The organism is Stenotrophomonas maltophilia complex sp. Om-AH-Sm3, assembly GCF_059337855.1.
Map to the genome: position 1 here is coordinate 56009 of NZ_JBYBLQ010000012.1, position 57671 is coordinate 113679.

The following is a 57671-nucleotide window of genomic DNA, read 5'->3' on the forward strand; positions in this document are numbered from 1 at the left end:
TGCCACGGTACCGGTGCCAGTTCGACGACACGGCCTCGACCCTTACCGCCGAACGCGGCGGCCTGCGCGCGTCCGCCAAGTGGAGCACCGTTCTGGCAGCCGATCGTGGCTGCCGCAGTACAACGAGGAAGCAACATGAAATTGATGGTCATCGGCGCCAGCAAGGGCCTGGGGCGCGCGTTCGTGGAAGGCCTCTGTGCCACGGGTGACACTGTGATTGGTGTCTCGCGCAACCGCCCGTGCGGCATCGCCTGCGCTGACGGCGTCACCCTGCAGTGGATCGAAGCAGACCTGTCCCGGCCGACCGTGGCTGCCGACCACATCGCAGCGCAGGCACCGGCCGATATCGATGTGCTGATCCACAACCTGGGTATCTGGGAAGACAAGGCCTTCAGCGGCGAGTACGCCTTCCTCGATGAAAGCGACGCTGCACTCACGACGCTGGTCGACGTCAACATCACCGCGACCCTTGTACTGCTGCAACGCCTGCTGCCCCGCGTACTGGGCGCAGCGCGCCCGCAGCTGGTGCTGACCGGTTCGACCTCGGCCCTGCCTCGCAGTGGCCGCCCGGAAGTGGCGTTCGGCGCCTCGAAGTTCGCCCTCAACGGCATCGCCGATGCGCTGCGCGAAGGCTTCCGCGATCGCCGGCTGGCGGTGACCAGCCTGCAGTTGGGCTACCTCAACACCGACGACGCCTTGTCGGTGCCGGTGGCCGAGGCCGCAGCGCGCGGCGACGGTGAGCAGGTGCCGGTCCACGATGTCGTGGCCATGGTAAGCGCCCTGTTGCAGCTGTCATCCTCCGGCTTCGTGCGCGAACTGGTGCTGCCCGCCATCGCCGACCCGCGCTACTGACCTTGCCGGCCGCCGCAGAGCACGCTCAGTGGCCGCGCGCGCGGTCGTGGTTTACCCTGCTCGTCACTGGCCGTCGGTCACAGGCGGGAACCTGCTATGGATGCGCTTTCACGGGTCTCGACCCAGGTCCTGGACAGCGCCCTGCCCAGCCTGCCGCTGTATCTGCTGCAGGCCACGGCAGTGATCGGCATGATCGGCGTGCTGCTGATCGCCACCCGTCGCGCCGGGCACGCCATTGAAGGCCGTCGCCTGTATGTCGGCGTAGCGCTGGGCCTGATCTACCTGTTCAATTCCTGGTTCGTGGCCCGTTATTCCCAGGGTGTCGTCAAACTGCACCTGGGCTTCGACATCCTGCTGGTCAGTGGCCTGCTGGGCGGCTGGCGCGGCGGCTTGGCCTGCCTGGCTGCCGCCCTGCTGGCCCGCTACCAGTTCGTCGGTATCCCGTTCTTCCTGCCTGCCAGCCTTGAGGCCGTGTTGCAGATGGTGGCGGGCGTCTGGCTGCGCAGGCACCTGTACCCGCGCATGCTCAACGAGCTCTCGCCGCGCATGATCCTGCAGGCCTGGGGCGTGCGTATCGGGGTAACCGCTCTGGGTTTGGCGCTGGGTGTGGCGATCATTGGCGCCGATCAACTGCCGGTGGCCGAGCTGGCGATCCAGCGCGTGCTGGCACTGCCGGTCTCGCTGCTCGTGCTCGGCGCTGTGTTCGCGCTGGTCTACAACGATGCCCAGATCGATGCGCAACGCCAGCGCGAACAGGCCTGGCTCCGCATCGATCCGATCAGCGGGCTGCCCAACATGCGTGCGCTCGGTGAACGCCTGCAACAGTACTGGCGGGATAACGACGGCACCGGCAAGGCCTGCCTGATCGTGGCCGAGATGGGCAACCTGCGCGATCTGCGCCTGCGCTACGGGCCGTTGCAGGACAACGGCCTGTGGCAGCGCGACGGCACCGAGGAGGTGCATCGGTTGCTGCCCTCGCTGTCGGCTGCGCAGCTGGAGATCTACCAGTTCGGTGATGCCGCGCTGGCGATCCTGGTGCGCGGCCTGACCTTGTCCACACTGCGCACGCAACCGCAGATCACCGAGCTGGCCAGCAACCTGGCCGATCGGGTCGCCCGCGATTGGCCGGGCTTCCGGCCGCTGTTCCGCTGTGCAGTGGTTGAATTGAAGCCCCCTGCTGATGCCGACGAAGGACATCTTCCGTTCCGCGCCATCACCGTGGCACTGAGCGCGATCGAGTCGGGCGTGGTGTTCTTCGATGACCCGATCCAGCGCGACAGCGAGATCGACGCCCTGATCGAGGCTGCGCTTGAGCACTGGCTGCAGCAGGGCAATGCGCCGCTGTGCTACCAGCCCAAGCATCGTCTGCAGGACCGCCAACTGGTCGGCGCCGAAGCACTGCTGCGCATGCGCGACGGCGAAGGCCGGCCGATTGCCCCGATGCGGGTGATCTCACTGCTGCGCCGGCAGGGGCGGCTGGCAGACCTGGAATGGGCCACGCTGCGGTCGGCGGTGCACTTCCTGCAGCACTGCCGGCGGGACGGCGCGGCGCTGACCATTGCAGTCAATGTTTCAGCCGAATCGCTGCGCCTGCCCGACTTCGGCCTGCGCCTGCAGGAGCTGCTGCAGCTGCATGACATCCCCGGTGCGATGCTGCGCCTGGAGATCGTCGAATGGACCGAAATCGTCGAGCGCGACGTGGTCGATGCCAACATCGCACAGCTGCTGGCAGCCGGGGTCACCCTGTCGCTGGATGATTTCGGCGCCGGCTATTCAACCCTGATCCTGCTTTCGCAGCTGGCCATCGCCGAGGTCAAGATCGAGCAGGCACTGATCGCCACGCTGTCCGACGCCAAGTCACAGTCGATCGTTCGCTTCATCGTCGAGGTCGCGCACCGCTGCGGCGCGATCGTGGTGGCCGAGGGTACCGAGACCCTCGCCCAGGAACAGAAGCTGCGCGCACTCGGGGTGGATGTCGGCCAGGGCTACCTGTACTCGGCGGCACTGCCGGCCGACGAGTTCCGTCGCTTCGCAGCCAGCTAGACCGCGTAGAACCCCAGGAACATCGCCACCGCCGATTCGGCCACGCGCGCACGTTCCTGCGCGGTCAACGGTGGCTGCCCCATCGTGACCTGCGGCCAGAACGCGAAGCTCTTCACCAGCCCGTGCAACTGGTGGCCGGCAAAGTCCGGATCCACCTCGCGCAGACGGCCATCGGCAATTGCTGCGCGGATCCAGGCACTCTCGCCACTTTCCTTCTCGCCCATGCGGCAGACGATGGCCTGCGCGCGCTCCGGTGAATGGATGATCTCGGCCATCGCGACCCGCGCCAGATCGATGAAATTGCCATCGCTGAGCAGGTCCAGCTTCTGGCCCAGCAACTGCAGCAACTGCGTCTGCAGCGGCTGGTCGGCGCGGTATGGCAGTGCGTCGCTGGCCACGCTGCGCTCCCACAGCTCCTCCAGGATCATCGAGAACAGCGCTTCCTTGCTCGGGAAATGGTTGTAGACGGTGCGCTTGGAGACCCCCGCCGCCTGGGCGATGCGGTCCATGCTGGTCGCCTCGTAGCCCGATGCACGGAACTCCTCCACCGCCGCGCGCACGATGGCGTCACGTTTGCGGTCGGTCAGGCGTTGCGGGGGACGGGACATGGCGGGAACCGGATAACTGAACGGATGCCTCCATTTTACACTCGACAGTGTACTTTTGAACAACACGAAACTACACTGTGCAGTGTACCCAGCGGACGTCACCCATGAAGCGCCTGCTCCTTGTCCTCCTGCTCGGAATCCTCGCCGTGACCGCCTACACCTTCTGCAAATCCTGGTCCCTTCCCGACTTCCCCGATTCGCCGCAGTACCGTGATGGCAAGTTCCGCAATGCCCTGCCCCGTCCGGCGATGGGCCTGCGCGACGGCGCGGAGATCTGGTGGACGTTCCTGTTCAACAAGCCCAAGGGCACCGTGCCCGCGAACCCGATTCCGGTGAAGCCGCTGGACCGCGCCACGCTGGACGCCGCACCGGATCGCAGCCTGTTCCGGCTGGGGCACTCCACGATCCTGCTGAAGCTGCGTGGCCAGTACTGGCTGACCGATCCGGTGTTTTCCGAGCGCGCCTCGCCGGTGCAGTGGATGGGGCCCGCACGCTTCCATGCACCGCCGATCAGCATCGACGCGCTGCCGCCGATCGCCGGTGTGATCCTCTCGCACAACCACTATGACCACCTGGACCATGCCGCGGTCATGCAGCTGGCCGGCAAGACCGCGCGCTTCATTGCACCGCTCGGCGTCGGCGACCAGCTGATCGCGTGGGGGGTGGATGCGCGCAAGGTCGAGCAGCTGGACTGGTGGCAATCCACCGAAGCCAACGGCCTGCGCCTGACCGCGACCCCGGGCCAGCACTTCTCCGGCCGCGGGCTGGGTGACAGCGACCGCAGCCTGTGGGCTTCATGGGTGATCCAGGACGGTGACTTCCGCATTTTCTTCAGCGGCGACACCGGCTACTTCGACGGCTTCAAGGCCATCGGCGAGAAATACGGTCCGTTCGACCTGACCATGATCGAGACCGGCGCCTATGATCCACGCTGGGCATTCGTGCACATGCAGCCGGAACAGACCCTGCAGGCGCACCTGGACCTGCGCGGCAAGTGGCTGCTGCCGATCCACAACGGCACCTTCGACCTGGCCCTGCACGCATGGCAGCAGCCATTCGAACGCATCACCGCGCTGGCCGCTGCAAACAATGTTGCAGTGGCTACGCCGATGATGGGCGAAGCACTGGACATGCAGGCGCCGCAGGCAGGTACGCGCTGGTGGGAGACGGTGGAGCTGTAATGCGGTGGGCTCCAATTCTGGCCGCCGCTACGTCTTCGGGTGAAGCCTGCGCCCTTCCCGGGCCAGATTGATCTGTAGCGCAGCGGCGGCGAGCTCGGTCATTTCCGTCGTGACTTTCCCGCTGCCGCGCGCTCGCAGCCAACCGAGAATGTCGACGAGATGCCAGATCGAGGTCGAGCCGTCATGCACGGGGGACGGAAACGACTGCGGGTTGGCCAGCATGAGCTTCCGCATGTTCTGGCGCGACATTCCGAGCAGGTCTGCCACGTCAGTGAGCCCAACCAGATCGGGGCTCACTTCAACCAGTTCGGCACCGGGCACGGCCCGCTGCACATCGTCCAGCGCCGAACGCAGGGCAGCCCCTGCGCTGTCTGCTTCGCGGCAGAACGCCAGGGCCAGCCGTCCCGGCAGCCCAAGGCCCACAAGCGCGTCGTCACAGCCGCCTTCGGCCAGGCGCTGCTCGAGGACACCGATTTCAATACCTGTGTCCGGCAAGCGGTACTTCAGGGTGAAGTTGAATTCCATGATTGCCCCCTTCGCTTCTCACGAAGCGAGATCTCATTGCTCACGACTGCAGTTCTCGACCACACGCCGCAAGGCCCTTGCATGATGGCTGCCGCTACGCGGTGTGCTCCAGATGCTCACGATGCAGAACTCCCCGCATCGGCAATCGGTGTCGTTGTAAGGGCAATACATCCGGCCCCACGCATGGCCGCCCGCCATACGGAGCCTCCACCCACGATCTCCGCGAACTGCAACGCCGCTTCGATGTCCTTGTCTGGATGACGCGCTCGAGACATTCCTTGTTCTCCATAGTCTGCACACGGCTCACATTGGTTGTCAAATGACAACCCGCTTGAAATGACTTTCGACGTGACCCTAGCCAATCCGCGCTACACGTCCAGAGCCACATCCGTCAGCCCTCCCGTGATGGCAGCGCCGTCGTCCAGCGGCGCTGCAGTGCGTCATGTAACCGATTACATCCCTTGCTAGCGTAGCGCTCGCCCGATTCCGGTCGAACCAGCGAGGCTGTCCGTAATGACGTTGCGCGCCGAACGCTCCAAGGTCTCCACACCGCCTTTCCCGTTGTGCCCTGCCGCTGCCCTGCTGTTGGCCGCCCTGGCCTCCAGCGCACAGGCACAGACCCTCCCCCCGCGCAGCCAATGGCAGGCCAGCAGTTCCTCGCAGCAGGTGCCGGCGATGGCGATCAGCCACCTGATCGACGGCAACCCGAAGACCGTTACCGGCGGCGCGTTCAGTCCGGGCCACTGGTTCCAGATCGACCTGGGCGCGCCCACCCTGCTGGCCGGCGCACGCCTCACCTGGGACGTATCGAACCCGGAAGGCTATTCACTGCAGACCTCAATGGATGGCAGGCAGTGGCAGACCGCGTACACGATGGCCGATTCGCTGGGCGATGTGGAAACGCTGTACTTCGCGCCGCGCCAGGCGCGCTACCTGCGGCTGGCCAGCCCGCAGCGCACTTCTGATTGGGGCGTGTCGATCTTCGAGATGGAGCCGCTGGACAGCACGCTCAGCGCACGCATCAGCGGTATCGATGCAACGCAGGCAGCGGCGCTCTGGCAAGGCGGCGGCACCGTCGCGATGCCGGCCGGGGCAAATGGATCCCATACGTTCGAGATCACGCTGCCGCAGGCCCAATCAACGGCTGGCCTGGTGGTCGACTGGGCCGATGGCGCACGAGGCGCCGCCCGACTACAGGCGCAGGATTCACAGGGCCGTTGGCAGGACCTCGCACACGATGCACAGGCGGCCAGTCACCGGCAAAGCTGGCTGGCCGCCACTGCAGCACAACCATTGCGTGCTTTCCGCCTGAGCGTGGACGGCGCTGCGCCACGGATCGCACGCCTGCGCCTGCTCGGTCCGAAAGCCGTGATGACGCCGATGAAGCAGTATCAGATCGTCGCCAGCGGCGCCCAGCGCGCATTGTTCCCGGCCTCGCTGCAGATGCAGCAGACCTACTGGACGGCCGTGGGTGTGCATGCAGGACGACAGAAGTCGATCTTCGATGAGTACGGCAACCTGGAAGCCTTCAAGGGCGCACCGCTGGTGCAGCCCATCTGGCGCAATGCCGATGGCCAAACCGCCGGCGCCGCCGGGCAGGCCATGCAGCATGCCCTGCGCGACGGCTGGAAGCCGATGCCCTCCGCCACCTGGTCACCGCAACCCGGCCTGCAGCTGCGCAGTGAAGTGTTCGCCATTGAGCGCGATGGCCAGCCGGTGACCTTCCTGCGGCATCGGCTGCAGAACACGGGAAGCACGAAGATCGAAGGCACGCTCACCCTCGTGGTGCGCCCGATGCAGATGAATCCGCCATGGCAGAACGGCGGGCTGTCCCCGATCCGCGAGGTGACCATCGATGGGCAGGCCCTGCGTATCAATGGGCGCACGCTGCTGCAGTCGCTTACTCCAGTGACCGCATCCGGCGCGGCGCCATTCGGCAAGGATGGCGCAACGGAGATCACCGCGACCCTCGCTGCCGGCCAGCTGCCTTCCACGCAACAGGTGCGTGATGATCAGGGGCTTGCCTCGGCTGCATTGAACTACCGCGTCTCGTTGGCGCCGGGAACCAGTGATGCCGTCGTGGTCGCGTTCCCGTTGGGCACCGCCGCCGCCGATGCCAATGGCGTGCTGCCCGAAGCGCCTGCGCTGGATCTGGCCACGCTGCCCCACGATGCCAATGCGGCGTTTGATTCACTGGCCACGCAGGCGTCTGCGGACTGGCAGGCACGGCTGGGCCAGGTCGGCCTGCGCCTGCCCGATCCGTCGCTGGTGGACATGCTGCGCGCGCAGGCCGCCTACATGCTGATCAACCAGACCGGTCCAGCCATGCAGCCCGGCCCGCGCAACTACAACCGTTCCTTCATCCGCGACGGCATGGCCACCTCGGCGGTGCTGCTGCGCATGGGGGAAGCCCGCGTGGCGCGCGACTACCTGGCCTGGTACAGCGAGCACGGCGTGCATCCCAACGGCCTGGTCTCACCGATCCTCAACGACGATGGCAGCGTCAACACCGGCTTTGGATCAGACATCGAGTACGACAGTCAGGGCCAGTACGTCGCGCTGGTGGCCGATGTCGCGCGCCTGGATGGCGGCCCCGAGTCGGTACGTGACTATCTGCCGAAGGTGAAAGCGGCGCTGCGCTTCCTGCAGGAGCTGCGCGAGCGCACGCTGGTGCCCGGTTACAAGGCTGACCAGCCTTCGCCGGAACGGTTCGCAGGCATTCTTGCGCCGTCGATCAGCCATGAGGGCTACCCGTCGCCCACCCACAGCTATTGGGACGACTATTGGGGCCTGAAGGGCTGGCACGACGGTGCCTGGCTGGCCGAATCGCTGGGCGACCACGAGACCGCAGCCTGGGCGCGCGAACAATACAAGCTGCTCTACGACGCACTGCATGCCTCGATCCGGGCGACGATGGCGTGGAAGGGCATCGACTTCATTCCCTCCTCGGCCGACCTGGGCGATGGCGATCCCACCGGCGTTTCGATCGCACTGGACCCGACCGGTGCGCAGAGCGTGCTGCCCGCCGAGGCACTGCGGACCACCTTCGCGCGTTATCTGGAGGATGTGCGCAAGCGCAGCCAGCCCGATGCGCTGTACGCCTATACGCCGTATGAGATCCGCAACGTGCTGAGCTATGTGCACCTGGGCCAACCGCAGGTTGCTGATGAGCTGCTGCAGGGACTGCTGCATGACCGGCGCCCGCTTGAGTGGCAGGTACTCGCCGAGGTCGTGCACTCGCGGCTGCGTTTCCCCCGCTACCTGGGCGACATGCCGCATACCTGGATTGGTGCCGAGTACGGCCGCACGCTGTTCGGCATGCTGATGCGCGAAGACGATGATGCGTTGTCATTGCTGCCGGGCACGCCGCCGTCGTGGGTGGGGGGCGATGGGTTGGCGGTGGAGCGGCTGCCGACCGCGTATGGCACGTTGCAGATGCAGGCGCGGCAACGCGACGGCATGCTGACGGTCACGCTGGGCAAGGGGTTGCGCAGTGGGACGGCGGTGAAGGTCTGGTGGCCGGCGCGGACGATGCCGAAGACCGTGCGTGTGGATGGGCGCGACGTTACCGCGTTCGATGCGGAGGGCGTGCGCCTGGCAAGACCATTCAGAACGCTGGAGGCGCGTTGGTAGAGCAGCCGAGCATGGCTCGGCTCTACAGAAGCAGCGGTAGCGCCGGGCCACGCCCGGTGTCATTGCAGCGTCGGCAACCCCGGCGGATTGGTCTGCGATTGCGGCACCGCCTCCTCGGCCAGGTTCCAGCGCGCCAATGCCTGCGCATAGGTGCCGCTGCCGATCTGGGTGTTCAACGCCTGCGTCACCGCATCGGCCAGGCCGCTGCCCTTGCGCGTGGTCACCGAGATCGCCGCAGCGTTCGGCCAGCCACCGGGGAACAGGCCCACGCGCCGCACCTTGCCATCGCGTGCCGAGTAGGCGCCGGTGGCATTGGGCTCGAACGAGACATCGGCGCGGCCAGTGATCACCGCCAAGCGGCCGACCACGGCGTCGTCGAAGTACTGGTACTCCACCGGCTTCAGCCCGGCCGCAATGTTCTGCCGGTCCCACTGCCGCAGGATCTGGTCCTGGTTGGTGCTGGCACCCACCACCACCTTCAGCCCGGCCACATCAGCGGGCTTTTCGATCTTCTGGATGGGCCCGTCGCTGCGCGTGTAGATGCCCAGAAGATCGTAGCGGTAGCTGGAGAAGTCGAACTTCTTCTTGCGCTCTTCGGTCACCGTCACGTTCGACAGCACCGCATCGTACTTGCCCGATTCCAGCCCCAGCGGCCAGTCCGCCCACGCGACCGGCACGATCACCAGCTTCAGGCCCAACGCATCGGCGATCAGCCGCGCGATGTCCGGCTCGATGCCGACCACGTCCTTGCTGTCGGCGCCGTAGTCGGCCAGCGGCAGCTGCCCCGGATGGGTCGCCACGGTAAACGCCCCAGGGGTGACGAACTGATAACCGGCGGGGATCAACGCCTTCGCCTTCGGGTCGAAGGTGCCCTTCAGGACGGCCGTGTTCGCGCCGGCCAGGCTGGTCGCTGCCACGGTGCCTGCATCCGGTGCCTGGCGCACGCGCGAGTAGACGATACCGGCAATGCCGATGACCAGCACCGCCACGATCAACAGGGTGCTGCGCGAGGGACGACGCGATGCTGCACGACTCATGGTGCTCCTTCCGGGGTTACAGGGTCTTGGCCAGGAAATCGGCCGTGCGTTGCTGGCGCGGCTGCTCGAACACGGCGTCGGGCGTACCCTGCTCGATCACCCGGCCCTGGTCCATCATCACCACGTGGTCGGCCACGCGGCGGGCGAAGCTCAGCTCATGGGTGACGATCACCAGCGTGGTACCGGAACGGGCCAGTTCTTCGATCACGCTCAGCACCTCGGCCACCAGTTCCGGATCCAGCGCCGACGTGGGTTCGTCGAACAGCAGCACCTTCGGCTGCAGCGCCAGCGCGCGGGCAATCGCGATGCGCTGCTGCTGGCCACCGGACAGCTGGCGCGGGAAGGCATCGGCCCTGTCGGCCAGGCCGACCCGCTCCAGCAGCGTGCGCGCCTGTTGTTCGGCCTGCGCACGTGGCACGCCACGTACCGCGATCGGTGCCTCGATGATGTTCTCCAGCGCGGTCAGGTGCGGGAACAGATTGAAGCCCTGGAACACCATGCCCACCTCGGCACGCCGACGGCGGATCTCACGCTCGGGCAGTTCGTACAGGGTGTCACCGTCACGGCGGTAGCCGATCAACTGGCCGCCGACGGTCACGTAGCCGCTGTCGGCACGCTCCAGGTGGTTGATCAGCCGCAGCAGCGTGGACTTGCCGGCGCCCGATGGGCCGATCAGCACCGTCACGCTGCCGGCGCGCAGGTCCAGGTTCACATCCTCCAGCACCGGCTGGTCGCCAAACACCTTGCCTACGCCGTGCAGCGACACCGCCGCGCCCTCGCCGGCATCCACCTGCGCGGCGATGCGCGGGCGGTTGGCCACGCGCGGCGCAGCATCACTGGATGTCCGCACCGGTGACGACACCCGCGACACCGAGCGCTCGCGCTGCAGCTGGCCGCGCGCGAAGCGCTGTTCCACGCGCCGCTGCAGCAGCGACAACACGGTCAGGATCACCAGGTACCAGACCGTGGCCACCATCAGCAGCGGCACCACTTCCAGGTTACGGCGGTAGATCACCTGCACGGTGTAGAACAGCTCCGGCAGCGCCAGCACGTAGACCACCGAAGTGCTCTTGGCCAGGCCGATCACATCGTTGAACGCGGCCGGCAGGATCGAGCGCATCGCCTGCGGCAGGATGATGCGGCGCACCTGGCGACCGCGCGGCAGGCCCAGCGCGGCCGCGGCCTCGTACTGGCCGTGGTCAACCGACAGGATGCCGCCCCGGATCACTTCGGCCGAGAACGCGGCCTGGTTCAGGGTCAGGCCCAGCACCGCGGCAGTGAACACACCGATCAGCTGCGTGGTCGGGTACGAGAACAGGTTGATGCCGGTGAACGGCACGCCCAGCTCGATGGTGCTGTACAGGTAGCCCAGATTGTTCAGCAGCAGCAGCAGTACCAGCAGCGGGATCGAGCGGAACAGCCACACGTAGCCCCACGACACCGCCGACAGCAGCGGCGAGCCGGAGGCGCGGGCCAGCGCAAGCAACGTGCCCAAGGCGAAGCCGAGGCCAGTACCGAGCGCGGTCAGCAGCAGCGTGCGGCCCAGACCCTCAAGCACCGGGCGTGCGAAGAACCATTCGGCAAAAGTGCCCCAGCCCCAACGCGGATTGCCAAGTACTGATTGAAGGCCGATCAGGATCAGCGCGAGTGCCAGCACCGTACCAACCCCCTGCAGTGGATGCCGGGCCGGCACGATCTTCAATTCGGGCGCTGGCGCAGGACGCGCAGTGATTCCCTCAAGCGCAGACGACGGTGTACTCATGCATGGGCCCCGTGCAGCACGGCCTGCGACGGCGAAAGCACTGGCGCCGGTTGCCCAAGGTGCTTCTCGAAGGGCAGGTGCGCGACGGTTTCCGGATCTGCATCCAGATCGAACAGCGCGGTGTAGCCATGGCTGAGGTACAGGCCGACAGCTTCGGGCTGGCGGAAGCCGGTGGTCAGGAACACACGCCGATAGCCTTGGCGTGCCGCCTGTTCTTCCAGTTCCTGCAGCACGCGCCGCGCGATGCCCTGGCGTCGCAACCCCGGCAGCGTCCAGATGCGCTTGAATTCGGCGGTGTCTGGATCGCGGTGCGGCATGAAGGCGCCGCCAGAGATCGCCACACCGTCGCGCAGCAACAGTACGAAGGCCCCTACCGGCGCCGCGAAGGCCTGCGCCGGATAGCGCTGCAGCTCCTCGCGGGCGCTGCCACCGATGCGTCGGCGCACGTCGGCGTAACGGCGGTCGTACTCCTGTTCCAGGCCATCGAACAGCGGCCGCGCCAGCGGGTCATCGACCGAGGTATAGAGGAAGCGTTCGTTGTTGCTCATGCCACGTCCTTCACCAGGTAGTCTTCGGCCAGCCGCGCCCACAGGCTGGCAGCGGGTGCAATGGCGGCGTCGTTGAACACATAGCGCGGGCTGTGCAACGGTGCACTGTCGCCGTTGCCGACGAACACGAAGCTGCCGGGCCGCGCCTGCAGCAGGAAGGCAAAGTCCTCGCTGGCGGTGCGCGGTGCGAAGTCGGGCACCACCTGTCCGGCGCCGAAGCCCTGCACCGCCACCTCGCGGATGTAGGCGGTCTGCTGCGGATGGTTGATCACACTGGGGAAGCCGCGCGGGAATTCGATCTCGGCGCGCGCACCAAACGCAGCGGCGGTCTGCTCGGCAAGTTCGGTGACGCGGCGCCGCAGCGTGTCGCGCACCTCGGGCAGGTAGGCGCGCACGGTCAGCTTCAGCTCGACCACGTCCGGAATCACGTTGGCGGCCTGCCCGCCCTGGATCGAACCGACGGTGACCACGCCCATCTGCCGCGGATCGACATTGCGCGACACCACGCTCTGCAGCGCGGTGATGATGTGCGCCGCCACCAGGATCGGATCGACGCTGCCCTGTGGCTCGGCGCCATGGCCCCCCTTGCCGATCACCTTCAGCCGTGCCCAATCCACCGACGCCATCGCCGGGCCATCGACGAAACCGAAGTGGCCCACCGGCACGCCGGGCCAGTTGTGCAGCCCATAGATCGCATCCACCGGGAAGCGCTCGAACAGGCCATCGGCAATCATCTTCGACGCACCCGAACCGGTTTCCTCGGCCGGCTGGAACACCAGCTGCAGGGTGCCGTCGATATCACCGTGATGGGCCAGGTAGTGCGCGGCGGACAGCAGGATGGCGGTGTGGCCATCATGACCGCAGGCATGCATCAGGCCCTCGGTCTGGCTGGCATAGGCCAGGCCGGAGTCCTCATGGATCGGCAGTGCGTCGATGTCGGCGCGCAGGCCGAGGCGACGGCTGCCCTGCCCGCGCTGCAGCGTGCCGACCACGCCGGTGCCACCGAGGCCGGTGGTCACCTCATAGCCCCATTGCTGCAGCAGCTCGGCCACGCGGGCGCTGGTGCGGTGCTCCTCGAAGGCGAGCTCCGGGTGCTGGTGCAGGTCATGGCGGATCGCGATTGTGGCCTCGGCGCGTGCTGCAATTTCCGGCAGCACGCCGATGGACGCGGAATCCAGCCGGGCATGGCCCGGCGCTACCGAGTTCTCTCCGCTCATCGCCCTACCCCACCTTCCGCGCCGGCTCGGCGTCGGTCGCATACCGGCTGGCCTTGTACGGCAGGCCCAGATGCTCGCGCAGCGTCTGCCCTTCCAGCGCGCGCTGGTGGTAGCCCCGCGCCTGCAGGATCGGCAATACCTGGGTCACGAAATCGTCCAGGCCCTCGCGCTGCGCGGCAAAGCCGAGAATGAAGCCATCGCTGGCACCGGCATCGAACCAGCGGATCAGCTCATCGGCCACCTGCTCGGGTGTACCGATGAAGTTTGGTCGCGGACTCACTGCCTCCAATGCCACCTGGCGCAGGCTCAGGTCCTTCTCACGCGCATCCTGCTTGATGCGGTCGGTGGTGGAGCGGAACGAATTGCTGCCAATGTCACCCAGCTCCGGGAAGGGCGCGTCCGGATCGTACTGGCTGAAATCGTGGTGGTCGAAGAACCGGCCGAGATAGGCCAGCGCATCCTCCAGCGTTGCCAGTGCGGCAATCGCCTGGTACTTGGCTTCGGCCTCTTCGGCCGTGCGGCCGACGATGGGGCCGATGCCCGGGAAGATTTTCACATCGTTGGCGCTGCGGCCATGCGCGATCGCCGAGTTCTTCACCTTCTGGGTAAACGCGCGGGTTTCTTCCAGCGACGGCGAATGAGTGAAGACCGCGTCGGCATACTTGCCGGCCAGCGCGATGCCGTCGTCAGACGAACCGGCCTGGAAGATCACCGGCTGGCCCTGTGGCGAACGCTGGATGTTGAGCGGCCCTTCTACCTGGAAGAAGCGGCCCTTGTGGTCGAGGCGGCGGAACTTTCCCGACGCGAAGAACGTACCGCTGTCGCGCTCGCGCACGAAGGCGTCGTCGTCCCACGAATCCCACAGCCCCTGCACGACGTCCAGGTATTCATCGGCGATCTGGTAGCGCAGTGCATGCTCCGGGTGTGGCCGGCCATAGTTGCGGCCCGAACCCTCCAGTGGCGAGGTCACCACGTTCCAGCCGGCACGGCCGCCGCTGAGCAGATCCAGCGAGGCGAACTGGCGGGCCACGGTGAACGGATCGCTGTAGGACGTCGACAGCGTGCCGGCCAGGCCGATCTTCTTCGTTGCCGTGGCCAGCGCCGACAGCAGCGAGATCGGCTCGAAGCGGTTGAGGAAATGCGGGATCGACTTCTCGTTGATGTACAGGCCGTCGGCCACGAAGCCGAAGGCGATGCCGTTGTCCTCGGCCGTGCGCGCGATGTCGATGTAGAACTGCAGGTTGACGCTGGCATCAGCCGGATTGGACGGATGCTTCCAGGCATGCATGTGGCTGCCGGGGCCCTGCAGCATGATGCCGAACGGAATGTGGCGCGGGGTCGTGCTCATTGGGGATCGCTCCTGCAGGTCAGGCCACCGCCGCGCGCGGCGCGGGCGACAGCAGTTCAAGGGATGTCAGGCGTGCGTCGAGGTCGGCCACCGGCGCATCGAGGATGAACTCGCCCACGCCGAAACGCCGGTGCAGCGCATCCAGTTCGCCGCGCACGTGCTGCGCATCACCGGACAGCACGCTGGGGCGCGTCTCCTCGATGCGGAAGTCGGCCACCCCCACCTGGCGCGCGTACTCGGCAGCTGCCTCGGCGCTGGGCAGGTTCACCGCCTGCCCGGGACCGAGGTGCAGCTTGTAGACGCGCAGCGCACCGATATGGCGCGAAGCGGCTTCCGCAGTCGGTGCGGCGAAGGCCACCGTGGCCAGCAGCGGCGGCTGCGAGGCGACGCTGCGGTAGGCGTCGAACGCGGCCTCGATGTGCTTCGGGTCACCGTCGAAGTGCGCGGCGTAGACGAAGCGCCAGCCCAGCTCGGCCGCCTGCCGTGCACTCTGCGGGCTGGCACCGAGCAGGAAGCGCTCCGGCGCCTGCTGCGGAATCGGCCGCGCCAGCACATCGGCTTCGGCGCCGGACAGATAGCCCTCAAGGTCGCGCAGTTGCTGGTCGAAGTCGGCGAACGCCGGGCGCCCGGCCGCCAGCGCGGCAGTCGACGCTGGCAGGCCGCCCGGTGCCTTGCCCACGCCCAGATCCACGCGCCCTGGCGCCAACGCCGCCAGCAGGTTGAAGCTCTCGGCCACCTTGTACGGCGCATAGTGGCGCAGCATCACCCCGCCACTGCCGATGCGGATGCGACGGGTCTGCGCCAGCACCCAGGCGGCCAGCACTTCCGGCGCCGGGCTGGCAAGCGCCGGCGCGGCATGATGCTCGGCAAACCAGTACCGGTGATAGCCCAGCTGCTCGGCACGCTGCGCCAACTGCAGGCTGTTGCGCAGCGCCTGTTCCGGCGAGGCGCCCTCGGCCACCGGGCTCTTGTCCAACACGCTGATCTGATAGCTCATCGTCGCGTCCTCGCTCAGGGATGGGCCACGGGGATGCCGAGCAAGCCGTTCAGCGCGGCCAGGATCGGCTCGGCGCCGGAGATGTACTGGCGGTTCTGGTGCGCGCCACTGGCCAGCTCGCTGTGCACGCCCTGCGGCAACACCAGCTTGGGCAGCGACTGGTCCTGCTCGCCGATCTCGGCGATCACCTCGCGGCGCGGCCGCGCGAAGCCGATGCGGCGCACGTCCAGCTGCGCGTCCAGGCCGTCGATGCTCGACAGCGCCCCTTCCAGCAGCAGGCTGTGCCGACAGAAGAAGCGCTGGCCGGGAATCTGTCCGTCCTCGAACTCACGGTCGAGCAGGAACAGGATGGGCTTGTCGGTTGCGTCCAGACTCACGGGGTCGTCCTCATCGGGGGGGCGGCAATGCGATGCCGCTTCGATATCGATGCTAGAGATGACGGCCGTCGGCACGGGGATGCCAGACGACAATCGGCGGTCAGATCCGGCCACGCAGATGCGCCTTGGCCATAAGCAAAGCGCCGCCGGTTATGCCGTCAGGCGATGCGTCGCAGCGGCGCCGCTACCGCCAGCGCCTGCGTAGCCAGATGGCCGGCCGCCCGCTCGGTCGCCAGCGCGATGCGCGCCTGCAAAGCGGCACTGTTGATGTGCTCGCCATCGAAGTCGGCCGGCGTGGCATACACCCCGATCGGCAGCGTGTGCGCCTGCAGGAAACTGAACAACGGCCGCAGCTGATGGTCGATCACCAGTGCATGGCGCTCGCTGCCACCGGTCGCCGCCAGCAGCACCGGTGTATCCACCAGCGCCTCCAGCCCGATGAAGTCGACCAGGTGCTTGAACAGCCCCGGATACGAACCGCGATGCACCGGCGCGGCCACCACCAGCAGTTCGGCGCTCTCGATGGCCTGCAGCGCCTGTTCCACCGCCGGCTCCACTTCATCGCGCGACAGCGACTGCCCCACTGAGCGCGCGATCGGCGCCAGCTCCACCAGCTCCACGCTGGCGTGCACCCGCTGCTGCAACGACGCCAACAGGTGCCGCACCAGCAGCAACGTACGCGACGTCGCCGAGCTGGTCGGTGACCCCACCACTGCAACCACCTTCAATGCAGAAGACATGAACTGCTCCTCGATGATGCCGAACCCCGTCCGGCCGCCTTTCGCGTTCTGAAGAGCCGAGCAATGCTCGGCTGCATTCGCCTTTGTAGAGCCGAGCCATGCTCGGCTGCTCCACCTCAGAACCGGTAATTGATCCGCCCGTACCAGAACGCCCCGATCCGGCTCAGCACGTCGCCCGAATCCCACGTCGTCTCGATGCTGGCCACATCGGTAGCACTGCGCGCGTACTCCGGCACCTTGCGCGTGCGCTTGTCGAACACGTTGTTGACGCCCAGCGCCGCGCTCCAGCCCGCACCCAGCTCCACCGCACCTGAAAGGTTGGTCACCAGCACCGGCGGCTGCCTGTATTCCACGCCGTTGTTCAGGCGCTTGATCGGGCCGTAGTAGGTGAAGTCGACATTCGAGCGCCAGCGCCCGTTCTGCCAGCCCAAGCCCGCCACCTGGGTGTAGCTGGGCGTGCGGAAGCGCAGTGCGTACTCGCTGGATTTGGTCAGCAGGTTGATATTGGGCAGCCCCTGCAGCGCCGCCGGAATATCACTGACCTTCCGGATCGTGGTGCGGCCGACGTTGGCCGCATAGCTCCAGCGCAGCTTGCCCCACGCCGTTTCCTGGTTCGCTTCCAGGGTCAGCTCGACACCGCGTGTGCGGGTATTGCCCACGTTGGTGAAGTAGCTGGCATAGAACGCATCACCCGGCAGGATGCTGATGCCGGCCGAACCCAGCAGCGCATCGATGGTGTTCTTCTGCGCCGCAGTCAGCACCGTGCCGCTGTTGTCGGTGATGCGCGCTGGATCCTGCGCGTTGTAGCCGATCTGGCTGGACTGGCCGAGCTGGCCACGGATGTCGATCTGGTAGGCATCCACGGCCAGGTGGAACGCCGGGCTCGGGTCCCAGGTCACGCCCAGGCTGTAGTTGGTGGCTTTCTCGGGCTTCAGCGGCGTCGCACCCAGCGCAACCGCCGCCGGCGAAGACACCTGCGCCACCAGCGTGGTGCCGCACGGGCAGCTGCCGGTGGCCTGGTAGTACTGCGCGCCCAGGCTGGGCGCGTGGAAACCGTTGCTGACCGTGGCACGCACGCCCAGCGCGTCGGTGAAGTCGAAGCGCGTGGTCAGGCGGCCGGTGGAGACACTGCCGAAGTCGGAGTGATCTTCCCAGCGTGCGGCCGCATCCAGATACCAGCGCGAGGTGATGTTGGTGGCCGCGCCCACATAGACCGCCTTGCTGTTGCGGGTAGCCTTCACCGCGTCCGCAGTGGAATAGCCGACGAAGGCCGCAGCACCAAAGCCGGTATACGACTCCCACTGCCCCGCCCCACGTTCGTACTGTTCGTGCTGGTACTCGGCACCTGCGCTCACTTCCAGCGGCGAGGCGAACGCAGCCACCTCGAAGCCACGGCGCAGGTCGAGGTTGGCGATACCCTGCTGGTAGTCCAGCTTGCCGTCGTAGAAGTCGGTAGGCGAACCGGGGTATGGCAGCGAGTAGTTCACCGAGTTGCGCGTATAGGTGCGCACCGTGCTGCGGTTGCCGGTCAGGCTGGCGTCGTAGTCCCAGCCTGCGATCTGGCCTTTCACGCCCGCGGTGCCGGTGTGCTGCTTCTCCTTGGTTTCCAGCACCGGCAGGAAGCCATCGGGAAACACGCTCAGCACGCCTGGAGCCTTGTAAGTGGTGAAGATGGTCGCCGGCAGACGGAAGTTCTGGATCGCCTGCGCGGTGCGGTCACTGGCCGTAGCGTTAGCGTAGAACTGCGCGCTTTCGCCCAGGCCATGGCCCACGTTCACCGCGAAGGCCTTCAGCGCATACGACGGCGAGCTGAGGATGGTGTTGGCCTCGGCATCGCGGTCGGCCTCGGCCGGGTTCGGCGATGCACCGGCCGGCAGCCGGTTGTTCGGACGCAGTGCGACCAGGTTGCCGTTGGCATCCACCGCCGGATAGCTCAGATAGCCATCGATGTAGCGGCGGGTACGGATCGCGTGGTGCTGCCGCGTGGTTTCGCCCGACAGGTTGACGAAGCCATCGGCGCCCCACGGCAGGCCCACGTTGGCACGCACGCTGGTGCGCGAGCCATCGCCATCAATGCTCTGCCCGCTTTCCACGGAAAGCTCGCCACCGTGCGCCTGCGATTTCAGGATCACGTTGACCACGCCGGTGATCGCGTCCGAGCCATAGATGGCCGACGCGCCATCGCGCAGCACTTCCACGTGGTCGATCGCCGAGACTGGAATCAACGCCAGGTCTGCCCAGGCATGGCCGGGGAAACCGCCGCCGTTGGCCCCGCTCACATAGGCACTGGCATTGCGGCGCTTGCCGTTCACCAGCACCAGCGTGTAGCCCGGCGAGAGATTACGCAGCTGGTAGCCACGGATCAGGCTCTCCTGGTCGCTCTGGTAGCCGCCAATCTGGCTGAGCGAGGGCAGCGCACGCTGCAGCGCTTCGAGCAGGTTGGCCTGGCCGGTGGCGGTGAGGTCTTCCGCAGAGATCACATCGATCGGCGTGGAGCTGTTCTTCACCGTGCGCGTACTGGTGCGCGAACCGGTCACCACCACCGCATCCAGCGTGGACGCTGCCACGTTGGCCGTCGCGGCGGTGGCAGCAGGATCTGCATCGGCGTCAGCCGCGTGGCCAGGCGTTGCAGCCAGAACGCTGGCGATCAGGACGGCGAGAGTGTTCAGCACAGGGGCGTGGGCGGCAGGCATGGGGACTCGTGGGAGTGGGCCGGAAACACGCTTCCATTCAAGGGCCTGTTCACCTGGTGCGACAGGCGGGATCACGTCACCCAACCGTCATATCCGGCCACCCACATGACCGCTGGTAATGACGTTAGGCGGCATTGCCGGTGCACTGCTGTCTGTAGAGCCGAGCCCACGCTCGGCTGCTCTACGCGACGGCGTCAGATGCATCCCCCCTGCCGGTATTGAGCCGAGCGTGGGCTCGGCTCTACAAGAGGGGAGCGACCGCTCCATATGCCTGGCAGGCATCACCTCATGCCCGCGCACCACGCAACGCCACGCATCTCCACCCGTAGCATCAAACCATGCCCAGCCCACCCGCCGATCCCACCGCGCCGCTCGTCACCATCGTCGCCTGCCACGGCCAGGGGCTGTTCGAGTTCGGTTGTGCGGTTGGCCTGTTCGCACCGGTGCGGCCAGAACTGGGCGTGGCCTGGTACCGCACCCAGCTGTGCGCGGGTGAACCCGGCGCACTGCGCATGCTCGGCAATGTACAGGTGCAGCTGCCCTACGATCTCAGCACTGTTGATGACGCCGACATCATCGTCATTCCCGGATGGCGCGAACCCAGCGAACGCCCGCCGCAGGCACTGCTCGATGCACTCATCCGCGCCCACGCCCGTGGCGCACGCATCGCCTCGATCTGCTCTGGCGCCTTCGTGCTGGCCTGGGCCGGGCTGCTCGATGGCCGCCCGGCCACCACCCACTGGCGCCTCACCGAAGCGCTGGCACGCGACTTTCCACGCATCGATGTGCGCGAAGACGTGCTGTACGTCGATACCGGCAACGTCATCACCTCGGCCGGCTCGGCCACCGGCATGGACATGATGCTGCACATGGTGCGCAAGGATTACGGCGCACGCGTGGCCAACCTGGTGGCCGAACGGCTGGTGCTGGCGCCATGGCGTGATGCCGAACGCAGCCAGCGTGTCAGCCGGGCCATTCCCAATGGCGAGCCCTCGCGTCTGGCAAAACTGATGGAATGGATGCGCCGCAACCTGCGCGAGCCGCACTCGCTGGGCAGTCTTGCCGAGCAGGCCGCGCTCAGCCAGCGCACGCTGCAGCGGCAGTTCCTGGAAGCCACCGGCCTGTCACCCATCGACTGGCTGATCCGCGAGCGCGTGGCATTCGCCCGCGAGCTGCTGGAAACCACCGACCGGCCGCTGCAGTGGATTGCCGAGCAGGCCGGCTTTGGTTCGCAGGAGTCGTTCCGCCGGCACTTCCGCGGCCAGGTGGACGCCAGTCCTACCCAATACCGCAGCCAGCATCGCGGCGGAATTGGCGCGGGTCGGTTGGTGGGCTGCTGATCCAACGCATCACTCCCGATGATGCGTGAGGAAAGGCTCACGGCAGGCTATGGCGCCCCACGTATAGTGACGGGCGTCACAAGAAGCCCCTTCCATGCTCCACGCATTTGCCTACTCCAGCCACATGTCGGCTGGGCTTTCCGATGAAATCCTCCGGCAGATCGTCTCCTGCTCTGCCACGTTCAACCGTCGCGTGGACGTCACCGGAGCGCTGCTCGTCGACGGTCAGCGGTTTTTCCAGTACGTCGAAGGTCCGCCCGACGGCCTGGAGGCGGTCAAGCACCGCATCCATGACAGTCGCTCGCATGCTGCCGTCGTGCCGGTACTGGACATGGCCATCAGCGCGCGTGCTGTTCCCTATTGGGCCATGACCCGCATCGACACCGGGCAGGTCGTGGTGTCCGGCCTGGTCAATGCGCGATGGGACGAATTTGGCCATGCCGTTCCGGGCATGGATCAGCTCGTCGGCCTGCTGCGTCCGCACTTTCCGCGCATCGGCCCGCTCAGTGCGCACCATGCGTCCGTCGGATCCAGCTGAACCGCCGCCCTGCGCGCGTAGTCCCACGCGGCCGCGTGCTCCCTGCGCACGTCATCATTCAAGCCGCGTTACCCATCGTTCCTGCCAGATCCACAGCATGCCTGTACCTGCTCAACCTTCAACGGAAACACGTGCCTCGCCCGCCGAGTTGTTCGAGGTTGTCGTCCTGCGCGCAGGCACGGCCCTGTTCGCGATCGACGTACAGGTGGCCGTGGAAATACGCGGCCCCGAGACCTTCGGCCCTGCAGATCAGCATGGCAGGCGGAACCTGGAGGTACGAGGGCAGCCATTGCCGGTGGCCGACCTGCGCAGGCTCAGCGGGCAACCGGCATTCGATGGCGGCAGCCCAGCCATGCTGTTGATCACCGCCGGCACCGCAACCCTGGCGCTGGCAGTAGATGAAGTGCTGGAAATCGAAACACCGGACGCATCTCCAGACGCAGCCTCGCCGGCGCAGGGTCGACCGTTCAATTTCTGCAGCCGGCACGTTCGGGTGGATGCCACACGTTCGGCTGCGCTGATCGAACCGCAGTCGCTGCTGGCTGCGCTCGCGGTGCGGGACTGAGGCGCCTCTGCTCAAGGGCGCCTGCGAACCGGTTGAGACCGCATGCGCCAGCACTGCGCGGCAAAGCCGATCACAAACACCACCGTCAATCCCAGCAGCGTGTGCAGCACCACCGGCGCCATCGGCGCCGCAGCAATCGGATGCGCTGCCGGCAACCGTGTCAGCGTTTCATTCACGCCTGGCACCAGCGACAGCAGGAAGCTGAAGGACAGCGCAAATGTCGACAGGTAAGGTGCGGCGCCACCCAGCCAGCGCAGCCGGGCCGCCAGCACGCCGCCGAACGCCACCAGCAGCACGATCACTCCGAATGCGTGGCCCGGGTTGATCCCGCCCGTACTGGAGACGGTGAACGACGTTGCCACCGACAGCACCAGCCCAAGCAGGTACAGCTTGCCGGAGCGTGTCGCGGGGTCGATCGCGCGATGGCGAATGAAGGCATACAGGCCGGCGAACACCGGTACAAGGCTGACGGCCGTGTGGATCACGCCCAGCGTGGACAGAGAGTGCGACATGGAACATCTCCAAGGGTTGGTTGAACCTACTAGTAGGTAGACTTCTAGGTCAAAGAAAAGGCCTACGTTGCCGCAGGCCCACCACACATCCATCAGGCAGCCGCGCTCACCCGCGCGATGGCCAGCCGTGCCAGCGCAGCAAACGTCGCCGCATCGCCGAAACCGCGCGCGGCCAGCATCGCGCCATGCACCGATGACATGAACGCCCTGGCCTCATCGGCCACCGTACCCTGCAGGCGCAGTTGACCCAGCGCCGCGCCCTTTTCCAACGTGAGTGCCAACCAGCCACTCAAATCCTCGAAATGCCCGCGTACTTCTTCGGCAATCTCCGCAGGGATCATCGGCGCCTCTGCCGCCAGCATCGCGCAGATGCAGAACGAAGACGTGCCACCGGCAATACAGCTCGACCAGTAGTCCACATAGGCGTTGAGCTCCTGCAGCGGGTCGCCCAGCTGCCGGTCCAGCAGCGCCAGGCCTTCGCGCGCCTCGGCCCGGTACAGCTCAACCACCGTGCGCACCAGGTCTGCCTTGCTGGGGAAGTGGTGATGGATGCTGGCCTTGCTGATGTTCACCCGCGCCGACACGTCGGCGTAGCTGAAGCCGTTGTAGCCACCGGCCTCCAGCAGCGAACGGGCGTGGGCCAGGATCTCCTGGGCCTTGGGCGAGAGCGGCTCTTTCATGCCGTCAACCTACTAGTAGGTTGACCCACTGTCAACTCCCCGCTGCGAGGTCGGCAGCATCTGGTAGTGCCGGCCGCTGGCCGGCAACTGCACGCCCCTGACTCCAACCGGATGTCGGCCCGCGGTTGGGAACGTCAAAAACGGGCATTCGTGGCGGGTTTTGACATGCAGGTATTTACCTGCATATAGTCCACTCAAGGGCGGCGCCTGCCGGCCCATCGCGAGGAACCTGCAATGGTGAATATCGCACACCGGGTCGGCATCAAGGCCCCCGTAAGCCAGGTGTACCAGGCCCTGGCCACCCCCGAAGGCGTGGCGGCCTGGTGGGCTGAAGACACCCACGGCGACCGCAACGTCGGCGGCACCGTCAAGGTGCGTTTCACCAACAACGGCCAGGAAATCGGCCATGGAAATGAAGCTGGAACAGCTCATTCCCGGCGAGCTGGTGCTCTGGAAGTTCCACGTCGGCCCTGCCGAATGGATCGGCACGCATGCGCGTTTCGTGCTGAAGCAGGAAGGCGACTACTGCATCGTCCTGTTCACCCACGAAGGCTGGAAGGAGCGTGTCGAGTTCACGTCCCACTGCAGTACCAAGTGGGCGGTGTTCCTGATGAGCCTGAAAGCCCTGCTGGAAACCGGCAAGGGCCAGCCCAACCCCCGCGACGTCAGGATCGACAACTGGAACTGAAGACTTCCCCATGGCGGTAGACCACGTGCGCGACGCAGACAAGGTGTTCAAGGCCCTGGCCGATCCCACACGCCGTACGCTGCTGGACCTGCTCTGCGAAGACAACGGCCAGACCCTGGGCCAGTTGTGCGAGCACCTGGACATGGCCCGGCAATCGGTCACCCAGCACCTGGGCCTGCTGGAAGACGCCAATCTCATCAGCACAGTACGCCGTGGCCGCGAGAAGCTGCACTTCATCAACCCGGTGCCGCTGCATGAAGTCTACGAGCGCTGGGTACGCAAGTTCGAGCAGCAGCGCCTGAGCCTGCTGCATGACCTGAAACGCGAACTGGAAGGAGAATGACGATGTCCGCAGAGACCACCCGCTTCATCCACGTGATCTATATCGCCTCCACGCCACAGAAGGTGTTCGAGGCCATCACCCGGCCCGAGATCGCCCGCCGCTACTGGGGCCATGAAAACGTCTCGGACTGGAAACCCGGCTCGCGCTGGCAGCACGTGCGCGCCGACGAAACGCGCTCGGTCGAGCTGGTCGGCGAAGTGGTGGAAAGCACCCCGCCCTCGCGGCTGGTCATCACCTGGGCCGCCGCCTCGCAGGCCGACAACCCGGACGCCTACAGCCGGGTGACCTTCGAGATCGTGCCCTACCAGGACATGGTGCGGCTGACCGTCACCCACGACGAATTGGAACCCGGCAGCGGCATGGAAACCGGCATCCGCCAGGGCTGGCCGATCGTGCTGTCGAGCCTGAAGTCGCTGCTGGAGACGGGCAAGGGGCTGGATGTGTTTGCTAAGCCGAGTTGAGCGAGCAAAAACGTTCCTTCCGTTGGTGGTCCGCCCTCCACGCCTACTGATGCGCGTTGTCCACAACGCGTTTGACACCTAACTGATCGAGAGTTCTATCCAATCCACGGCTGTAGGCAACCACGCTCTTCTGGTACGCCCCCATCAGATCCGACATTTTCTCTCTGTTCTGACGATCATCTTCAAGATGATCAATTAGCTCAGCTTGCAGAATCTTTCCGCTTTCCTTGTCGAAGACCATCCTGCTTATCGTGGCGCGCCGTATTGAGTACTCGATCGCGTCCGCATGATCCTTGAAGCTATAGCTTTCGGCATCGGCCGCCAGCACATTTGACTCAGCCGGCCTACTGAGATCAACCAGCTTCTTTGCTGCACCAGTCCCAAAGTACCGCTCAATCTTAAAGTAGTGTGCAATCAACTTCTGATTCCATTGGCGGTTGAACTCCATGTAATTCAGCCAAGGACCGTCTTTCACTTCCTCCCATCCCTTTCCGTCCGTCGCCCATTGCAGCTGCTTCAAGGCCAAGTAGCCTTCATTGAGGAGAACTACCGTTTCCTGGAAGGTAAGCTGGGCGCCTTCGGCGAACCTTTCAGCTTCGCTCTTCTCTGATATGTACGATTGCAGCATCAGACCGCCCCCTAGAGTCAGGACAGAGCTGAGTACGGAAGAGACAACTGCAACAATTATGCTGGACCTTAGCGATACGTCGGACATCCTTGACTCCTGAAGCGGTGATTCTGTGCGGATCAATCGCTTACGCGATTGCCTATGATATCGACTGACCAGCGCCGGCTGAACGCCGCCCCCCGCCCAGCTTCGCCGAACCCGGTTCCGACCGTGCTCCGACGCCGCCCGCCACAGCATCGCCCACAGACATCCTTGGCGACGTTCGATGCGCGCTTCAGACGCAGATTCCCTGCACAGCAAAGTGGCGGCGGTCACCCTCGGCTTGTGGGTGATGAAGATCGCCGCCACCACGCTCGGCGAGATCGCCGGCGACCTGCTGTCGATGACACTCAACCTGGGCTACGTGGCCAGCTCGGCCATCCTGCTCACTATCTTCGCGTGCCTGCTGGCCGTGCAGCTGTCGGCGCGGCGCTTCCACCCGGTGCTGTTCTGGTCGGTGGTGCTGGCCACCAGCACCGCCGGCACGACGATGTCCGACCTGCTCGACCGCACGCTCGGCCTGGGCTACGCCACCGGCGCCAGCCTGCTGGCCGGCTGCCTGGCACTGGTGTTGCTGGCCTGGCGGGTATCGGAAAAGTCGATCTCGGTCAGCAACATCGCATCGCGCCGCGCCGAAGGCTTCTACTGGACTGCCGTGCTGTTCTCCAACACGCTCGGCACCGCGCTGGGTGATTTCCTGGCCGACGATTCCGGGCTGGGCTGCACCGGCGGCGCACTGCTGATCGGCAGCCTCATCGCGCTCACCGCATTGGCCAGCCGCATCAAGGGCATCAACCGGGTCATCCTGTTCTGGATCGCCTTCGTGCTCACCCGCCCGTTCGGCGCCACCTTCGGCGACCTGCTCACCAAGCCGCTGGAGAAGGGTGGCCTGGGCTTCGGTACGGTCGGCTCGTCGCTGGTGCTGTTCACCCTCCTCGCCACACTGGTGGCACTGCCGATGCTGCAGCGTAAGGCGCAGCCGGCCAGCTAACGCGCGGTCCAGCCCCCATCCACCGGCAGCGCCGTGCCGGTGATCTGTGCCGCCGCGTCTGAGGCCAGGAACACCACCATCTCGCCCAGTTGCTCGGGCGTCACGAACTGCAACGACGGCTGCTTTTCAGCCAGCAGCGCACGCGCGGCGGTCTCCTGATCCGTGCCGTCATTCTCTGCAAGCGCGGTGATCTGCTGCTCGACCAGCGCCGTCCGCACCCAGCCCGGGCAGATGGCATTGGCGGTGATGCCGGTGCCCGCATTCTCCAGCGCGGTCACCTTGGTGAAGCCCACCACGCCATGCTTGGCCGCCACATAGGCCGACTTGTTCACCGAGCCCACCAGGCCGTGCACCGACGCGATGTTGATGATGCGACCGGCGCCCTGCTGCTTCATGTGCGGCAACGCCGCCGCCGTTGCATGGAACACCGCCGACAGGTTCAGCGCCAGGATCGCATCCCACTTGTCGACCGGGAATTCCTCGATCGACGCGGTGTGCTGGATGCCAGCATTATTCACCAGGATGTCGATGCGGCCCATCGTCGTCACGACGCGGTCGATCATTGCGCGCACCGCCTCGCCCCGGGAAAGGTCCGCGCCATCGTGCACCACCCGTACACCGAACTCGGCTTCCAGATGGGCACGGATGCGTTCGATCTCCGCCGCATCGCCGAAGCCATTCAGCACGATATCGGCGCCCTTGCGCGCCAGCGCCGTGGCAATGCCAAGACCGATACCGCTGGTGGAGCCGGTGACCACCGCAACCTTTCCAGAGAACATGGGCGAGCTTCCATTGGGGGCGGGCCGCCAGTGTAGCGTTACCGGCCTCCGCACCCTCCTCCTACGTGCCCACGTCCAACGAATACGCCAACAGGAACTCCCTGGCGTACTCATTCCCCCCCTGCGCCGAAGCGCGAATCAGGTCCACCGCACGCGGCACGTCCCTGGCAATACCCTTGCCATGGAACAACGCCAAGCCAAACTCGAACATGGCCGACGGATAGCCGGCCTCCGATGCCCGCTCAAAACACGCGGCCGCCCGCATGACGTCCTGCTCGCCGCGGTCGCCGGTCAGCAGGCACAGTCCTACCGCATGGATTGCCGGGATATAACCCTTCTCTGCGGCCTGCTTGAGGGTCGCGAAGCTGTCCGTCTCGGCATGTGCGTCGTCCTCCCCAACGGGCATCGAAGAAGAGAGGAACAGCGCTTCGGCACAGCCGCGTGCAAGCTGCGGAGCCAACAGCCGCCGCGCCTCGGCAATGTCTCCACGGTCGAGCATCGCATCAAAGTCAGTCGTGAGCTGGGTTGGCATGTTCGTCATGGCGCAGGCTTCCTTCCTGTTTTCGGGCATCCGTTCGCCCCATTGTGATTATGCATGCGCAATGCCGTACATTCCTCCAGCCCCTGAGGAATGGCGAGCCAATGATCTGACTCGTGGGCCAAATCGGCACAGCCCATTTACCTATACGTTGTCGCAAATAGCATTGGACCCACCAAGGCATGTGGAGATATTCTCGAATCTACGTGGATCTGCCCAAAAGGTGACAATCTTGGCCCTTTCCTCTCCGCCCGTTCCAGCCAAACTCCGGGAAATGTTCAAGGACTATCCGGAACATATCGAACGACTGCAGGAAGTACTGAATCGATCAGCCGAACGATCACGACAGATTCCTTTAATGCCGTTCGACGACGCGATCTCTGCATTGGAAGGCAGGCTCGGAACGTTCATCATGGAGGCACGGAGTGAGCTTGCCGCTGCCGAAGCGGCTGGAAATCCCCAGGATATTGCCAATGCACTTGAAAAAGAACGGTTAATGCTTAGGGCGCGCCTACAAAGCCAATGGATAGGAGATGAGTCGATGCACTCCTATTTTCAGGAGCTAGAGCGTTGAGTTCAACCAACTCGAACAGCAGCTGGAAGATCAGCGCGTGCAGCACGATATCCAGATACGCGCCGCCAGCATGGGCTGACTGGGCGAGACACGCGCGAAATCACTCACAACAACCCGTCCGCCCACCCCTTCTGTCTACCAATCAGCGCTGCTGATATCGCCGCACAATCAGAAGAACAGACCGGCTCGATCGACGGACGCCAGCGGGTTGGCCTTCCGCACCGCCTCCAGGAACAGCAGGAAATCGCGGTTGAACAGCGTCAGGTTGTTGGTGAACGTCACGCACTTTCTGCCCGATGCTTTGCTGAAGCACACCCGCCAGACATAGCGCCCGTAGATCTTGTCGGACGTTCGTGTGACTGAGGTGATCTGCGAGAGCGGAACCGCCGTGGGCACTGGCCCACGCCGCAGGTAAAAGGACGCTGCATCAAAGAAGTAGTGCTCCCGATCTTCTTTCCCATCCACCATCACCAACGTCATGGACCTGCCGGAAATCTGGCGCGGAGTATGCAAACGCAGCCCCGTCTCTACGGACGAGCGAGCAGTTGCTGCCATTCGCCGAAGGGTGAACCAGAGGATCACCAACGGAAGTGCCGCGAGGACAATGAAACCTACGGTCTTCAAAACAGTTTCCAGCGTGCTGGGCACACAGATCTCCAGGATGAACGTTCAGGCGATGCCCAAGTAGATCCACGCCATGCGTGGATGCTCTCCCTCAGCGCCCCATCACTTCCAATGATCCGGCCCCAGGAACGGCAGGCTCAACACAAACACCGGAACCGCCACAGGAATCAGCGCCGCCCCCAGCACCTTGCCCGCCGCCGAACCCACACCCGGCTTGTCCTCCCGCTCCGGCAGGATCCGCTGCGCCCGCGCATTGATCGGCTGTGCCAGCTTTCCCTTCTCCGCCAGCGCCGCAGCATCCGGCAACTTCACCCGCTCGCCGTCGCCCTCGAACAGCGCGCTGTAATAGCTGCCGCCCTTCCTTGAAAGATTGCAGGCCCGGTCAAACGCCAGCGCGTAACGGGTCCGGTCCATCGGCAGGTAGTAGCGTGCCCGCTCCTCCACGGCCTTGGCCTCACGCGAGGGGACCTCAATCCGCTCCAGCTTGAACTGCGCGGCCTGCTCCGCCGTCACCTGCTCCGGCCGCAGCAGCAGCGCATAGCTGCCGTGCACCTTGGCCTTGTTGGCCGGGTCGCGCCAGTCCTCATGGAAGTACATCTGCGCGCAGGCCACCGCCTCGCGCAGCGGGCTGTCCATCAGCGCACGGTACTCGCGGAACGGCGCGGCATTGAAACGCATCGGCTCGTCATAGCGCGGCAGCAGATACAGCTGGCCGTCGTCGGCCACGAACGCACTGGTGATCTCGCGGCTTGAAGCGTGCTCCTCCGGGCCACTGGCACAGCCGGACAGCAGGCCAAGGCACAGGGCGGAGAGGATGAAGAAGGACGTTCGCATGTCGTGTTCGAGGGCTTCCCTGGGTAAACGGCCCCGCCCGAAGGGACGAGGCCAGCCCGTCATGGTGCCATGCCGGGCTTGCCATGCCCAATCAGTGCGACTCCACCACACCCACGACGCGGTCAAACCTGCAGTTGCGCAGGTCCTCACGACTCAACCAGAACGTGGCCTGACCACAATCACCAAAGACCAGGTCAATCGCCGGGTCACACGCCAACTGCAGCAGGCAGACCGCGTCGCCCTCGCCTTCCACCTCGGGCACGATGCCGTGCAAGCGCGGTACGTGCCCCAGCATCTGGTGCACCCGCGTCTCGGCGCAGCGCTTGCGGCCATCAGGCAACGTGCCCAAGCTTTCATCAAACGGCAGATGTTCGTCCTGCAGGTGGCGGTACATCAGTGCAGGTATACGCGCGGCCGCAGCCGGCGAGCCCGCCGCGTAGGCAACTGCCGCCAGCAGTCCCTTGGTGAACGCCCGCCCCATGCCCAGGTCGGTCAGCGTCATACGCTCGAAGTCGTCGCTGATCTGTCCGATAATCCACTCACGGAATGCCTCCCGCGTTGCATCATCCGGGGCTTCATCCAGACCAATGGCGGCGGCGCGCTTCACCCATGCGCGTACATCGGCGTAATCAATACCCCCGCGCTTGCCTGCACGTCGTTCATTACCGATCACCCGCGAAAGACGGTCAATGATGATGCCTACCTGGGGAAAATCGGTCTGGTAGCGCAGCCATTGCACCGGGAACGTCCACGCAGGTGACTGCGGGCGCTCCCATTCCGTGGCGGCGTCCGCGCGCGGAAACAGGCCCGTGGCCGCCACCACCGCACCCAGCCGCATTTCGTCCAGGCGCGAGGGGTAGATCTCGTAATACGGCCTATCCTCCTCACCCGGCGGCAGCTCCAGCTCGTCCGGCCAGGTATCCATGTGCCGCGCCACCAAGGGCCATTGAACATGCACGCATGGGCCATCTTCGTCAGGCAGCAGCCATGCAGGATTGCGGTGCGCATGGTCCGAAGGACCTTCATCCAGAATCGGGCGCACGCCGTCCGGCAGCGCACGCACGTGCTGATCGACCGCGACCTCGGGCGCGTACAGCACTCGCACACGTTGCTGCGGTTCGTCCGTGTCCCATATCTGTTCTTCGTCGTTCATGGCGAAGAAGAACAGCATGCCTTGCGAGGGCATATCGGGATCCACGCGTGGCAGCTCGGCGCAATCGATCTGCGCCAGGAAGTGCATCGGCGCCGCTTCGCCGTAACTCTCGCCAACCGGCCAATCCATCCCATCGGGCAATTGCGGCAGACCGCCTAGACGGCTGCGAACCCTGGGGAATGCCGCCGGCGGGTAGAAACGCTGCAGCACCAGGGCCGGGGTGCGGTGCTTGGCGAAGAAGGCCTCAAGCACGGCTTCAGCATGGTGGTCGCGCTGGTCGGCGTGGTACATTGAATCTGCCTGAGCATCCATTTCGGTGACGTCCTTTTGAGTCTGGATCGAGCACCACAGGTATATCACCACCCGGTCTGCCAGTAGCGCCCTGCGATGATCCACTCACCAGCGCGCCAGACTGATCCTTGGCTGGCGAAGTAGGCCAGTGGCTGCGGGCCGTACGTCTTGCCCAAGGGCCAGGTCAGCCACCCGGCAGGCCTTTGAAGAAGCGCCGCGACATAAGCCGCATTTCCAGCATGCCGATTACGGCATCCGTGGGTCGCCGCCCCCTTCAGCCGTGCCGGCGCAGTCGGCATCGCGATTGCCGCCATGTCTGTCGCAATCGCCAAACACTTTGCCCCGCTACTGGGGAAGCGATGAAGAAGAAAGCCCACTCTTGTAAGGAGAGCGCGTAAATGAACGCTGATGATGTGAAGTCAATACCGATGATGGACCCGCTCGCCAACCGGCACACAGGAGGATCGAGTGCATCCAGACGCACCATCTACGTAGATCTTGATGGCGTAATGGCCGACTTCGACGCGGCATTTCCCGCCCTGTTTGGCCTGGACCATCGCTTGCTTGCCGACGATGAAATGTGGGGGCACATCAACAACCACCCGTCGTTCTTCCGCGACCTACCGCCGATGCACGGTGCAGTGGAGTTCTTCCACAGCATCCACCACTTGAACCCGGTGATTCTCACGGCCTGCCCGAAATCGAACTATCCACTCGCTGCCATCCAGAAGCGGCAGTGGGTCCGCGAACACCTGTCAGCGACCTGCCTGGTGTTGCCTGTGCTCGGCGGCAGGCACAAGCCTCTTTTCATGCACCAGCCGGGTGATGTCCTGATCGACGATTTCGAAGCGAACTGTGATGCCTGGACAGCGGCCGGAGGCGTGGCGATCAGGCACGCCGGCGATTGGACCGCGACGCGTCACGCGCTTTCCCAGATTGAAGATCTGTCAGGAGCAGCGCTCGCGAAGGGCTGATGCCCTCTCTGCCGACCACGCTGGCACTTCCACAGACAGGCCGAGGTGCTGGCCCCTCGGCCCGCAAGGCTGGCAGCCTGCTGTGCAGACCCCGCCTTACTTCAACCGCTCCACCAACCGCTGCCCCACCTCCAGCGCCGACGCCGGGTTCTGCCCGGTAATCAGCTCGCGGTCCACCACCACATGCCCGGTCCACGGTGTGGTGTTACTGCTGAACTTCGCACCCGCCCGCTGCAGCGCGGTCTGCGGGTAGAACTTCATCTCACCGCCGCCCAGCAGCGGCTTGGCCTGCTCTTCTTCCTGGTTGCTGATCACCGTCATCTGGTAGCCGCTGTAGATCCACTTCGGTGTGGCCGGCATCGCACCCGCTTCCAGCTCCGCCACGAAACCATCGGCATCCGGCAGCGTGGACAGCAGCGCGATCGGCCCGTGGCAGACCAGTGCAGTGGTCTTGTTGCGCTGGTGGAAGTCGGCCAGCAGCCGGTCCAGCGCCGGGCTCTTCAGTAGGTCCTGCATCGGCGCGTGGCCACCGGGAATGTAGACCGCATCGAAACGCGCGTAACCCTGCTGCTCGATGCGCGCCAGGCTGACCACCGGCGAGGCCGTCGGCGAGGTCAGCGCCAGTTTCTCCAGCAGTTCCTTGTGCAGCTTCAGTTGGGCGGCATCGTTGCCGAAGTACGCCGGCGTCACCGAGGATGCATCCACCGTCGGCGCCCGCCCCTGCGGCGTGGCGAAGGTCACCTCGTGGCCGGCGTCCAGCAGCAGCTTGACCGGCTGCATCAGCTCGTTGAGATAGAAGCCGGTGGACAGCACCTTGCCGTCCTTCAGGTCCAGGTGGTTTTCGTCGGACAGCACCACCAGCACGTTGGCGGCCTGCGCGCCGCTGGCGGCCAGGGTCAGGGCCAGCGCTGCGGCCAGCCGGGTCATCAGGTTCATGGGGAGCTCCTATGGGGGAATGGCGGCCACTTTATTCATCGCCCCAGCGGCGATAAATTGGCTCCATCGCAAAACATCTGTTCCCCGGAGAGCCAAATGAGCCGCAAGTTCGACTACCTGGGCGATGTGGAGGTGTTCCTGGCAGTGGTCGAGCACGGCTCGTTCACGGCGGGCGCGGTGGCGCTGTCCACCACGCCCTCGGTGCTGAGCCGCGCCGTCACCCGGCTGGAAGCGCGGCTGGGCCGCCAGCTGCTGCAGCGGACCACCCGCCGCGTGGGCCTGACCGACGCCGGGCGGCTCTATCTGGAACAGGTACGCACCGCCTTCGGCCTGCTGGACGACGCCGAGCGCGACGTACTGGCCCAGGACGGTGCGCTGGCCGGCCGCGTGCGCCTGAGCGTGCCCACCACCTATGGCCACTACCGGCTGCCGCCCGTGCTGGCGCGCTTTGCGCAGCAGTACCCGCAGGTGCAGGTGGAACTGAACATCACCAACCGCAACGTGGACCTGGTGGCCGAAGGCTTCGACCTGGCCATCCGACTGGGCCAGCTGCCGGACAGCGGGCTGGTGGGGCGCAAGTTGGAAGATGCGCCACTGCTGTTGGTGGCTTCGCCGGAGTACCTGCAGCGCCGTGGCACGCCGCAGACGCTGGACGACCTCCAGCAGCACCTGTGCCTGCCCTTCGTGATGCCGCGTACTGGGCGGCTGGCGCCGTGGATCTTCCGCGACGACGGGCGCGACGTGGACTGGCTGCCACGCTCGCCCATCGAGACCTCCGACGATGTGCTGGGCGTGGTGTCGCTGGCCGAACAGGGCATCGGCATCTGCCAGAGCTACGAGTTCATCGTGCGCGAGCGGTTGCAGCGTGGGCAGCTGGTGGAAGTGCTGCCGCAGCTGCGGGGAAGATCGCGGCCGTTCTCGGTGATCTATGCGCCGCATCGGCGACAGTCAGCGGCGGCGCGGGCGATGATTGAGTTGCTGGTGGGGAATGCGGCTGAGGCTGGCGTTGGTTGAAGCTGCGTGCTTGTTAACAGTGTCGGGTTTGAACCTATTTTCGGGGTGTGCGGCTGATCGGGCGCCGTTGCCACTCGGTGCGGATTAAGAACTGTTGCAAAGAAGGCTGTCGCGCTATTCGCTTGCAGCATGGGCGATTACGCCACTTTGATTCGCAATCAGCAGCGCATCTGCGCGAATGCGTCCGGCGGTGTCGCTTGATGCACGAATGGTGCGTGCAACAATAGTTCTTCGCTCTCGGATTCAGAGATTCCTTCGCGAATTTCTATTGGCATTCGAAGCGGCTGCGTAAACACCATGGCGCGCCACCGACAACGGGTGGCAGCGGGCGTCCAAACCCGAGACAGATAGTTGTTTACGCTTGCCCGTCGGCACCGTCCTTAACCGGTGCCGGCGGGCAATCCGTCGGCCTTTATGGCGGGCGGTGCGTGGGGGTCTTCGGACCCGCCGGTTATTGACAACTGTCTGTCCCGGTTTGGAACCCGCACCGTCCGCCACCTCTTCGCGGTGGCGCTGTTAAGCACAGCCACGGAAGCCGACGCCATGAACGAATCCGACACCTTCTCTTCGTACACCGTTGTTGATCCCATCAACGACGACACTCCCCTGCCCGACCTGAACTCCCTGCTCGGCATCCTCAAGCGCATGCGCGGCTGCGAGGGGGCGGATGGGCATCCTTGGCCAGAAACCGATGTGTCACCCGGCCGCCGCGTGAGCCTGGCGACGACCGAGCGCGCGTTGGTGGGGCTGCTGACGGTGCTGGAGGTGTTGCACGCGGCGGACCGCTGCCGTGTGGCAGCGGAGCCGGAGCGGCATTTGGATGAAGGAGTGGTTGATGGGTTGTTTCTGGCTTGCCGGGAGTTGGTTGAGTGGGCTTGCCATGGGGTGAGGCCGGAGTAACTTGGTTCAGCTGCTCATCCGAATCTCGGATGGCACAGTCAATCTTAAGCACTAATTTCCTGCATTAGATCTGGCCTCAGCCCCGACACATCATTAATCGCAAATCACCGCAAGTGACGAGTCTATGCCAGCCCAGAATGCCTGTGTGTTCAGGCACTCGATCACCACGTACCACAACTAAAGGCTCGAAACAGCCCAGGGCGCAGATGGTGTGAGGCATGCAACTGGAATATACGGACTGCGAGTGCAGGTGATCTGATCGCCAGCACGTCACCGTGCAGGCTCCGATCAACCGAGATTTGGACCGGCATGGAACGGCACTGACCAATGTGATGAATCTATAAACGTTCTGGGCATTTGCCAAGCGTGATCTCTGAATGAGCCCCTTACTTGACATGGTGCTATCAGAACGGAACGTCGAACTCCGCGTGTTCGCTGAGCTCATCCTCAGTCTCGGTATTTTCTGCACGGGCCTCGGCATGGCTCCCCACATCGAATTTCGCCGCATGCTCCATGCTCATCAGACCATGGAGCACCTTGAGCTTCTCCAAGAGCTCATCGAACGTGACGACAACCACATCTTTAGAAGCATATCGAAAGAGATCCAGTGAGCGTTGCTGCGCGATATCCGTTGGCAACGTTCCAATGATGACAATGCACTGGACAGCCGACACTTGTGTATCAGCCATCATCCGGTCCGAAGACTTTTTCGCGGAAAAGTGATGCAGCAGCTGCGTCCGCTGGTCGAGGACCTGCGCAATCGAGGCAGTCAGTTCAGTGTGCGGTGCGTATAGATCACCGCGGTAGGGCCGAGCACCCACCAGTCCTGAAGATGGTCGCTTGATCTCGACAAGCGCCAAGTTTCCTGTGAATCGCTGGGCCATCAGGAAATCCGCAATGCTCCCCCCATTGCCGCGAATTGTATTGCCTCCTACGCTCGCTTGATCTTGGAATAGGATGACCGGATGCGTGAAGGCAAGGCTAAGAATGAAAGGATTGTTCTTGAAGAAGGACTGCCACTTCGGCTCAGCAAGGTTCTTCGAAAGCATGCTTTCGAGCTTGCCAATCAGTTCTTTCAGCGTGACTTGTTCTAGGACTGACATGAGCCGGAGCAACTCGGCAGGTTCCTCCGCCGCAATCTGCTCCGCGCCCTCCCTCACCACTCGTGCGGCGGCCAGACTATCCTTTGCATTGCGTGCCGAATTGTGTCCGCGCAACTGTACAAGCTCATAGATTTCGCCCGGTTTGATCTCCGGAAGTCGACGCTCAAACTGGTCGGGTAGCGCTGCATTAAGGGTCCCGTTGTAAGCAGCAATCCGTCGATCCCGCAGCGACCTTCTGGCGGCCCTATAGGAGATTGCATCGATCGCCTTGCGAATCGAATTGAATCGGTCGATACCGAGCCTGAACTCAGGTAGTTCTGCGACCGCCCCGTCGCCAGGCCCGATGACCAGCCGCGTAACGCCGACATGCTCAAGGATAGCTTCAGGTATGAGCCGGTATTCCCACTTTAAACCAAGGCCATACCTCGCGTATCTACCAAAGCCGGTCGGTAGTCCCTTTAGCAGACTGTCGAACTCTTCTACCGTTTCCGGCAGAGTCCATGACCGATTTTCGTCGGCAACGATGACGATCTCTGTAAGCTCATCATACTTAGGCTCGAGGAACTCCAACCGGTAAGACGCGGCCACTAACGGATACATAGTGAGTTTGCGCTCGGTCATTCGGGCAAGGAGCTCGACCTTGTTATTTTTTTTGTCGCCCGCATTTGAAACAACCAGGCCGTGAGCATGCAATTCGATACAGTCCTGGCCGCCGAAGGTAGCCCTTCGCAGTGTCACCACGAAAGTACCGGGATCTGGACTGGAGATCGACGCGGGGATATCCAGCCCCCCTTCATCGTCGAGCACTCCCAGTGCCCCGTCCCCAACATCATCGTCCGGCTCCCAATCCAGATCTGGGTTGATCAATCTGCGCTTTGACGGATTCATTTTCTATCCCTGTTCGATGTAGTTGCAGCCACCAACTGCAGCCGGCATCAACGGGTATGGAGCCGCCGAGCCGGAACGCTTCTAGCAACTGTACCGACACCCCTATATCGTTCTACTGAATGTTTAGATCAAGGCCGACACCGGGAAAGACGTCAAGATCCTCCGGACGCGACTGATGCCAGCAGCTTCAACAAGTGTATAGGTGCGCGCGCCGAATTACCTGCTCTGTACTATGGGGCAATCGATCTCCTCCATACAAGTCGCTACAACCAAATGCCGCCTTCCTTTCGCTCCGCAATATGCACGCGCCACGCCGTCAACATACTGACGCTCACTGACGTCTATTCCCTAAATTTTGGTTCTCCATCCAACTCCGGGAAGGGCTGCACGGATTTTGATGGAAAAGTAAGCCTCGTCTCGGTATCCGTAGGCGAAGCGCTTGATTACCTTGATATTGTTGTTGATCCCATCGGTCAGATTCACTCCGAGGGGCCATCAGCAATGAGCCAGGATGCCTCGCAGATAGGGCTGCAGGCGACGGACAAACTTTTGCAGGGGCTCCAAGCTGCTACGTAATTCGCGCTGTCGCTAGTCCTTCCGCGCTTTTGCTGCCCAAGCCTGGCTGCGGTTAGCGTCAGAGCTTCTTCAAGTCGCCTTTCAGCACATAGGTCGCCATTAAGGCCTTGTTGGCAGCCAGCAGCTCCCTGAGCTTGACGCGTCGATCCGCTAGGACATTCTGCCGGTTCCGCAGCAAAAGCCAGCGAGATGTCGTCACCACACGCCGGGGAGGTTTGTCCTGGCACAGCCTATTGGCTTCATCCACGCGGACCCGGCCGGCAACATCCCGGCCGTACTGGCCACCACAGGGGTCAGCCGGGGGCTGCGCGTCGTGCGCACAAATAGCTGGGCGCCGAGGTCTTCTTCCAACTCCTTGACCGCCCGCGACAACGGCGACTGTTCAATGTGCAGTCGCTCCGCTGCGCGGGCGAAATGGAGTTCTTCGGCAACAGCCAGAAAACAACGTAGATGACGAAGCTCCATAACCACCCTTCCTATTCATGCGATCCAGATCTCGGGGTGAGAGGCCATGCAGTCCGCCGTCAGCCGACCTTCAAACGCTTAAATTTTCGGTTTGGGTTGCCTTTGATATGAAAATTCTGCACTATCCTGTCGTTTTCTTCCACTTACTGGCCGCCCCATGCCCAAGAAGACCAGCGACAGGGCAATCCTGACGATCAGGGAAGTCGCGGAGTACCTGAAGGTCACGGAACGGACGATCTACCGGCTGGCGGCGGCCAAGAAGATTCCCGGCTTCAAGGTCGGCGGGACTTGGCGCTTCCGGCAAGCAGACATCGACGCTTGGATCGCGGCGCAGGCGAACAACGCGGAGGGAACGGATTGATCTCCGCCTACCACGCCAAGTACTACGCCCATGAGCTGACGCGACGGCACGCTGCCGACGGCGTAGATCGCCTGTCGCAGTCGCTATTCGATGCCAGCGTCGATCTGAACCCGCACCAGATCGAGGCGGCGCTGTTCGCGCTGCGCAACCCCTTGCAGGAAGGCGTGTTGCTGGCCGACGAAGTGGGCTTGGGCAAGACCATCGAAGCCTCGCTGGTGGTCTGCCAGCACTGGGCCGAGCGCCGCCGCCGCTTGCTGGTGATCTGCCCGGCCAGCCTGCGCAAGCAATGGGCACAGGAGCTGCACGACAAGTTCGCCGTGCCCAGCACCGTGGTGGATGCCGTCTCCCTGCGCAAGAAATCCGCAGGCGACATCCTCGCCACCTTGCAGGGTCTGGTCGGCAAGTCGGTCGTTATCATGTCCTACCAGTTCGCCGCCAAGCTGGAGGCGGAACTGCGCGCCGTGCCGTGGGACGTGGTCGTCATCGACGAAGCCCACAAGCTGCGCAACGCGCACCGGGCCAGCAACCGCACCGGACAGGCGCTCAAACGCGCGCTGGAAGGCCGCAAGAAGCTGTTGCTCACGGCCACGCCGCTCCAGAACTCGCTGATGGAGTTGTATGGCTTGTCCACGCTGATTGACGAGCACCTGTTCGGAGACGAGACGGCCTTCCGCAAGCAATTCATGAACAGCGGCACGGGCATGGACGAGCTGCGCGAGCGCATCGCCAGCTTCGCCAAGCGCACCCTGCGGCGCGACGTGCTGGAGTACATCAAGTTTACCGAACGCAAAGCGCTGACCCAGCCCTTCAACCCCACTGACGACGAGCAGGCGCTCTACGAACGCATCTCGGCCTTCCTGCAAAAGGAAGATTCCTACGCCCTGCCCAAGCAGCAACGTCATCTCACGGCACTGATCCTGCGCAAGTTGCTGGCCTCCAGCTCGCACGCGGTTGCAGCCACGCTCGTCACCATCCGCGAACGCCTGCAAAACCTGCTGGCAGCGGGCGCGACGGAAGACGACGGCACGGAACTGGTCGAGCAGCTCATCGCCGAGGACGATCTGGAGCAGGCCTATCTGGAAGAGGAGGCCAGCGAGGACGAGGAAGCCTCCAATGTCCTCGCGCCAGTCGCCGCCGACGGTGAGCCCGACCCCAACGTCACCCGCACCGTGATCAGCACCGAGATCGAGGAACTCACCGCCTTCATCGATGCCGCGCGGGCGCTGCAAACCGACACCAAGGCGCAGGCATTGCTCAAGGCGCTCACGCTCGGCTTCGGCAAGATGGCCGAACTGCGCGCGCCGCGCAAAGCCATCATCTTCACGGAATCCAAGCGCACGCAGGAATACCTGCATCGCTTCCTTTCGGCTAATGGTTACGCGGGAACGCTGGTGCTGTTCTCCGGCACCAACACCCACGAAGAATCTGCGGCTGTCTATCAACAATGGCTTACGGAGTTCAAGGACACGGATCGCGTCACCGGCTCGCCGCAGGTAGACAGGCGCACCGCGTTGATCGACCACTTCTGCAAGGACGACGGCACCGGTGCGGAAATCATGATCGCAACCGAAGCCGCCGCCGAGGGCGTCAACCTTCAGTTCTGTGCGCTCATCATCAACTACGACCTGCCATGGAACCCGCAGCGCGTTGAGCAGCGCATTGGCCGTTGCCACCGCTACGGCCAACGCTTCGACGTGGTGGTCATCAATTTCCTCAACACCCGCAACCAGGCCGACCAGCGCGTGCTGGAACTGCTCACCGAGAAGTTCAACCTGTTCTCCGGCGTGTTTGGCGCATCCGACGAAGTGCTGGGCCGCATCGAAGGCGGCCTGGACTTCGAGAAACGCGTACTCCAGATCTACGACACCTGCCGTCAACCGGAGCAGATCGAAGCTGCCTTCAATGCGCTGCAAGCCGAACTGGAAGACGCCATCGCCGACCGCATCAAGGAAACCCAGACCCAGTTGCTGGAGAACTTCGACGAGAACGTTCACGACCGCCTCAAGCTGCGGCTGGACGAAGCCGAAGCCCGCCTCGACAAACTGGGCCGCTGGTTCTGGGGCGTCACCCGCTACGCCTTGAGCGAGCGCGCCCGCTTCGACGAGCAGTCCTACGCCTTCTCCCTGAGCACGCCGCCGGACGGCATTGCGCCGGGCTGCTACCAGCTCATTCGCGGCGCGGCCCAGCCAGACATGCTGGCCCACGCCTACCGCTTGAGCCACCCCCTGGGCGAATGGAGCATCGATGCCAGCCTCGCTGCACCCACGCCCGCCGCCACCGTGACGCTGGACTACGCCAAGCACGGTGCACGCATTTCCGTAGTGGAAAAGCTTCGCGGCAAATCTGGCTGGCTTACGCTGGCGCGGCTGGAAGTCACCGCCTTCGAGACCACAGAGGCACTGCTGTTCTCCGGCCTCACGGACGACGGCGAATCGCTGAATCAGGAAACCTGCGAAAGGCTGATGAGCATCGCGTCGGGGGGCAAGCCTGCTCCGCTGCACGCCGCCGCGCCGGAAGCATTGGCTGCCAACAGCCAGCGCGCGGTCGCGGCCACCATCGCGCAGGTGCTGGAAGCCAACCAGCGCCTGTTCAACGAGGAGCGCGACAAGCTGGAGCGCTGGGCGGATGACAAGCTGCTGGCCGCCGAGGAAGCCCTGAAGAACACCAAGGCGCGCATCGCCCAGTTGAAGCGCGACGGGCGCAAGGCCGCCACCTTGCAGGAGCAGGACGGCATCCAGCGCGAGCTGTCAGAACTGGAACGTAAGCAGCGCCGCCTGCGGCAGGAAATCTTCACCGTCGAGGACGAGATCATCGCCAAGCGCGACGAACTCATCGCCTCGCTCCAGCAGCGCCTGCAGGAAAAGACTAACAACGAAACCCTGTTCAGCATCCGCTGGCAGGTCACGTAAGCCAAGAGTCAGAAAACCCCGAGATCAGGGCACGCCATGACCAACAAACACAACCCCAAGTATCAGGAACTCGTCGCCAAGCTGCGCGAGGTTTTCCAGATCGACCGCCCGGAACTCGACTTCGGCATCTACCGCATCCTCAACGCCCGCGCGGGTGAGATCAACGACTATCTGGAGAACCGGCTGGCCGAGAAGGTGCAGGCCGCCCTGTCCGCAGGCAGCGCCGCCAGCGCCCAACAGTTGCAGACCGATCTGGACGAAGCTATCAAGCAGGCACAGGCGCTGGGCGCGAATCCCGACGACCTGCCCAAGGTCAAGGATTTGCGCGCCCGGCTGAAGGAGGCCGCCGCAGGCAGCAGCGAACACGAAAACGCCGTGTTCTCGCACTTGCTGTCCTTCTTCTCCCGCTACTACGAGCAGGGCGACTTCATCAGTCAGCGCCGCTACAAGGGCGACACCTATGCCATCCCCTATGCGGGCGAGGAGGTGATGCTGCACTGGGCCAATAAGGATCAGTACTACACCAAGAGTGGCGAGAACTTTGCCAACTACAGCTTCAAGCTGGACGATGGCCGCACCGTGCATTTCCGGCTGGTGGCCGCCGACACGGCAAAGGACAACCGCAAGGACAACGACAAGGAGCGCCGCTTCGCGTTGGTCCAAAAGAAGACCGTCACCCGCATTGACGATCAGGGCGACGAGTACGAAGAAGACATCCTGCCGGTGGAGGAAGTGAATGGCGCTAGCGGCAAGCAACTCATCGTCCACTTTGACTACGTCGCCCAGCCCAAGGGCACTAAGCAGGAGACACTGGTCACAAAGGCGGTGGAAGCCGTGCTGGCCGATGCGGCGGTGAAGGCGCGCTGGCTGGCGCTGGGCAACCGCGCGCCAACAGAGAAGAACCCCCAGCGCACGCTGCTGGAAAAGCACCTGACCGACTATACCACCAAGAACACGGCGGACTACTTCATCCACAAGGACTTGGGCAGATTCCTTCGGCGCGAGCTCGACTTCTACGTCAAGAACGAAGTGATGCGCCTTGACGATGTGCAGAACGCGGGCGCGTTTGCGGACATCGAGAAGAACTTGCGGATGATCCAGTGCCTGCGCTCCATCGCGCTGGATCTGATCGCCTTCCTAGCCCAGTTGGAGGACTTCCAGAAGAAGCTGTGGCTGAAGAAGAAGTTCGTGGTGTCCAGCCACTACTGCATCACGCTGGATCGCGCGCCAGAGGCGCTGTGGCCGGAGATCGTGGCGAACGAACGACAGTGGGCGCAGTGGAAGGCGTTGGGCGTCTGGTCGAAGAATGCGCCGGGGACGGTGGAGGACTTGAAGGCTGGGCTGTATCGGATGGTGGATACGGCTCTGTTCGATGATGACTTCAAGCGACGGTTACTGGCGAGTATCGAGAACATCGATGATTGCCTCGATGGTGTAGTCATAAATAGCGACAACTTTCAAGCGCTGAATCTTGCGAAGCAGCGTTACCGCGCAAGCATCGACTTCACCTACATCGATCCGCCGTACAACACGGTTCACTCGAAAATCGCCTACAAAAATCAGTTCGAGCACTCAAGCTGGCTGGCGCTGATTTCCAACACCCTGCCGTTTACTCGTGATCTGTTCGGCGACACCTACTCCTTTGGGTTCGCCATTGACGATTTCGAGTTCAACAACGCCTTTTCCTGCCTAAGGGAGCATTTCACTGACTGCGATGTCTCCACCATCGTAATCAATCACCATCCACAGGGATCGGGTGGGCGTCTTTCTCGAACGCACGAGTATTACATCGTCGTTTCGCCTAAAGAGGCTCCGCAATACCTCGGATTCCCAAAGGAAGACGAGACCGAGGACAGGCAGTTCATGCGAAGCGGCACGGCGGACAACAATTACCGCGCACCACGTGGCGGGGGAGTTGGTCGTTGGCGTAGCTTCTACGCACTTCTTGTCGATCCAGCGACCAGAAGAATTGTGGGAGCGGAGCCACCCCCTCCGCTTGGAACCGAGTACCCAACAGGGCCAACGGCAGATGGCCTACAGAGAATCTACCCCATCAACACCAGCGGCGAGGAGCGCGTCTGGAGATCGTCCTACGAGACGGGAAAGAACCGTGCAGCGAACGGCGAGCTAATCGTTACCGATCGGGGAGCTGTCAAGCAACTCATCGATCATCAGGATAAACGGGAGACGCTTTTCAGCAACTGGATCGGTGCGGACTTCAATGCTGGCACGAATGGCACGGCGATCTTGGACAATCTCGGTCTTGGGGGGATCTTTGACTACCCGAAGTCCGTCAAAACTCTTGAGCAATCGTTCTGGATGCAGTCCTTCGGGAAAACTAATTTCACTGTTCTGGACTACTTCGCGGGATCCGGAACAACTGCACATGCAACAATCTCATTGAATCGCCGCGACAATGCCTCGCGCAAGTACGTCCTGGTCGAGCAAGGTGAGTATTTCGAGACGGTTCTCAAACCACGAATCCAGAAGATTGTGTATTCAGCCGATTGGTCTGACGGCAAGCCAACGTCTACTGCGTCAGGCATCTCTCACTGCTTCAAAGCGATCAAGCTCGAAAGCTATGAAGACGCCCTGAACAACCTGCAACTGCACCGCACCGACGCGCAGGACGACCTGCTGAACTCGCTGCCGGAGCAAGCCAAGGACGACTACCTGCTCCGCTACATGCTGGATGTGGAAAGCCGTGGCTCGATGCTGTCCGTTGCCGACTTCAAGAAGCCCTTCGACTACACCCTGAACGTGGCCGTGGATTCCGCGGGCGCGTTCGAGCCGCGCAAGATCGACCTGGTCGAAACCTTCAACTACCTGATCGGCCTTCGCGTGAAGCACATCGACGCCGAGCCGGAACGTGGATTCATCACCGTCACCGGCACGCTGCCCAGTGGCGAAACCTGCCTCGTGCTCTGGCGCGACTGCGACGTGCTGGATTACGAAGGCGTCAACAAGCTGTGCGACAAACTCGCCATCAACCCGGCAGACAACGAGTTCGACGTGGTCTATATCAACGGCGACCACAACATCCCGACCGTGCTGACTCAGACCGCCGAGGATGGTGGTGCGACCCGCGTGCTCAAGCTGCGCCAAATCGAGCCGGAGTTTCTGGAGCGCATGTTCTCGGTGGAGGATGTCTAATGGCACGCCCCCGCAAGAACACAGCCGCCGCAGGCGGCGCGGCAACCCCGCGAACCACAGGCAAGAAGCGCAGCTTCCATCAGGAACTGGTGCTCAACCGCTGGGTGCTGGGCTTTTTCCAAGGCGGCACGCTGGCTGCGCTCAAGATGCGGCTGGGCGACGACCGCTTCGAGGGCATAGATGAGGATGGCCAGACCAAATTCTTCCACGAACTGACCCGCGGCGTGTTCGACTCCAGCCGCGTGCCGGAGGCCGACCTGCGCCGTTACGACCTGAATGTGGTCGCGCACTGGCAAGTCATCACCGCCCATCGCAACAAGTTGGAAGGGCACGAATTGCAGATGAAGTACTTTCAGTACCTCTCGCTGATGTTCACCGAGCTGTATTTGGACTGGTATTTCAACCACCGCCAGGACCTGCTCGACGGGTTGAACGACGAGATGGCGCGCTACCGCGCCGAAACAGGCGCGGAGCCGTTCCGTGACTTCGAGGCGGATGACCTGAACAAGATCGCGTTCTGGAACGCCACGGGCAGCGGAAAGACGCTGCTGCTACACGGCAACATCCTCCAATACCTGCACTACTTTCAGGCCGGGCGACACGATCACTATCCGAGCAAGATCATCCTGCTCACGCCCAACGAGGGTCTGTCGCGCCAGCACTTGGAGGAGCTGCACCTGTCCGGCTTTGGCTTCTCGCAGCTCTTCAACAAGGCCCAGACTCCGGCTCGCGGCACCATCGAGATCATCGACATCAACAAGCTCGGCGACGAGATGGGCGACAAGACCGTCGCCGTGGATGCCTTCGAGGGCAACAACCTCGTGCTGGTGGACGAAGGACATCGCGGCACGGGCACGGCGGCGGGCGCGTGGATGGCACGACGCGATGCGCTGGTGCGCGGCGGTTTCGCCTTCGAGTATTCGGCCACTTTCGGGCAAGCGGTGGCCAAGGGCATGACTGTGGCGCAGGCCGAGGAGGACATCCAGAAGAAGCGCGCCAAGATGCTCTTCAACACCACCAGCCTGCGCAATCTGGATGACGACCAGAAGGCGCAGCTTGCGCTGGCGGCAGAGGACAAGCGCCACGCGCGCATCATCGCCACGCGCGAGATTTACGCCAAGTGCATCCTATTCGACTACTCGTACAAGTTCTTCTACGAGGACGGCTACGGCAAGGAATCGCTGATTCTCAACATGAACGGCGACGCCTATGGGCAGGGCAACAATGCCGCGAAATACTTCACCGCCTGCCTGCTGGCCTTCTATCAACAGCTTTGGCTGTGGAGCACACACCGCGACAGGCTGGTGAATTTCAACATCGAGAAGCCGCTATGGGTGTTCGTGGGCAACACGGTGTCGGGTGAGGAGTCGGACATTCTGGAAGTTGTGAACTTCCTCGCCGCGTTCCTCAACAACGACGCACAGATCAAGACGTGGCTGGCCGACCTGATTGCCGACCGCGCGCAGATCCTGGACGCCAAGGGCAACAACATCTTCACCGGGCGCTTCACGCCCTTGATAGGCTTCACCGGCCGCGTGGACGAACTGTACGCCGATATCCTGCTGCGCGTGTGCAATGCACCGGCCCGCCAGCGGTTGAAGCTGGTCAACATCAAGAGCAGCAAAGGTGAACTGGCGTTGCGCGTGGGCGATGCCGATCCCTTCGGCCTCATCAGTATTGGCAGCGATGCAGGCTTCTTTGGGATGGCGGAGGACGTGGAGGCCTTCGACAGCGAGCGCGACGACTTCGGCGGCGCGCTGTTCGGCACGCTGAACAAGAAGGACAGCAAGCTCAATGTGCTGATCGGTTCGCGCAAGTTCACTGAGGGCTGGAGTAGCTGGCGCGTATCGACGATGGGTCTGCTGAACATGGGCCAAGGCGAAGGCTCGCAGATCATCCAGTTGTTCGGCCGCGGCGTGCGCCTGAAGGGCAAGGGCTTCTCGCTCAAACGCACCTTGCCGCAGGACAGGCCCAAGGGCGCGCATCTGGACAAGCTGGAAGCACTGAACATTTTCGGCGTGCGCGCCAGCTACATGGCTGCGTTCAAGGACTACCTGCGCGAGGAAGGCATCACGCCCAGCGACGAAGTGCTGGAGCTGGACTTCCCGACCCGCGCCAATCTGCCCAAGGGAAAGCTCAAGACCTTGGCGCTGAAGGATGGCTACAAGGACAACCAGAAGCTGGGCTTCAAGCGCACGCACTTCCCGTGGCTGTACGAAATCCCCGCGCAATTCCAGGGCAAGATCAAGCCACCGCACGTCATGCTCGACCTTTATCCGCGCGTGGAGGCGCTTTCGAGCAAGGACAAGGACGTGACGCCCACGACGGAGGCGCGCAACAAGGACAAGCTGAACGCAAAACTGTTCCCGGTGTTCGATTGGGATCGCGTCTATCTGGCCTTGCAGGACTACAAGCTGCAAAGAAGCTGGAGCAACCTGCGGCTGGAGCGGCAGAAGCTGATCGACTTCTGCGCGGGCACGCAGGACTGGTACACGCTGTTCATTCCGGCGGTGGAGTTGGACGTGACCACCTTCGCGGACATCCGCAAGCAAGAGGACATCTTGATCCGCCTGCTGACCGACTACACCGACCGCTTCTACAAGGCGCTGAAGACCGGCTACGAAGGCCAGTTCTACGACATCACCCATATCGATGAAGACCACGGGTCGATGCTCAAGCTGTACCAGTTCGAGATCGAAAACACGGACGACGGACTGGAATATCAGGCCAAGCTGGAAGTGCTGAAGAAGCTGGTGGCCGACGGCAAGATCGGCGAGGCGAGTCAGTGGAACGCGCCGCACATGGTCGCCATTAGCTTCGACCGGCACCTTTACTATCCGCTGCTGGCGCTGGAAGACAAAGATGCCGTACCGCTGAAGCTGCGACCGCTGGCTTTTGATGCACCCAGCGAGTGGGAGTTCGTCCGTGATCTGGAGATGTTCTACAACTCGACTGAAGGTAAGAAGGCCATCGGCGAGCGCAGCCTTTACCTGTTGCGTAATGCGGCTCGGGAGGAGAAGGGCTTGGGCTTCGCGCTGGCAGGCAATTTCTACCCAGATTTCTTGCTGTGGTTGGTGGACGATGCCAGCGGCAAGCAATGGCTGACCTTCGTCGATCCGAAGGGACTGCGCAACCTCGATTTGTCGCACCCCAAGCTGGCTCTCTACAAGGAAGTAAAGACGCTGGAGACGACGCTGGCGGGACAGGCGAATCCGGGCGAACCGCCGCTGATCTTGAACGCCTTCGTCTTGTCGCCGACCAAGTTCGCCGACCTGCTCAACGTTGGCGATCCGACGAAGAAGGCCGATCTGGAAAGCCGCCACGTACTGTTCATGGAAGACGGCGGGAGCGCCTACTTGAAAAAAATGTTCACTGTGCTGACATGACTGCTCACGGCGCGAGGACTGCGGCTACGTCCTCGCGCCGCGACACAAGGCCCATCAGCCCCTCTTGTTCAGATATGAGTCCGCGCTGCCGTCTCAGTTCCCACGACACACTGCCGCCGCACACCGTGGCGGCTAGCTGTTTGCCTAGCCGTTGTCAAATCGCCAATCTCCACGGCACCAGCGAGAAGCCCATGCCGTCATCGGAGAATCGCCTAGCGCTTGCTGGCGAGCATGACGCTACTACGCCTTGTACATGCCGATCGCGCGCTGCCCATCGCTCCCCCTCCTTTGCCGACGGCGCGGCTTGGGACGGTTTTGCAGTCTGGCTTTACCGCCAAGGACCTGGAGACCTGCTGATGCCCGGAAAGCCGGATAGAAACAAGCTCTCCCGAGAAGGCTTTTACCGTCGAAGACGGTAAAAGCTTGAATAGTGAACGAGAGTGTCTTAATCCGGCTTCGATTTTGCCGTCGGTCCTATCGTCACTTTCTCTACTGGCCGGCGATAGTCACCGATAGCTGCCGCGACGTATTTCTTTCTAAATCAACAAGTCATGACAGATTTTCGATAGCTGGCGATAGTCCTCGAAGGACGTAAACTCACTCCCACTCAATAGTCGCCGGCGGCTTCCCCGAGATGTCATAAACGACCCTCGACACCCCCCGCAACTCATTGATGATCCGGTTGCTCACCGTCCCCAGGAAGTCATACGGCAGATGCGCCCAATGCGCGGTCATGAAGTCAATCGTCTCAACTGCCCGCAGCGCAATCACCCACTCATAAGCCCGCGCGTCGCCCACCACGCCCACCGACTTCACCGGCAGGAACACGGCAAACGCCTGGCTGGTCTTGTCGTACAGGTCGGCCTTGCGCAGCTCATCAATGAAGATGGCATCGGCCTTGGCCAGCAGCTCGGCGTATTCGCGCTTCACTTCGCCCAGGATACGCACGCCCAGGCCCGGGCCCGGGAACGGATGGCGGTAGACCATGGTGCGCGGCAGGCCCAGCTCGACGCCCAGGCGGCGCACTTCGTCCTTGAACAGCTCGCGCAGCGGCTCTACCAGGCCCAGCTTCATGTGCTCCGGCAGGCCGCCCACGTTGTGGTGGCTCTTGATTACATGCGCCTTGCCGGTCTTGCTGCCGGCCGACTCGATCACGTCCGGGTAGATGGTGCCCTGCGCCAGCCACTTGGCGTTCTTCAGCTTGCTCGACTCTTCGTCGAAGATCTCAACGAACAGGTTGCCGATGATCTTGCGCTTGGCTTCCGGGTCGCTCACGCCTTCCAGCGCGGCAAAGTAACGGTCGGCAGCGTTCACGCGCACGACCTTTACGCCCATGTGCTCGGCGAACATCGCCATCACCTGGTCGCCTTCCTGCCAACGCAGCAGGCCGGTATCCACGAACACGCAGGTCAGCTTCTCACCGATGGCCTTGTGCAGCAGCGCCGCCACCACGGACGAATCGACGCCGCCGGACAGGCCCAGGATCACTTCGTCATCGCCCACCTGTTCGCGCACGCGGGCGATCTGGTCGTCGATGATGTTGGCGGCGGTCCACAGGGTCTGGCAGCCGCACACGTCCACCACGAAGCGGCGCAGCAGCGCCTGGCCCTGCAGGGTGTGGGTCACTTCCGGGTGGAACTGCACGCCGTACCAGCGCTTTTCTTCGTTGGCCATGGCGGCCACCGGAATGCGGTCGGTGGTGGCGGTGATGGTGAAGCCCGGCGGTGCAACGGAGACGTGGTCGCCGTGGCTCATCCAGACATTCAGCTTCGGCTCGCCGCCGTGGTCGCTCAGGCCCTTGAACAGCGCATCGGGGTTGATCACGTTCACTTCGGCGTGGCCGAATTCGCGCTGGTCCGCCGCTTCGGTGGCACCGCCCAGCTGCGCGGCCAGGGTCTGCATGCCGTAGCAGATGCCGAAGATCGGCAGGCCGCTGTCGAACACTTCCTGCGGCGCGGCCGGGGCACCCGGCAGCGTGGTCGATTCCGGGCCACCGGACAGGATGATGCCCTTGGCGCCAAACGCGGCGATCTCGGCCGGGTTGTGGTCCCACGCCCAGATTTCGCAGTAGACGCCCAGCTCGCGGATGCGGCGGGCGATCAGCTGCGTGTACTGCGCGCCGAAATCGAGGATGAGGATCTTGTCGTTATGGATGTTGGTCATGGCGCCCCGGCAATGCAGTAGGGAAAACGAAATCAGATTTACGGCGGCAGATGGAGAAAGAGGAACGGGAAGTGCTTCCCCGTTCCTCTTTGCTCGGCCCGCGTCAGGCGCGGTAGTTCGGCGGCTCTTTGGTGATGGTCACGTCGTGGACGTGGCTCTCACGCTGGCCGGCGCCGCTGATCTTCACGAACTTGGGCTTGCTGCGCATGTCTTCGATGGTGGCGCAGCCCACGTAGCCCATGGTGGCGCGCAGGCCGCCCATCAGCTGGTGGATGATGCCGCCCACCGGGCCGCGGTACGGCACGCGGCCTTCGATGCCTTCCGGCACCAGCTTGTCGGCGGTGGCGGCGTCCTGGAAGTAGCGGTCCTTCGACCCCTTTTCCATGGCAGCCAGCGACCCCATGCCGCGGTAGCTCTTGTACGAACGGCCCTGGTACAGCTCGGTCTCGCCCGGCGATTCCTCGGTACCGGCCAGCAGGCCGCCGACCATGATGGTCGAGGCACCGGCGGCCAGCGCCTTGCCGATGTCGCCCGAGTAGCGGATGCCACCGTCGGCGATCAGCGGGATGCGGTCCTGCAGCGCTTCGGCCACCAGATCGATGGCGGTGACCTGCGGCACGCCGACGCCGGCGACGACGCGGGTGGTGCAGATCGAGCCCGGGCCGATGCCGACCTTCACGGCGTCCGCGCCGCTGTCCAGCAGCGCCAGTGCGGCCTCGCCGGTGCAGATGTTGCCACCGATGACCTGCACGTTCGGGAAGTTCTTCTTGACCCAGCTGACGCGGTCCAGCACGCCCTGCGAGTGGCCGTGCGCGGTATCGACCACGATCACGTCCACGCCGGCGGCGACCAGCGCTTCCACGCGGCGATCGGTATCGCCACCCACGCCGACGGCAGCGCCGACCAGCAGGCGGGTCGACAGATCCTTGGCAGCGTTCGGGAAGTCGGTGTTCTTCTGGATGTCCTTGACGGTGATCAGGCCACGCAGTTCGAACGAATCGTTGACCACCAGCACCTTTTCGATGCGGTTGCGGTGCAGCAGCTGCAGCACTTCATCAGACGCGGCGCCTTCCTTGACCGTGATCAGGCGATCCTTCTTGGTCATGATGTGGCGGACCGGATCGTCCAGCTCGGTCTCGAAGCGCATGTCGCGGTGGGTCACGATGCCGGCCAGCTGGCCGTCGCTGCCCACCACCGGCACGCCGGAGATGTTGTGCGCCTGGGTCAGGGCCAGCACGTCGCGGATGGTGGTTTCCGGGCCGACGGTGATCGGGTCGCGGATGACACCGGCCTCGAACTTCTTGACCTTGGCCACTTCCGCGGCCTGCTGTTCCAGGCTGAGATTCTTGTGGATGATGCCCATGCCGCCAAGCTGGGCCATGGCGATGGCCAGGCGGGCTTCGGTGACGGTATCCATGGCTGCGGACAGGATCGGAAGCTTCAGCTTCAGGTCTCGGGTCAACCGCGTTTCGAGGTTGACGTCCTTGGGCAGGATGGTCGAGTGGGCGGGGACGAGCGAGACGTCGTCGTAAGTGAGTGCTTCAGCCTGGATGCGCAGCATCGGCATACCCGAGATGTGGGGAAGCGCGACATTTTACCCTGTTTTCGCGCCGCGTGGCAGGGGGTAGATGCGACGCAGTGTCGCGCGGGCGGTGATCGGTTCAGGAGGGTTTAGAACCTGCCTCGGTGGGTGCGGACCGTTGGTCCGCACTGCCTTCATACACCTGTGCACCGGCATTGTGCCGACCAACGGTCGGCACCCACCTTGAGAGGATCACCCGAGCCAGCCCTGAAGCGCCTTTGGTGGGTGCGGACCGTTGGTCCGCACTGCCTTCATATACCTGTGCACCGGCATTGTGCCGACCAACGGTCGGCACCCACCTTGAGAGCACCACCCGAGCCAGCCCTGAAGCGCCTTTGGTGGGTGCGGACCGTTGGTCCGCACTGCCTTCATACACCTGTGCACCGGCATTGTGCCGACCAACGGTCGGCACCCACCTTAAGAGGATCAACCGAGCCAGCCCTGAAGCGCCTTTGGTGGGTGCGGACCGTTGGTCCGCACTGCCTTCATACACCTGTGCACCGGCATTGTGCCGACCAACGGTCGGCACCCACCTTAAGAGGATCACCCGAGCCAGCCCTGAAGCGCCTTTGGTGGGTGCGGACCGTTGGTCCGCACTACCCTTCAGACACCTGTGCCCCAGCATTGCGCCGACCAACGGTCGGCACCCACCTTAAGAGGATCACTCGGGCCAGCCCTGGAGCGCCTGTGGTAGGTGCCAACTTTGGTTGGCACCTACCAGGAGCGAGTCATCGGCCTGCCTTTGGTGGGTGCGGACCGTTGGTCCGCACTGCCCTTCAGACACCTGTGCCCCAGCATTGCGCCGACCAACGGTCGGCACCCACCAACAGCAGATCTCCCCAATCGCAGGTCAGCTCAGCGCTTCCGCCGCTTCCAGGGTGTTCTGCATCAACGTGGCCACGGTCATCGGGCCCACACCACCCGGCACCGGGGTGATCCAGCTGGCCCGCTGGGCCGCCGCCTCAAACCCGACGTCGCCCACCAGGCGGCCGTCATCCAACCGGTTGATGCCCACGTCGATCACCACTGCGCCCGGCTTCACCCATTCGCCCGGCACGATGCCCGGGCGGCCCACCGCCACCACCAGGATGTCGGCGTTGCGCACGGCCTGTTCCAGCACGTCCTTGGGGGTGAACTTGTGGCAGCTGGTCACGGTGCAGCCGGCGATCAGCAGCTCCAGGCCCATCGGGCGGCCAACGTGGTTGCTCACGCCCACGATGGTGGCGTTGCGGCCGCGCACCGGCTGGTCGGTGTGGCCCAGCAGCGTGGTGATGCCGCGCGGGGTGCACGGGCGCAGGCCGAACTCGCGCAGGGCCAGGTGGCCGACGTTTTCCGGGTGGAAGCCGTCCACGTCCTTGCGCGGGTCGATGCGCTGGATCAGCCGGCGCGCGTCGGGGATGCCCGGCAGCGGCAGCTGGATCAGGATGCCGTGGATCTTCGGGTCGGCATTGAGCCGGTCGATCAGGTCGAGCAGTTCGGCCTCGGTGGTGCCGGCCGGCAGGTCGTAGTCATGTGCTTCGATGCCGACCTTCTCGGCGGCACGGCGCTTGTTGCGCACGTACACGGTCGAGGCCGGGTCGCCACCGACCAGCACCACGGCCAGGCCCGGGCGGCTGCCGCCGGCGGCCACGCGGGCGTCGACGCGCACCTTCAGGCTGTCGAGCAGGTCCTCGGCGATGCGGCGGCCATCAAGGATGCGGGCAGGATGCGGGGCGGCGGAATCGGTCATCGGGGGCAGGCGTGGGGCGGCGGGGACGCTATTGTCCCTGATTCAGGCCCCCTCGCCCACCGCCACGGCATCGACCGACCCGCCCTTGTAGAGCCGAGCCTACGCTCGGCTCACGCGCGCAGCGCGGCTTTATCGCAACCTGACCGAAGAGCGGCCGAGCATGGGCTCGGCTCTACAACCGACCGCCCCGCCCGTGTAGAGCCGAGCCTACGCTCGGCTCACGCGCGCAGCGCGGCTTTATCGCAACCCGACCGAAGAGCAGCCGAGCATGGGCTCGGCTCTACAACCGACCGCCCCGCCCTTGTAGAGCCGAGCCTACGCTCGGCTCTACTCTTCCTCTTCCGGCACGTCCTGCGGGTTCAACGTCTTGCTTGCCCGCTTCGGCGCGGTGAACGGCGTCGGCGTCGGCACGCCCTGGCCGGAGTTGCCGAACACCATCTTGGCGCCGGCATTCAGACCGCCACCGGCAATCTCCAGCTCGAAGCGCTCGGCATCGCGGCGACGGATCTGTTCGGCAATCTCCACCGCGTCATCTTCATCCGCACCCAGTTCCACCAGCGCGGCCTGGCCGAACAATACCGCCGACTCAAACGTCTCGCGGATCTGGAAATCGACGCCGGCATGGATCAGCCGCAGCGAATGCTCGCGGTCGAACGAGCGCACCATCAGCTTGGCCTGCGGGAACTCGTGTGCCACCAGTTCGACGATGCGGTCGGCTGCCTCGGCCTTGTCCACGCATACGGCAATCGCACGCGCGGTCGCGGCGCCGGAGGCATGCAGCACGTCCAACCGCGTACCGTCGCCGTAGTAGATCTTGAAACCGAAGCGCGCCGCGCTCTGGATCATCTCCACATCGTTGTCGATGATGGTCACGTCCACGTCGCGCGCCAGCAGCGACTGGCTGGCGACCTGGCCGAAGCGACCGAAGCCGATCAGCAGCACGCTGCCGGACAGGCCGTCGGCCTCGTCCACGCCATCCATGTTCACCGTCGGCTTCGGCGCGATGCGCTTGTAGACCAGCACCACCAGCGGGGTCAGCGCCATCGACAGCACTACCACGGCGGTGAAGTTGGCATTGATCTCCAGGTTGATCACGCCGGCCGAGGCGGCGGCGGAGAACAGCACGAAGGCGAACTCGCCGCCCTGCGCCATCAGCACGCCGCGGTCCAGCGCCTGCGCGTGGTCGCTGCCCATGACGCGCGCGACCACGTAGATGCACAGCGCCTTGGCCGCCATCAACGCCAGCACCAGGCCGAGGATCAGCTGCCAGTTGCCGGCCACCACGCCCAGGTCCAGCGCCATGCCGACGCTGAGGAAGAACAGGCCGAGCAGGATGCCGCGGAACGGCTCGATGTCCGCCTCGATCTGGTGGCGGAAGGTCGATTCGCTCAGCAGCACACCGGCCAAGAACGCGCCCATCGCCATCGACAGGCCGGACAGCTGCATCAGCAGCGCCGCGCCCAGCACCACCAGCAGCGCGGCGGCGGTCATCACCTCGCGCGCCTTCGATTCGGCCAGCACGCGGAACAGCGGGTTGAGCAGGAAGCGGCCGACCAGCACCAGGCCGACGATGGCACCCACGCCGATCGCCACCGACAGCCAGCGCGAGCCCTCGCCATCGGCACTGCCCGCGCCCGGCGCCATCCACGCCACCAGCGCCAGCAACGGCACGATCAGCAGGTCTTCGAACAGCAGGATGGAGACGATCTTCTGCCCCGACGGCAGCGCGATGTCACCGCGCTCGGCCAGCAGCTGCATCACCACCGCGGTGGAGGTGAGCACGAAGCCGGTGGCGCCGATGAAGGCCACCTGCCACGGCAGGCCGAACAGCTTGGCGATGCTGGTCAGCACCAGCGCACAGGTGACGATCTGCAGCGTGCCCAGCCCGAAGATTTCCTTGCGCAGGCTCCACAGGTGCGAGGGCCGCATTTCCAGGCCGATCACGAACAGGAACATCACAACGCCGAGCTCGGCGGTATGCAGGATCGCCTGCGGGTCGGAGAACCAGCCCAGCCCGAACGGTCCGATCGCCAGGCCAGCGGCGAAGTAGCCCAGCACCGAGCCCAGGCCGGCCCGGCGGAACAAAGGCACCATCACCACCGCCGCGCCCAGCAGGGCCACGACCTTGACCAGCTCGCTGGTCGCTGCTTCTACCGCCATGCGGTGTGTTCCCCAAGATCCAGAATCGGGTTCAACAATAGAGCAATGCAGATGTCGGCAATAGCACGCATGTTGCGCCGGATTGTCTTGGCGGTGGAACGATGCCGGGAGTGACCCCCAACATCATCCCGAAACCCGATACATCCATCCTCTCATGGCGTGGATCTACTAATGCGTCGGTAGATCCACGCCATGCGTGGATGATGCCCGGCCGGATTCACCCACCCCGGCAGAACGCGGCGTAATCGATATACCCCGGGAACGGCACGCCCGGCGCACACACCGGGCAATGCGGGTCCGGCCGGATGCCGGTCTCGCGGAAGCGCATGCCCAGCGCATCGAAGCGCAGCAGCCGCCCCACCAGCGGCTCACCGATGCCCAGCAGCAGCTTCAGCACCTCGGTGGCCTGCAGCACCCCGGCCAGGCCAGGCAGCACACCCAGCACCCCGGCCTCGGAACAGTTCGGCGCGAACTCCGGCGGCGGCGGTTCCGGGAACAGGCAGCGGTAGCACGGCGCCACGCCGCGCTGGCGGCCGGCGTCAAACACGCTTACCTGGCCGTCAAAGCGCTCGATGGCGGCATACACCAGCGGTTTGGCGTGCTTGATGCAGGCGTCGTTGAGCAGGTAGCGCAGCGGGAAGTTGTCCGAGCCATCCAGCACCACGTCCACGCCCTCGAGCAGCGCATCCACGTTCTCAGAGGTCACCCGCTCCGGCACCGCCTCGACCTCGATGGAGGGATTCAGCGCCAGCAGGCGCTCGCGTGCGGAATCGACCTTGAGCTGGCCGACGCTGGCCTCGGTATGCACGATCTGCCGGTGCAGGTTGCTGCGCTCCACGCGGTCGTGGTCGGCGAAGCGCAGGTGCCCTACCCCCGCGGCGGCCAGGTAGAAGCCGGCCGGGGCACCCAGCCCGCCCGCACCCAGCACCAGCACGCGCGCTTGCTGCAGCCGGCGCTGGCCGGCTTCGCCCACCTCCGGCAGCAGCAGGTGGCGCGAATAGCGATCAAAGAAATCGCGGTCGGCGGCGCTGGCGAGCGGCTGCACCAAGGGCAGCGACTGCTCGCGCCAGGCCACGGTACCGCCGGTCACGGAAGCGACCTGGGTGTAGCCGGCCTCCAGCAGGAACTGCACGGCATCGGCCGAGCGCTTGCCGCTCTGGCAGATCAGCAGGATCTCCTGGTCGCGCCGCGGCAGATGCGCGGCCGGGTCGGCCTGCAGCTCGCCCTTGGCCACGCCGCGCGCGCCCTCGGCCATGCCGCCGGCCCGTTCATGCGCCTCGCGCACATCGATCAGCACGGCGCCGTGGGCCAGGCGCTCGCGTGCCTGCGCGGGGGAAAGCTCTTGGATGCTCATGCACGAATTATCGCAAAAGTACGGCCAGGCACAGGGTCCGAACCCTGTTCACATAAGAGGGTTCGGACCCCAAGATACGCCATGATGCGCCACCTGCCTTCCCCGGCTGCGGAAACCACGCGGGTCGCACTGGCGGTCCTGCATGCAGCCGCTGGACTTCCGCCCATTATCCACTTTGGGAATTGCTACCCTGGCGATGTCCACTAGGCGCTGCGCGAATTCAGTAGCGTTCTGTATCCGGCACCAACGAGGGCCGAAGCCGGCTGAGGAGATACCCTCGTGGACCGGCGGCAACAGCTGCCCATGCACCTGACCGCCTCAACTATTTGAGCTCGGCCAGAAGAAGGCTTGTTGTCTCCTGTTGCGGTACACCATGTTGAAGAAGACAACCGAGAGTACTCATTGTGCGAAACGGATCCGTTAGAAACGGCAGCACGCGCCCCACAATTCGATCAAGCTTTGCAAGCTTCCAAGGATCTCGGCTGGGAGGCACCAGCTGATGGAGGTAGTCATTGCGCATCGCATTCACCTCAATCATCACCGAAACGAACTCCTTAAATTCCGCGCCTCGCAAGTTCGGCTCTGTTTCGGCTGAAACGACCTTATGTAGCAATCTGAGGTGTTGCCGGTGCCCTTGGATCTTCACCTCTTCTACTGCACCGATGTCGCTCGCCACGGCAAGGACAAGATAACGCTCGACCACTACTTCAAAGGCTGCGTTCACGACGACCAAAGCCTCCGCCGCAAACCCTGACTGGAAGAGCTGCCGAGCCCGAGAAGAAACGAATCCAAGATCGACAACCCTGCGGCCATGTTCCCCGGATACGGTTGATAAAGCCGCTCTCCCCTCCCAACGCCCTTGAACCTGAAACGAAGCAT

General features: G+C 64.1%; 47 protein-coding genes and 2 pseudogenes (1 of these 49 cut by a window edge). 19 read left to right on the forward strand and 30 right to left on the reverse strand.

Annotated elements, in window-relative coordinates:
• Nucleotides 1–135 precede the first annotated feature (135 nt).
• Entirely contained in the window at nucleotides 136–852 is a 717-nt protein-coding gene (locus tag AC10QF_RS14910) for an SDR family NAD(P)-dependent oxidoreductase (RefSeq protein WP_095377703.1), read from the forward strand.
• A gap of 96 nt (nucleotides 853–948) precedes the next feature.
• Nucleotides 949–2895 carry an EAL domain-containing protein gene (locus AC10QF_RS14915; protein WP_494542438.1) on the forward strand — a complete coding sequence of 649 codons (1947 nt, stop codon included), beginning with the start codon at nucleotides 949–951 and terminating at the stop codon, nucleotides 2893–2895.
• Here AC10QF_RS14915 and AC10QF_RS14920 read toward each other — a convergent pair.
• Nucleotides 2892–3503, reverse strand: coding sequence for a TetR/AcrR family transcriptional regulator (locus AC10QF_RS14920; protein WP_494542439.1), 612 nt, complete (start codon nucleotides 3501–3503; stop codon nucleotides 2892–2894). The genes AC10QF_RS14915 and AC10QF_RS14920 overlap by 4 nt on opposite strands.
• Before the next feature lie 104 nt (nucleotides 3504–3607).
• Between AC10QF_RS14920 and AC10QF_RS14925 the strand changes: the two genes are divergently transcribed.
• Nucleotides 3608–4684 (forward strand): MBL fold metallo-hydrolase, encoded by a 1077-nt coding sequence (locus tag AC10QF_RS14925; RefSeq protein WP_111129035.1) that lies wholly within the window; start codon nucleotides 3608–3610, stop codon nucleotides 4682–4684.
• A 27-nt stretch (nucleotides 4685–4711) separates the two neighbouring features.
• On the opposite strand, the gene AC10QF_RS14930 is transcribed toward AC10QF_RS14925, so the two are convergent.
• A complete protein-coding gene (locus AC10QF_RS14930) occupies nucleotides 4712–5209 on the reverse strand; it encodes a helix-turn-helix transcriptional regulator (RefSeq protein ID WP_005416285.1) in 498 nt (165 codons plus the stop codon).
• 513 nt (nucleotides 5210–5722) lie between these two features.
• On the opposite strand from AC10QF_RS14930, the gene AC10QF_RS14935 reads away from it, so the two are divergent.
• Nucleotides 5723–8842, forward strand: coding sequence for a discoidin domain-containing protein (locus AC10QF_RS14935; protein WP_494542440.1), 3120 nt, complete (start codon nucleotides 5723–5725; stop codon nucleotides 8840–8842).
• A 59-nt stretch (nucleotides 8843–8901) separates the two neighbouring features.
• On the opposite strand, the gene AC10QF_RS14940 is transcribed toward AC10QF_RS14935, so the two are convergent.
• From AC10QF_RS14940 to AC10QF_RS14980, 9 genes are all read right to left on the reverse strand, one after another.
• Entirely contained in the window at nucleotides 8902–9879 is a 978-nt protein-coding gene (locus AC10QF_RS14940) for an ABC transporter substrate-binding protein (protein ID WP_069139936.1), read from the reverse strand.
• 16 nt (nucleotides 9880–9895) lie between these two features.
• On the reverse strand, nucleotides 9896–11641 hold the full coding sequence (locus AC10QF_RS14945) for an amino acid ABC transporter permease/ATP-binding protein (protein WP_494542441.1): 1746 nt from the start codon (nucleotides 11639–11641) through the stop codon (nucleotides 9896–9898).
• The gene (locus AC10QF_RS14950; RefSeq protein ID WP_053498374.1) at nucleotides 11638–12189 is read right to left on the reverse strand and encodes a GNAT family N-acetyltransferase; all 552 of its coding nucleotides are present in this window, start codon (nucleotides 12187–12189) and stop codon (nucleotides 11638–11640) included. Before AC10QF_RS14950 ends, AC10QF_RS14945 begins: the two co-directional genes overlap by 4 nt.
• The gene (locus AC10QF_RS14955) at nucleotides 12186–13406 is read right to left on the reverse strand and encodes a M20 aminoacylase family protein (RefSeq protein ID WP_494542442.1); all 1221 of its coding nucleotides are present in this window, start codon (nucleotides 13404–13406) and stop codon (nucleotides 12186–12188) included. Before AC10QF_RS14955 ends, AC10QF_RS14950 begins: the two co-directional genes overlap by 4 nt.
• A gap of 4 nt (nucleotides 13407–13410) precedes the next feature.
• Nucleotides 13411–14754, reverse strand: coding sequence for an LLM class flavin-dependent oxidoreductase (locus tag AC10QF_RS14960; RefSeq protein WP_494542443.1), 1344 nt, complete (start codon nucleotides 14752–14754; stop codon nucleotides 13411–13413).
• Nucleotides 14755–14773: 19 nt separating this feature from the next.
• Nucleotides 14774–15751: an MsnO8 family LLM class oxidoreductase gene (locus AC10QF_RS14965; protein ID WP_111175826.1), complete on the reverse strand. Its 978-nt coding sequence runs from the start codon at nucleotides 15749–15751 to the stop codon at nucleotides 14774–14776.
• 14 nt (nucleotides 15752–15765) lie between these two features.
• On the reverse strand, nucleotides 15766–16128 hold the full coding sequence (locus AC10QF_RS14970; protein ID WP_010484654.1) for a DUF3088 family protein: 363 nt from the start codon (nucleotides 16126–16128) through the stop codon (nucleotides 15766–15768).
• Nucleotides 16129–16286: 158 nt separating this feature from the next.
• On the reverse strand, nucleotides 16287–16868 hold the full coding sequence (msuE, locus tag AC10QF_RS14975) for an FMN reductase (protein WP_494542444.1): 582 nt from the start codon (nucleotides 16866–16868) through the stop codon (nucleotides 16287–16289).
• Between the two features lie 116 nt (nucleotides 16869–16984).
• Nucleotides 16985–19561, reverse strand: a complete 2577-nt coding sequence (locus AC10QF_RS14980) for a TonB-dependent receptor plug domain-containing protein (RefSeq protein WP_494542445.1) — start codon at nucleotides 19559–19561, stop codon at nucleotides 16985–16987.
• A gap of 338 nt (nucleotides 19562–19899) precedes the next feature.
• Here AC10QF_RS14980 and ftrA point away from each other — a divergent pair, with 338 nt between their 5' ends.
• From ftrA to AC10QF_RS14995, 3 genes are all read left to right on the forward strand, one after another.
• Complete coding sequence (ftrA, locus tag AC10QF_RS14985) at nucleotides 19900–20901, forward strand: transcriptional regulator FtrA (protein ID WP_494542446.1); 1002 nt, start codon at nucleotides 19900–19902, stop codon at nucleotides 20899–20901.
• Between the two features lie 94 nt (nucleotides 20902–20995).
• Nucleotides 20996–21439, forward strand: a complete 444-nt coding sequence (locus AC10QF_RS14990; protein WP_494542447.1) for a BLUF domain-containing protein — start codon at nucleotides 20996–20998, stop codon at nucleotides 21437–21439.
• A gap of 97 nt (nucleotides 21440–21536) precedes the next feature.
• Nucleotides 21537–22004, forward strand: a complete 468-nt coding sequence (locus tag AC10QF_RS14995) for a chemotaxis protein CheW (protein WP_188238460.1) — start codon at nucleotides 21537–21539, stop codon at nucleotides 22002–22004.
• Nucleotides 22005–22015: 11 nt separating this feature from the next.
• Here AC10QF_RS14995 and AC10QF_RS15000 read toward each other — a convergent pair whose 3' ends face one another.
• Both AC10QF_RS15000 and AC10QF_RS15005 read right to left on the reverse strand, forming a co-directional pair.
• The gene (locus tag AC10QF_RS15000) at nucleotides 22016–22516 is read right to left on the reverse strand and encodes a hypothetical protein (protein ID WP_494542448.1); all 501 of its coding nucleotides are present in this window, start codon (nucleotides 22514–22516) and stop codon (nucleotides 22016–22018) included.
• A gap of 92 nt (nucleotides 22517–22608) precedes the next feature.
• Nucleotides 22609–23196 (reverse strand): TetR/AcrR family transcriptional regulator, encoded by a 588-nt coding sequence (locus AC10QF_RS15005; RefSeq protein WP_494542449.1) that lies wholly within the window; start codon nucleotides 23194–23196, stop codon nucleotides 22609–22611.
• Between the two features lie 234 nt (nucleotides 23197–23430).
• Between AC10QF_RS15005 and AC10QF_RS15010 the strand changes: the two are divergent.
• From AC10QF_RS15010 to AC10QF_RS15020, 3 genes and pseudogenes are all read left to right on the forward strand, one after another.
• A pseudogene (locus AC10QF_RS15010) lies at nucleotides 23431–23884 on the forward strand (SRPBCC family protein).
• 10 nt (nucleotides 23885–23894) lie between these two features.
• A complete protein-coding gene (locus AC10QF_RS15015; protein WP_099529753.1) occupies nucleotides 23895–24227 on the forward strand; it encodes an ArsR/SmtB family transcription factor in 333 nt (110 codons plus the stop codon).
• 2 nt (nucleotides 24228–24229) lie between these two features.
• The gene (locus AC10QF_RS15020; protein WP_494542450.1) at nucleotides 24230–24688 is read left to right on the forward strand and encodes an SRPBCC family protein; all 459 of its coding nucleotides are present in this window, start codon (nucleotides 24230–24232) and stop codon (nucleotides 24686–24688) included.
• Nucleotides 24689–24731: 43 nt separating this feature from the next.
• On the opposite strand, the gene AC10QF_RS15025 is transcribed toward AC10QF_RS15020, so the two are convergent.
• Entirely contained in the window at nucleotides 24732–25403 is a 672-nt protein-coding gene (locus AC10QF_RS15025) for a hypothetical protein (protein ID WP_111103108.1), read from the reverse strand.
• A gap of 178 nt (nucleotides 25404–25581) precedes the next feature.
• On the opposite strand from AC10QF_RS15025, the gene AC10QF_RS15030 reads away from it, so the two are divergent.
• Nucleotides 25582–26346: a COG4705 family protein gene (locus AC10QF_RS15030; protein ID WP_111177163.1), complete on the forward strand. Its 765-nt coding sequence runs from the start codon at nucleotides 25582–25584 to the stop codon at nucleotides 26344–26346.
• On the opposite strand, the gene AC10QF_RS15035 is transcribed toward AC10QF_RS15030, so the two are convergent.
• On the reverse strand, nucleotides 26343–27125 hold the full coding sequence (locus AC10QF_RS15035; RefSeq protein WP_111177165.1) for a 3-hydroxybutyrate dehydrogenase: 783 nt from the start codon (nucleotides 27123–27125) through the stop codon (nucleotides 26343–26345). The genes AC10QF_RS15030 and AC10QF_RS15035 overlap by 4 nt on opposite strands.
• Nucleotides 27126–27186: 61 nt before the next feature.
• On the reverse strand, nucleotides 27187–27666 hold the full coding sequence (locus AC10QF_RS15040) for a tetratricopeptide repeat protein (protein WP_181452193.1): 480 nt from the start codon (nucleotides 27664–27666) through the stop codon (nucleotides 27187–27189).
• A gap of 229 nt (nucleotides 27667–27895) precedes the next feature.
• Between AC10QF_RS15040 and AC10QF_RS15045 the strand changes: the two genes are divergently transcribed.
• A complete protein-coding gene (locus tag AC10QF_RS15045) occupies nucleotides 27896–28237 on the forward strand; it encodes a hypothetical protein (protein WP_146257486.1) in 342 nt (113 codons plus the stop codon).
• Between the two features lie 168 nt (nucleotides 28238–28405).
• Here the strand turns inward: AC10QF_RS15045 and AC10QF_RS15050 are convergent, their stop codons facing one another.
• From AC10QF_RS15050 to AC10QF_RS15060, 3 genes are all read right to left on the reverse strand, one after another.
• Nucleotides 28406–28885 carry a hypothetical protein gene (locus AC10QF_RS15050; protein WP_494542451.1) on the reverse strand — a complete coding sequence of 160 codons (480 nt, stop codon included), beginning with the start codon at nucleotides 28883–28885 and terminating at the stop codon, nucleotides 28406–28408.
• 78 nt (nucleotides 28886–28963) lie between these two features.
• Nucleotides 28964–29695, reverse strand: a complete 732-nt coding sequence (locus AC10QF_RS15055) for a hypothetical protein (RefSeq protein ID WP_069139953.1) — start codon at nucleotides 29693–29695, stop codon at nucleotides 28964–28966.
• A 91-nt stretch (nucleotides 29696–29786) separates the two neighbouring features.
• Nucleotides 29787–31139: a DUF1963 domain-containing protein gene (locus AC10QF_RS15060; RefSeq protein ID WP_181452194.1), complete on the reverse strand. Its 1353-nt coding sequence runs from the start codon at nucleotides 31137–31139 to the stop codon at nucleotides 29787–29789.
• A gap of 398 nt (nucleotides 31140–31537) precedes the next feature.
• Here AC10QF_RS15060 and AC10QF_RS15065 point away from each other — a divergent pair, with 398 nt between their 5' ends.
• Nucleotides 31538–32113: a 5' nucleotidase, NT5C type gene (locus tag AC10QF_RS15065; RefSeq protein WP_111177173.1), complete on the forward strand. Its 576-nt coding sequence runs from the start codon at nucleotides 31538–31540 to the stop codon at nucleotides 32111–32113.
• A 96-nt stretch (nucleotides 32114–32209) separates the two neighbouring features.
• Here AC10QF_RS15065 and AC10QF_RS15070 read toward each other — a convergent pair whose 3' ends face one another.
• Nucleotides 32210–33049: a type 1 glutamine amidotransferase domain-containing protein gene (locus AC10QF_RS15070; RefSeq protein WP_111096152.1), complete on the reverse strand. Its 840-nt coding sequence runs from the start codon at nucleotides 33047–33049 to the stop codon at nucleotides 32210–32212.
• Between the two features lie 96 nt (nucleotides 33050–33145).
• Between AC10QF_RS15070 and AC10QF_RS15075 the strand changes: the two genes are divergently transcribed.
• Together AC10QF_RS15075 and AC10QF_RS15080 are read left to right on the forward strand one after the other, a co-directional pair.
• Nucleotides 33146–34063: a LysR family transcriptional regulator gene (locus tag AC10QF_RS15075; RefSeq protein ID WP_111096151.1), complete on the forward strand. Its 918-nt coding sequence runs from the start codon at nucleotides 33146–33148 to the stop codon at nucleotides 34061–34063.
• Nucleotides 34064–34606: 543 nt separating this feature from the next.
• On the forward strand, nucleotides 34607–34963 hold the full coding sequence (locus tag AC10QF_RS15080) for a hypothetical protein (RefSeq protein ID WP_494542452.1): 357 nt from the start codon (nucleotides 34607–34609) through the stop codon (nucleotides 34961–34963).
• Between the two features lie 404 nt (nucleotides 34964–35367).
• On the opposite strand, the gene AC10QF_RS15085 is transcribed toward AC10QF_RS15080, so the two are convergent.
• The 4 genes and pseudogenes from AC10QF_RS15085 to AC10QF_RS15100 form a co-directional block, all read right to left on the reverse strand.
• Nucleotides 35368–36954 carry a Shedu immune nuclease family protein gene (locus AC10QF_RS15085; RefSeq protein ID WP_164284345.1) on the reverse strand — a complete coding sequence of 529 codons (1587 nt, stop codon included), beginning with the start codon at nucleotides 36952–36954 and terminating at the stop codon, nucleotides 35368–35370.
• A gap of 348 nt (nucleotides 36955–37302) precedes the next feature.
• Nucleotides 37303–37437: a transposase gene (locus AC10QF_RS15090; RefSeq protein ID WP_164284343.1), complete on the reverse strand. Its 135-nt coding sequence runs from the start codon at nucleotides 37435–37437 to the stop codon at nucleotides 37303–37305.
• A 151-nt stretch (nucleotides 37438–37588) separates the two neighbouring features.
• A complete protein-coding gene (locus AC10QF_RS15095) occupies nucleotides 37589–37777 on the reverse strand; it encodes a transposase (protein ID WP_164284341.1) in 189 nt (62 codons plus the stop codon).
• A 44-nt stretch (nucleotides 37778–37821) separates the two neighbouring features.
• Nucleotides 37822–37995: pseudogene (locus tag AC10QF_RS15100) on the reverse strand (LysR family transcriptional regulator); the annotation flags it as partial.
• Between the two features lie 157 nt (nucleotides 37996–38152).
• On the opposite strand from AC10QF_RS15100, the gene mads1 reads away from it, so the two are divergent.
• Genes mads1 through AC10QF_RS15120 form a run of 4 tightly spaced genes read left to right on the forward strand, consistent with a single transcriptional unit; the run spans nucleotide 38153 to nucleotide 47804 of the window.
• Nucleotides 38153–38356, forward strand: a complete 204-nt coding sequence (gene mads1, locus AC10QF_RS15105) for a methylation-associated defense system helix-turn-helix domain-containing protein MAD1 (protein WP_164284339.1) — start codon at nucleotides 38153–38155, stop codon at nucleotides 38354–38356.
• A complete protein-coding gene (locus tag AC10QF_RS15110; RefSeq protein WP_164284338.1) occupies nucleotides 38353–41265 on the forward strand; it encodes an SNF2-related protein in 2913 nt (970 codons plus the stop codon). The genes mads1 and AC10QF_RS15110 overlap by 4 nt, the downstream gene beginning before the upstream one ends.
• 36 nt (nucleotides 41266–41301) lie before the next feature.
• The gene (locus AC10QF_RS15115; protein ID WP_164284336.1) at nucleotides 41302–44418 is read left to right on the forward strand and encodes a site-specific DNA-methyltransferase; all 3117 of its coding nucleotides are present in this window, start codon (nucleotides 41302–41304) and stop codon (nucleotides 44416–44418) included.
• The gene (locus tag AC10QF_RS15120; protein WP_494542453.1) at nucleotides 44418–47804 is read left to right on the forward strand and encodes a DEAD/DEAH box helicase family protein; all 3387 of its coding nucleotides are present in this window, start codon (nucleotides 44418–44420) and stop codon (nucleotides 47802–47804) included. The genes AC10QF_RS15115 and AC10QF_RS15120 overlap by 1 nt, the downstream gene beginning before the upstream one ends.
• 597 nt (nucleotides 47805–48401) lie before the next feature.
• Here the strand turns inward: AC10QF_RS15120 and guaA are convergent.
• The 6 genes from guaA to AC10QF_RS15150 form a co-directional block, all read right to left on the reverse strand.
• The gene (gene guaA / locus AC10QF_RS15125; protein ID WP_183153912.1) at nucleotides 48402–49967 is read right to left on the reverse strand and encodes a glutamine-hydrolyzing GMP synthase; all 1566 of its coding nucleotides are present in this window, start codon (nucleotides 49965–49967) and stop codon (nucleotides 48402–48404) included.
• Between the two features lie 103 nt (nucleotides 49968–50070).
• Entirely contained in the window at nucleotides 50071–51528 is a 1458-nt protein-coding gene (gene guaB / locus AC10QF_RS15130) for an IMP dehydrogenase (RefSeq protein WP_005416248.1), read from the reverse strand.
• Between the two features lie 871 nt (nucleotides 51529–52399).
• The gene (gene folD / locus AC10QF_RS15135) at nucleotides 52400–53278 is read right to left on the reverse strand and encodes a bifunctional methylenetetrahydrofolate dehydrogenase/methenyltetrahydrofolate cyclohydrolase FolD (RefSeq protein WP_494542454.1); all 879 of its coding nucleotides are present in this window, start codon (nucleotides 53276–53278) and stop codon (nucleotides 52400–52402) included.
• A gap of 327 nt (nucleotides 53279–53605) precedes the next feature.
• Entirely contained in the window at nucleotides 53606–55438 is a 1833-nt protein-coding gene (locus AC10QF_RS15140; RefSeq protein WP_111177199.1) for a monovalent cation:proton antiporter-2 (CPA2) family protein, read from the reverse strand.
• Between the two features lie 217 nt (nucleotides 55439–55655).
• On the reverse strand, nucleotides 55656–56792 hold the full coding sequence (gene moeB, locus AC10QF_RS15145) for a molybdopterin-synthase adenylyltransferase MoeB (protein ID WP_111177201.1): 1137 nt from the start codon (nucleotides 56790–56792) through the stop codon (nucleotides 55656–55658).
• A gap of 322 nt (nucleotides 56793–57114) precedes the next feature.
• Nucleotides 57115–57671: the 3' end of a hypothetical protein gene (locus AC10QF_RS15150; protein ID WP_146257489.1), read on the reverse strand. 937 nt of this gene lie beyond the right edge of the window; only the last 557 of its 1494 coding nucleotides appear in the window; its start codon lies off the right edge, out of view; the stop codon is at nucleotides 57115–57117.

What these genes read in the sequence shown, in the direction of transcription:
- AC10QF_RS14990 (WP_494542447.1), top strand. Translation starts at nt 20,996, where the DNA reads ATGCTCCACGCATTTGCCTACTCCAGCCACATGTCGGCTGGGCTTTCC.
- AC10QF_RS14925 (WP_111129035.1), top strand. Translation starts at nt 3,608, where the DNA reads ATGAAGCGCCTGCTCCTTGTCCTCCTGCTCGGAATCCTCGCCGTGACC.
- AC10QF_RS15070 (WP_111096152.1), bottom strand. Translation starts at nt 33,049, where the DNA reads ATGAACCTGATGACCCGGCTGGCCGCAGCGCTGGCCCTGACCCTGGCC.
- AC10QF_RS14915 (WP_494542438.1), top strand. Translation starts at nt 949, where the DNA reads ATGGATGCGCTTTCACGGGTCTCGACCCAGGTCCTGGACAGCGCCCTG.
- AC10QF_RS15115 (WP_164284336.1), top strand. Translation starts at nt 41,302, where the DNA reads ATGACCAACAAACACAACCCCAAGTATCAGGAACTCGTCGCCAAGCTG.
- AC10QF_RS15030 (WP_111177163.1), top strand. Translation starts at nt 25,582, where the DNA reads ATGCGCGCTTCAGACGCAGATTCCCTGCACAGCAAAGTGGCGGCGGTC.
- AC10QF_RS14995 (WP_188238460.1), top strand. Translation starts at nt 21,537, where the DNA reads ATGCCTGTACCTGCTCAACCTTCAACGGAAACACGTGCCTCGCCCGCC.
- ftrA (WP_494542446.1), top strand. Translation starts at nt 19,900, where the DNA reads ATGCCCAGCCCACCCGCCGATCCCACCGCGCCGCTCGTCACCATCGTC.
- guaA (WP_183153912.1), bottom strand. Translation starts at nt 49,967, where the DNA reads ATGACCAACATCCATAACGACAAGATCCTCATCCTCGATTTCGGCGCG.
- AC10QF_RS14945 (WP_494542441.1), bottom strand. Translation starts at nt 11,641, where the DNA reads ATGAGTACACCGTCGTCTGCGCTTGAGGGAATCACTGCGCGTCCTGCG.
- AC10QF_RS15015 (WP_099529753.1), top strand. Translation starts at nt 23,895, where the DNA reads ATGGCGGTAGACCACGTGCGCGACGCAGACAAGGTGTTCAAGGCCCTG.
- AC10QF_RS14920 (WP_494542439.1), bottom strand. Translation starts at nt 3,503, where the DNA reads ATGTCCCGTCCCCCGCAACGCCTGACCGACCGCAAACGTGACGCCATC.
- AC10QF_RS15000 (WP_494542448.1), bottom strand. Translation starts at nt 22,516, where the DNA reads ATGTCGCACTCTCTGTCCACGCTGGGCGTGATCCACACGGCCGTCAGC.
- AC10QF_RS14940 (WP_069139936.1), bottom strand. Translation starts at nt 9,879, where the DNA reads ATGAGTCGTGCAGCATCGCGTCGTCCCTCGCGCAGCACCCTGTTGATC.
- AC10QF_RS14950 (WP_053498374.1), bottom strand. Translation starts at nt 12,189, where the DNA reads ATGAGCAACAACGAACGCTTCCTCTATACCTCGGTCGATGACCCGCTG.
- AC10QF_RS15085 (WP_164284345.1), bottom strand. Translation starts at nt 36,954, where the DNA reads ATGAATCCGTCAAAGCGCAGATTGATCAACCCAGATCTGGATTGGGAG.
- AC10QF_RS14955 (WP_494542442.1), bottom strand. Translation starts at nt 13,406, where the DNA reads ATGAGCGGAGAGAACTCGGTAGCGCCGGGCCATGCCCGGCTGGATTCC.
- folD (WP_494542454.1), bottom strand. Translation starts at nt 53,278, where the DNA reads ATGACCGATTCCGCCGCCCCGCATCCTGCCCGCATCCTTGATGGCCGC.
- AC10QF_RS14935 (WP_494542440.1), top strand. Translation starts at nt 5,723, where the DNA reads ATGACGTTGCGCGCCGAACGCTCCAAGGTCTCCACACCGCCTTTCCCG.
- guaB (WP_005416248.1), bottom strand. Translation starts at nt 51,528, where the DNA reads ATGCTGCGCATCCAGGCTGAAGCACTCACTTACGACGACGTCTCGCTC.
- AC10QF_RS14980 (WP_494542445.1), bottom strand. Translation starts at nt 19,561, where the DNA reads ATGCCTGCCGCCCACGCCCCTGTGCTGAACACTCTCGCCGTCCTGATC.
- AC10QF_RS15140 (WP_111177199.1), bottom strand. Translation starts at nt 55,438, where the DNA reads ATGGCGGTAGAAGCAGCGACCAGCGAGCTGGTCAAGGTCGTGGCCCTG.
- AC10QF_RS15055 (WP_069139953.1), bottom strand. Translation starts at nt 29,695, where the DNA reads ATGCGAACGTCCTTCTTCATCCTCTCCGCCCTGTGCCTTGGCCTGCTG.
- AC10QF_RS14910 (WP_095377703.1), top strand. Translation starts at nt 136, where the DNA reads ATGAAATTGATGGTCATCGGCGCCAGCAAGGGCCTGGGGCGCGCGTTC.
- AC10QF_RS15040 (WP_181452193.1), bottom strand. Translation starts at nt 27,666, where the DNA reads ATGACGAACATGCCAACCCAGCTCACGACTGACTTTGATGCGATGCTC.
- AC10QF_RS15120 (WP_494542453.1), top strand. Translation starts at nt 44,418, where the DNA reads ATGGCACGCCCCCGCAAGAACACAGCCGCCGCAGGCGGCGCGGCAACC.
- AC10QF_RS15005 (WP_494542449.1), bottom strand. Translation starts at nt 23,196, where the DNA reads ATGAAAGAGCCGCTCTCGCCCAAGGCCCAGGAGATCCTGGCCCACGCC.
- AC10QF_RS14965 (WP_111175826.1), bottom strand. Translation starts at nt 15,751, where the DNA reads ATGAGCTATCAGATCAGCGTGTTGGACAAGAGCCCGGTGGCCGAGGGC.
- AC10QF_RS15075 (WP_111096151.1), top strand. Translation starts at nt 33,146, where the DNA reads ATGAGCCGCAAGTTCGACTACCTGGGCGATGTGGAGGTGTTCCTGGCA.
- moeB (WP_111177201.1), bottom strand. Translation starts at nt 56,792, where the DNA reads ATGAGCATCCAAGAGCTTTCCCCCGCGCAGGCACGCGAGCGCCTGGCC.
- AC10QF_RS15060 (WP_181452194.1), bottom strand. Translation starts at nt 31,139, where the DNA reads ATGTACCACGCCGACCAGCGCGACCACCATGCTGAAGCCGTGCTTGAG.
- mads1 (WP_164284339.1), top strand. Translation starts at nt 38,153, where the DNA reads ATGCCCAAGAAGACCAGCGACAGGGCAATCCTGACGATCAGGGAAGTC.
- AC10QF_RS14930 (WP_005416285.1), bottom strand. Translation starts at nt 5,209, where the DNA reads ATGGAATTCAACTTCACCCTGAAGTACCGCTTGCCGGACACAGGTATT.
- AC10QF_RS14960 (WP_494542443.1), bottom strand. Translation starts at nt 14,754, where the DNA reads ATGAGCACGACCCCGCGCCACATTCCGTTCGGCATCATGCTGCAGGGC.
- AC10QF_RS15080 (WP_494542452.1), top strand. Translation starts at nt 34,607, where the DNA reads ATGAACGAATCCGACACCTTCTCTTCGTACACCGTTGTTGATCCCATC.
- AC10QF_RS15025 (WP_111103108.1), bottom strand. Translation starts at nt 25,403, where the DNA reads ATGTCCGACGTATCGCTAAGGTCCAGCATAATTGTTGCAGTTGTCTCT.
- AC10QF_RS15020 (WP_494542450.1), top strand. Translation starts at nt 24,230, where the DNA reads ATGTCCGCAGAGACCACCCGCTTCATCCACGTGATCTATATCGCCTCC.
- AC10QF_RS15065 (WP_111177173.1), top strand. Translation starts at nt 31,538, where the DNA reads ATGAACGCTGATGATGTGAAGTCAATACCGATGATGGACCCGCTCGCC.
- msuE (WP_494542444.1), bottom strand. Translation starts at nt 16,868, where the DNA reads ATGTCTTCTGCATTGAAGGTGGTTGCAGTGGTGGGGTCACCGACCAGC.
- AC10QF_RS15035 (WP_111177165.1), bottom strand. Translation starts at nt 27,125, where the DNA reads ATGTTCTCTGGAAAGGTTGCGGTGGTCACCGGCTCCACCAGCGGTATC.